Genomic DNA, 56524 nt, shown 5'->3' with positions numbered 1-56524 from the left:
TCTCCACGACCCGCACGTCCTCCGGCGCGAGCCCGTTCTGATCCAACGCGCGCGACAACAGCAGCCGCTCGTCCGAGAAGCGGCTGGGCACGGCCATGGTCCTGCCCTTCAGGTCGGCCACCGCGCGCACGGGGCCGTCCTTCTTGACCACCGCCGCGCTGCCGTAGCGGTGACCGAGGTACACGATCTTGATGGGGACGCCCTGCGACCGCAGGGCCACGGCCAGGGGAGCGACCAGGAAGCCCGCCTGCACTCGATTGGAGATCAACGCCTCCTTGATCTCCGGGAACCCCTGGAACAGATGGGGGATGAACAGGTACTCATCGAGTGAGCGACGGGCGATGTAGTCGGTCACCGGACACGCGAGGTGTCAGGTGACGGGGATGTAGGCCACGTCGAGCCGACGCTCGCTCTCCGGCAGCAGGCCGTTGCGCACGCTGTCCCAGCGCACGTTGAAGGCCAGATGGAGCACGCTCACGATGAGGGTCCACAGGAGCACGCCGCCCAGGAGGGCGCGGGGGGACGAGCGGGTCCGAGGGTTCGAGGACGACATCAAGACTCCCGAGTGAAGGCCCACCGCACCGCGGGGACCCGTTCCAACCGGCGCATGGCCAGGTCCAGCACCAGACCGATACCGCCCATGAGTAGCATGCTCCCGACGACCAGGTCGTAGCGTTTGCCCGCGTTGCGCGCGTCGATGAGCAGGTAGCCCAGGCCCGAGTTCACGCCAATCATCTCCGCGGCGACCACCACCAGCCAGGCGACGCCCAGCGTGATGCGCAGCCCGGTGAGCACCGAGGGCAGGCTCGCCGGGAAGATGACGCGGCGGAGCAGGGCCCCCGGCCCCAGGCCCAGGTTGCGGCCCGCCCGGAGGTAGAGCACCGGCACGCGCTGCACGGCCTCGCGGGTGTACGCCACGATGGGAAAGAGCGACGCCAGGAAGATGAGGAACACGGTGGCCGCCTGCTCCACGCCGAACAGGAGGATGGCCACGGGGCTCCAGGCCAGCGGGCTGATGGGGCGCAGCAACTGGGTGACCGGACCGGCCATGCGCGCGCTGGGCGCGTGCAGGCCCATCACTAGGCCCGTGGGCACGCCGAGCACCACCGCGAGCGTGTAGCCCGCCAGCACCCGCCCGAGCGAGTCCCGCGCATGGGTCAGCAGCCGCCCCCGCACGGCCAGCTCCTCCAGGCCGAGCAGCACCTGCGCGGGCGTGGGGATGACGGTCGTCCGGGTGAGCTTCACGCTCGCGTGCCAGACGAGCAGCAGCAGCACGCCCACGGCGGCGGGCGGAAGGAGCGCGCGGAGTCCTCGCGGGAGCGTCACGGCCAGCCTCTCCTCAAATCCGGTGCGCCAGGCCGAGCTCGTCGAGCAGCTGGCGGTGGTGCTGGAGGTACTCCGGGGACGTGAGATCCCTCGGGTGGGGCATGGCGATGTCCAGGCTCCGTTGGAGCCGGCCCGGCGGCGCCGACAGCACCAGCACGCGGTCCGCCAACTGGAGCGCCTCGTCGAGGTCGTGGGTCACCAGGACGACGGTCTTCTTCTCGGCGGTCCACAGCCGCAGCAGCTCCTGGCGCAGGGTGTAGCGGGTGATGGCGTCCAGCGCGCTGAAGGCCTCGTCGAGCAGGAGCATGTCCGGATTGACCGCCAGGGCCCGCGCCACCTCGAGCCGCTGCTTCATGCCGCCGGAAAGCTCCGCGGGGTAGGCCCGGGCGGAGCCCTCGAGCCCCACCAGCTTCAGGTAGTGCGCGACCCGCTCCCGCCGCCAGGCCTCGGGCCGGTCGGCCAGTCCGAAGCCGATGTTCTCCTCCACCGTGAGCCACGGAAACACGCCGCGCTCCTGGGTCACGAGGATGCGCCGGGGGTCGGGCCGGGTGACGGGTTGTCCGTCGATGAGCACCTCGCCCTCGGTGGGCTTCAAGAAGCCGCCGATGACGTGCAGCAGCGTGGACTTGCCACACCCCGTGGGGCCCAGCAGGCAGAGCACCTCGCCCTCGTGGCAGTCGAAGTCCACCGGGGCGAGCACCCGCCGCGCCTGGCCCTCCACGGCATAGGACACCGAGACCCCCCGCACGCGCAGCTTGAGGGGGCGACTCATGGCTCCTCCGCGCCGAGCAGCTCGCGCCGGGACAGCACCTGGCGGGCCCCGCGCGCCATCACCTGATCGAGCGCCAGGCCGGTGAGGCCGATGAAGAGCATGCCCGCGACCACGAGGTCGTACCGGTTGCCCGCGTTGCGGGAGTCCACGATGAGGTAGCCCAGTCCAGAGTTCACGGCGAGCATCTCCGCGGCCACCACGACGAGCCAGGAAATCCCCAGCGTCAGGCGCATGCCGGAGAGCAACTCGGGCAGGGCCGCGGGCAGGAGGATGCGCAGGAAGAGCCGGGGGGTGCTCAAGCCGAAGTTGCGCCCGGCGTTCACGTAGACCGCGGGCACGTGGCGCACGGCGTTCATCGCGGCCAGGGTGAGCGGCGGCGCGGAGGCGATGAAGATGATGAAGACGGAGGACAGGTCCCCCACGCCCCACCAGAGGATGGACAGGGGCAGCCACGCCAGGGGGCTGATGGGCCGCAGCAGGTGGACATAGGGCGCGAGGGCGCGGCTCGCGCGTCCGCTCCAGCCCAGGAGGAAGCCCACCGGCAGGGCCACGCCCACCGCGAGCAGGAAGCCCCAGGTCACCCGGAACAGCGAGGCGATGATGTGCTTGAACAGCACGCCCCGGTGCAGGAGTTCCCCCACCCCGAGCAGTACCTGGGCGGGACGCGGCAGCCAGCGCACCTGGGTGAGCACCAGCGCCACGTCCCAGAGGACCACGCACAGCACGAGCCCCAGCCAGGGCTCGGCTCCGCGTCGAATCCGGTGGAGGAGGCCCGGCGGCATGGGCCCCACGCTACTTCATTTGTTCTCGGTGGCCAGCGCGCTCAACCGGCGTCGGGCCCCCTCGGCGCGCAGGGAGTCCGGGTGCGCGGCGAGGAAGTCCTCCAGGGCCCGCGCCTCCTGGGTCGGGTCTCCGAGCGCCCGCCAGGCCCGGGCCACGCCGTGGCGGGCCTCCTCGCTCAACGCGCCCCGGGCCCGCAGGCGCAGGGCCTGCTGGTACTGGCGCAGGCCGCCGCGGGCATCGTCCAGGTGCTCCACGCGCAGGCCTCCGGAGGCCACCAGCGCCACATAGGCGGACTCCGAGCCGGGCGAGGCCTGGATGACCCGCAGGTAGAGCGTCTCGGCGGCCCGCCACTGGCCCTGGGCCCGGCGCTCGTTGGCCCGGCGCAGCAGATCCTCGGGCTCGGCGGCGGCGCGGGGCGCCGGGACGGGCTCGGGCTCGGGCGTCACGGCCACGGGCGGCACGGGCTCGGGGGTCACGGCCACGGGCGGGGCGGGTTCGGGCGGCGGGGGGACGGGGAGGGCCTCGGCCACGGGGGGCGGAGGCGCGACGCGGGGCGGCTCCTGCCGACCTCGCCACACGCCCACGGCCACCACGGCCCCCACCACCGCCACGCCCGCGCCCATCACCCAGACGCTCCGCGGCACCCGCGCGCGAACGGGCGGGGGCGCTGGAGCCAGCGCGGGGGCCGGTGCCGGCGCCACGGGAAACGCACCCGCGAGGGCACCCTGAATCAGCGCCGCGGCCTTCTCGGGCGACAGGCTCGGGGCGGGCCCGGGCAGGTCATCCAGGGGCGCGAGCAGATCGAACGGCTCCTCGTGCTCGTCGGGGGGTGGCGTCATGGACTGCCCTTTCCTCGGCCCGGTGTTCCTTCATAGAGGGCCCGGAGGTTCGCCCGGCCGATGCGCAGCCGGCTGCGAACCGTTTCGAGCGGAATGCCGAGCTCCTCGGTGATCTCCGGCACGCTCAAGCCCAACACGTGATGCAGCACCAGCACCTGCCGGTGCTCGTCCGACAAGGCGTCCAACAGTCGCACCATGTCCCGGCGGAAGACATAGGCCTCGGGGGTGGCGTCGGTGGAGGGCACCGACTCCCCGAGGTCGTCGTCTTCTTCCTCGACCGGGCTCGGGGCCGCGCGGGCCTTGCGCAGGTGGGCGAAGGTCGTGTGTGCCACCACCCGGTCCACCCAGGACTTGAAGGTGCCCTCGCCCCGCCAACCGGGCAGGCCCCTCAAGATGGCCATCAAGGCGTCCTGGGCGATGTCGTCCACGTCCTGATCTCCCCGGCGCAGGTAGCGCACGAGATTGCGAACACGCGGCAAGAGCTCCGCCAACAACGACTCGGCCGCGCGCCGATCCCCCGCGAGGATGGCCGCGATCCGTCCATCTTCGGTGGGGAGTGACAGGCGTTCTCCCGGTGGACTTCCCTCATTCCTGGGCAGGGATGCAGGCCGGGGCGATTTCGGGTCAGTGACATTCATCGCACGTCCAGAATGATCGCCAGCCCCAGGCGGGGCTGCACCACCCACAGTTGGTTGCGCACCAACGATGCCCCCTGCTGCTGGTAGACAAGGGTGGGCACGCCCGCCAGCACGTCGGCCCCCAGGGTGCCCTCCAGCCCCACGCGTCCCACCCGCCAGCGCGCGGACACTTCCGGACCCGCGAAGGGCGCCAGGGTCAGCCGGGACGGCGTCGGCTCGAACTCGGGGTTCAGGACCTCGGTGCGGCGATGGAAGCCAGCCACCCCCGCCCCCAGGCCCGCGCCCAGCCGCCAGCGCTCCGTGGCGTGCACGGTCAGGTCCAGCCCCACCCCCACCGCGTGGCGGGCCAGGGACACCTGGGTATAGGCGTCGGTGAGCCGGGCCGGGAGGCTCGCCACGCCCCAGGCCCGGGCCCGCCAGCGGGTGCCTTCCCACGCGCCGCCCACCTGCAACCCCTGCTGGCCCGGCGGGCTGTGTCCGTCCACCGCGGCCAGCCAACCCAGGCCCAGGCGCCAGGTTCCCTCGCTCGGGGGGGGAGGGGAGACGGGGGGCGCGGGGGGCTCGACGAAGACGTCGGTGTCGGCGCGCACGCGGGAGGCCAGCGCCTCCGGCCGCCGGAGGGGCCAGGTGAACCCGCCCACGACGGCCTCCCCCACGGGGATGCCCTCCAGCAGGGCGCTCAGCGCGGAGCGGACGACCAGGGCGGCGGCCTCGGCCGAGGCGGATCGGGCCGCGCGTCCCCGCCGCGTCTCCACGGGAATGCTCCGCACGAGCAGGCGCTGGGAGGTCGGATCCGCCAGATGCACGGAGATCTCCCCCTCGGTGATCTGGAACCAGATGGCCACCCGGGCGGAATGGGCCCGGGCCAACTCCAGGGCCGCGCGCCACTGCTCTGGCGCGGACTCCCCCGGAGGCGGCGCCGACTCGGTGCGCAGGGTCACGGGCAGGTCGCTGAGCTGGCCGCGCACGCGGCTGGCCAGGGACTCGTCCTCCGGGGAGGTGACCCGCAGCACGGCCGTCCAGGCGCCCTCGGACGCCACGGCCGAGAGCGGGGCCCCCCACAGACACAGGACGAGGAGGAATCGGGACATGCTCATCCAGGGGGCGCTCACGCTGGCGGCGGACCCTAGCACGGGCTATCCGGGTCTGACGGGAGTCCCCGCCACGTGCCCGGGCGGTTTTCGTGCCATGACCCGAAACGGGCCCCTGGCGGCTCTGTCGCCCCAAATGACCTCATTGGAGCTTCTGCCCATGCGCTGGATTCCTGGAGTGCCGCTGCTTGTCTTCGTGCTGGGGGGCTGCTCCGTGATGGATCCGGTGGGCGCCTGGCGACCGATGGAGAAGGACGCGGGCTCCCTCGTGGACGCGGGCGAGGCACCGGACGCGGGCGAGGCACCGGACGCGGGTGGCGTGCCGGACGCGGGCGGGAGCAATGCCCGGCTCGACTTCTGCGCGCGGCCTGGACCGCTGTGGCTGCTGAATGACCCGGCGGGGTCCTCGGAGATCTGCGGCGCGCGCCTGGCGTTCGCCGCCTTCGAGCATGGCGTGTCCACCTGCCTGGACCTGGAGGCCAACGCCCGCCTCACCGTCGACACCCTGGGCCAGACGGGTGGCACGAGCGCCCCGGTGCGCGTGACGCGCCAGCTCCTCATCAATGCCCGGATGAGCGTCGCCGGACCGCTGACCGTGGCGAGCACCGATGGCATCGAGCTCGGGGGCTCCCTGGACGTGAATGGCGAGCTGCGGACGGCGGGCTCCCTCTTGCGCTCGGTGACCTCGGCCTCGATGCCCTCCGACGTCACGGTGGGCGCCTCCGCCTATATCGGAGGGGACGTCCGCCTCCGCTCGCTGTCCATCCCGGCGGGCGGAGCGCTGAACCTGCCCTCTGGAAAGGTGCTCGCCGTGGATGGGGGCTCGTTCCAGGTGAACCGGGGGCCGGTGCCGCAGATCGCTCCGTCCTGGGCCTGTGCCGCCCTGGCCGAGGTGGACGACGTGGAAAACCTCGTGGCGAACCACGCGAGCCTCAACCACAACGCCCTGCGGGATCCCCTGCCGCCCCTGTCTCCGGAGGCGCTCGTGGACTTCTCGGGGGACGCGCCCACGGTGGAGCTGCCGTGTGGGCGCTTCTACCTGGCGGCCATCCGGGGCACGGGCCTGGCCCGCATCCAGGTGCGCGGGCGGGCGGCGCTGTTCGTGGGGGGAGACGTGGACGTCGGCCGTCTGGAGATCTCCCTGGACGCGGGCGCGGAGCTGGACCTCTTCATCACGGGCGGGCTGCTCGCGCGCCAGCGGCTCGCCCTCGGGGACCCCGCGGAGCCCTGGCGCCTGCGGGTCTACGTGGGCGGGGACTTCAGCGAGCTGCCGCCGGACAACGCCCTGGCGGGCCAGTTCTTCGCGCCACGGGCCCGTTTGAGCCAGAGCCCGGACGTGGACCTGCGGGGCGCGCTCCTGGTCGAGAGCCTGATCAGCTCGGGGAACCTGGGCGTGCACTACGACCCGAGGGTGCGCGAGCTGGTGAACGCGTGTGTCACGCCCCCGCGCGACTGAGCGGGGCGCCCCCGCGGGTCCGGCGTCAGTCCTCCAGGTCGAAGAAGCTCCGGGCGAGCCGCTCGCCATTGACCAGCAGATCGACCTCGTGTCGGCCCGCGTAGTGGGTGCGGGTGCTGAAGTCGCGGATGCGCTGCCGGCGGCTCAAGGACTCCACGGCCCCGGGGGCGAGCGTCAGCGTCTTCCACTTGAAGACCTTGGCCGAGGTGGTGCCGGACTTCTTCACGTAGTGCACCGCGTAGTCCACCACCAGGCGCTGGGGCGTGTCCGAGGTCGACTCCAGCCGGACGGACAGCGTGAGCTGATCGCCCCGCCGGAGCGTGCGGGGCGAGACCGTCAGCCCCTGGAGGCGCACCTGAGCCCGGGCGCCCGCGCCCAGGAGCGCCAGGGCGCGCGCATCCCCCTTCTTGACGAGGTTGCGCAGGGCATGGCGGGCGATCCAGGCGGTGGCGGGCTGCTCGAGCGGCCATTGCCCGAGCCGGTCGAGCACCCAGCCAGGGTCCACCTTGGTGATGTCGTTGAGGTGGTTGGCCACGGACTTGCGGACATACGGGCTGGGGTCGGCCCGCAGGTTCTCCAGGATGGGGAGGGCCCGGGAGGGGTCGGCGCGCAGGGCGTCGATGCGGGTGGCCCAGGGCAGCAGGGGTCGGCAGCCCTCGCTGGCCAGGCGCCGCACGTGGTCATCCGGATCCCTCGACCACTGCTCCATCACCCGCAGGGTGCGCGCGAGATCCTTCTGGAGGAAGGGCCGCACCCCGAACTCCGACGAGCCGAACGGGGTGAAGAACCGCAGGGCCTCCAGGGACAGCTCGAAGTGCCGCTCGCCATACAGGGCCACGTAGTCGGGCAGCACCAGGGTCACGAACCGGTGCTCCAGCCGGGGCGCGAGCCGCCGCAGGATGTCCACCGCCGTGGGGAAGTCCTCGGGCAGGGTGGCGTGGAGCGTCTCCGTCACCCGCCGCAGCCGCTGCATGAGCGACAGCGCCTCCAACTCGCGTGAGGCCTCCTTCAGGAACCGTCGGGCGTCGAAGGACGGATGGACGGCGGCCGTCTGCGCGGCGATGTGCCGGAGCCGCGCGAGGTCGAAGATGTCCTTGAGGGCGGGGGCGGGCGGAGGGGCGGGAGCGGTCATGGACGGGCGGGCAGGTGGGCCTGCATCTCTCATCCTCCCACGGCCATGTCGCGGCGGCGGTGAAACCCAAGGGGCCCCTATTTTCAGTCCTTCAATGAATTGACGGGATGACTGAATATCCTTGATTAAAATCAATCAGCTCCTAGGGTCGGGCGAAACCCATACCCCGTGCCCGGAGATTGAGCATGTCCTCGATCCACCCCCGCTCGCGCCAGACGTCGCGGGCATTCAGGAGGGCGGCGTATGTGCTGCCCCTCCTGTCTGCCTTCATCGGCTGGAGCGCCCAGGCGGCCTCCTCGTTGTTGTCTTTGAAGCGGCCCGCGTATGCCTCCTCGTCGGAGGGCAACAACGCGGCGGAACTGGCGGTGGATGGCACCACGGGGGCGCGGTGGGCGAGCGCCTGGGGCGTCGATCCGCAGTGGCTCTACGTGGACCTGGGCGCCTCGGCGCAGATCGATCGCGTCAAGATTCAGTGGGAGGGCGCCTACGCCAAGGCCTACAAGGTCCAGGTCTCCCAGAACGAGCTGGATTGGACGGACCTCTCTTCCACGACGGCGGGGGATGGCGGGGTGGACGACCTCACGGTGGCGGGCACGGGCCGCTACGTGCGGGTGTACGGCACCCAGCGCGCCCTGAGTGCCTATGGCTATTCCATCCTGGAGCTGGAGGTGTACGGCACGGGAGGCGTGAACACACCGCCGTTGCAGTACGGCCCCAACGTGGCGCTGAACCGGCCCGCCAGCGCCTCGTCCCTGGAGGGGGCCCTGGGCGCGGGCAACGCGGTGGATGGCAATGGCGCGACTCGCTGGTCCTCGGCGCCCACGGACAATGAATGGCTGAGCGTGGATCTGGGCAGCACGCGGACCCTCGGCCGGGTGGTCTTGAATTGGGAGGCGGCGGCGGGGCGGGTCTTCGACCTCCAGGTGTCCACCAATGGCACGCAATGGACGCCGGTCTACCGGGAGCTCCGGGGCGCGGGGGGCAAGCAGGACATCCCCCTGTACACCTCGGGCCGGTACGTGCGGATGCAGGGGTATGGCCGGGCCTCGGGCTTCGGGTATTCGCTGTTCGAGTTCGAGGTCTACGACTACGTCACGGGCCACCCGAAACCCACCTACACGATTCCCGCCCTGCCCACGCCCTCCACGGTGCAGGTGGGGCAGGGCGGCTACCTGACCAACGACTACAAGATGCCGCAGCCGCGCTACCCGACGTACCGGGCCGATTCGGTGAAGGCGCCGCTGCCCTCCAATGACTGGTGGCAGTCGTTGTTCATCAAGCCCCTGGGCGATGCCCTCATCACCCTGCCGCTCAAGTCCCGCTTCACCAGCCAGGGCCTGGCCATCCAGAGCCCGGGCACGGGGTGGATCAACGGGGACCGGTCCGCGGTGAACGCGGACGGCGAGCCGGACCTGTTCCTCATGTCCAACGCCATCGACACCTCGAAGATGGCCAACCGGGTGACGGGCTACGGGGACTGGTCGGTGGACTCGGTGCTCAGCGACGACGCCACCGACAAGTTCAAGGTGACGTTCGTCAAGGGCTCGCCCTACCTCTTCACCCAGTTCAGCGACCCGACCTCCGTGGAGCTCTACTCCGCGCGCATCACCCAGCTCTTCGATGACCGGGGCACGGCCCTGCTCACGACGGACGGCGCCACGGTGACGACCGATCGGGTGGGCGTGAAGGTGGTGACGCCGGATGGCGGCGGGACGCTCCAGACGCGCTTCTACGGGCTCTTCGCGCCCGCGGGCACGGTGTTCAAGAAGGTGGGCCCGAAGTTGAAGATCCAGCTCGGCGGGGGCCAGGGCTATCTGTCCGTGGCGGCCCTGCCCGCGGCGGGCGACCTGGGCTTCTTCCACCAGCACGCGTATGCCTTCGTGACGGGCTCGCGCGTGGGGTACGTCTTCGACCCGGCCACCGCCCTGGTCACCACCACCTTCACCCTCACCACCCAGCTCAAGCGCACGGGCTTCTCGGACCAGACGCTGGCGGCGCTCTTTCCCCACCAGTGGAAGAGCACGCTGTCGCCGCTCACCGCGCTGACGTACCCCTCGGTGCGCGGCACGCTCAAGGTGCGCGAGGGCAACACCTTCGTGACCACCCAGCGCTTCCAGGGCATCGTCCCCCAGTTCCCCGAGCCGACCAACCCCGAGTACTCCCGGGCCCTGCTCAGCCAGTACCTGGTGACGCTGGAGCGCGAGACGTCGGCCAACCTGATGGGGGCGGATGCCTACTGGCAGGGCAAGTCCTTGCATCCCCTGGCCATGGGCGCGCTGACGGCGGACAAGATTGGCGACACGACCTACCGCGAGCTGTTCCTGTCGCGCATGCGCACCATCCTGACGAACTGGTACACCCACACGTCGGGCGAGCCGGATTACTTCTTCTATTACAACCCGGACTGGGGAACCCTGTACTACCGCGTGAGCGAGTTCGGGGCGAACACCGGCATCACGGACCACCACTTCACCTACGGCTACTTCGTCTTCGCCTCGGCGGTGCTCGCCACGTACGACGCGAACTTCCGCTCGCAGTACGGCGCCATGGTGGAGCACCTCATCCGGGACTACGCCAACCCGTCCCGCACGGATGCGCTCTACCCGTTCTTCCGCAACTTCGACCCCTACGAGGGCCACTCCTGGGCCGGCGGCTACGCGGACAACGCCAACGGCAACAACCAGGAGGCCGCGGGCGAGGCGCTCTTCGGCTGGGTGGGCCAGTACCTGTGGGGCGTGCTCACCGGGAACACGGCCTACCGGGACGCGGGCATCTACGGCTTCACCACGGAGCTCAAGGCGGTGGAGCAGTACTGGTTCAACTACGACGGGGACAACTGGGTGCCCCAGTGGACGCACAAGACGGTGGGCCAGGTGTACGGCTCGTCGAACTTCTACGGCACCTTCTTCAGCGGCGCGCCGGTGCACATCTACGGCATCCACTGGCTGCCGACCTCCGAGTACCTCACCAGCTACGGCTTCAACCCCGCCCGGGCGGCGAGCCTCTACAACGGCTTCGTCACCGACAACGGCGGGCCGGAGACCTCGTGGCAGCACGTGGTGTGGCCCCTCCAGTCCCTGAGCGATCCCCAGGCGGTGCTGGCCAAGTGGAACGCCACCCCGGTGCAGAAGAACGAGCTGTTCAACACCTACTGGTTCGTCCACAACCTGGCGAGCCTGGGCCAGCGCTCCGCGGATGTCTGGGCCACGGGCGGGGCGAGCGCCTCGGTGTACAAGAAGGGCGGCACGTACTCCGCCCTGGTGTGGAACCCCACCGCGAGCGCCGTGACGGTGACCTTCAAGAACGCCTCGGGCACCACGGGCAGCGCGTCCGTGCCGGCCCGCGCCCTGGTGCGCGTGGACCCCCTGCGCAACAACTGAGCCTCCCGGGGACTCAGGGCCGGGGCGGCAGCAGCGCCTCGGCCCTGGGCGCGCCCGGCAGATCGAGCTGGGCCAGACACGGCTCGAGGGCCGCTCGGACCTGGGCCCGGTCGTGGTCGAACGGGAGCGTGCGGTCGGCCACCTCCGCCACGCGCTGGGCCTGTCCGAGCAGCACCCGGCGCCGCGCGGGGTCACCGGTCTGCCGCGCGGCGTGGGTGAAGGCGCGCAGCAGGGACACCTGCACGGCCACGTTCTCCCCGGCGCACAGGCGGATCTGATCGAAGCACAGGCCCACGAGCCCCTCGAACGAGCGGCCCTTCGCGATGACCCGCAGGGTGCCATCCTGGGCGCGCAGCTGCTCCGGAATGTTCCGTCGGGTGATGCACTCGAGGACCGCCCCGAGGTAGTCCACGCACATGACCCCCGTGGTGGTGTCGTTCACCCCGGCCGACAACGCCTTGAGTCCGATGTCCACGAGTTGCCGCACCCCGAACGCGGGGTCCTGCTGCACCGTGCGCGAGCCGCCCACGCCGAAGGCGCCGCGCAGGCCGCGCAGCAAGGCCTCGTCCAGGGGCTTCACCCGGGCGATGGTGCAGAGCACGCCGTGTCGGGTGACGAACCCGCCGACGTCCACCTCCATGCGCACCACCGTGTCGTTCCGGGTGGCGAGGTCCAGCAAGGCCTGTTCATCCACGCTGCGCACGTAGCCCGTGCGGTCGGCGGTGATGGCGTGCCAGACGGTGCCCGGCGCCTCGGCCTTCTGGGGAATCTCCGTGCCGGGGCGCGCGGGCTGACCCATCTCCTGGGGAAACCACGTGGCCAGGGCCGCGAGCGTCTCGTGGGTCACCCGCTCGAGGATGGTCGCCGCCTGGATGGAGGAGGCGATGTGGTGGATGAAGAAGATGAGCACGCCGATGCTGACCAGGGCGAGCACCAGCCCCGCCATCACCGCGATGGCGGGGATGAACTCCCGGCCCTCGTCGCCGCCGCGGATGGTGCGCAGCACGACGAGGCAGTAGGCGAACAGCCCGACGAAGTAGCCCAGGACGAACTGGTTGTACCGGTCGCGCATGAAGTTGCGGATGAGGCGCGAGGTGTACTGCGACGACGCCGTGGCGAGCGTGGAGATGGTGAGCGAGAAGGTGAGGCTGGCCACGGTCATCATCGAGCCCGCGATGGCCGAGAGCATGCCGCGCGCGCCCTCCGCGCCCACGCCGAAGAACAGGGGATGGTCCTCGGTCCAGTCGTGGCCGATCACGACGTCGAGCGCCGTCAGCGCCACGGCCAGCAGGACGGACACGACCACCATCGTGCCGGGGATGAACCACAGGGTGGAGCTGAGCCAGAGCCAGAAGTCGCGGAGCCGATTCACCCGCCTACCCTAGGGGTCTCCGCGCCCTCCGGGGATGCGCCACGGGGCCCTCGTGTCCATTGTCGGGTGAGCACGTGTACCAGGAGACAATGTCCGAGAGGACAGTGCCGCCGTGCCGCTTCCCATGCCCCACGGCCAGGCGAGCGAGGGCCGCGCCGTTGGTCCGAGACTCCTCGATGTCCTGGGCTTCCCCCATGTTCGAACCGGAGGGAATCGATGCGCATCGCAACGGAGCTCAGTCCTTCGCGGTACAGCCCCACCCCACGGCACGAGGAGCGCCACAAGGCCAAGGTCGATCGGATCGCGCGGCAATTGCGCCAGCGCACCAGCACCCGGCCGGCGTCCTTCAAGAAGAAGACTCCGCCCCACCAGGTCCCCAAGCACGGCGACCTGCGGCGCGGCGACGACAAGATCGACCTGAGTGATCTCGATGAGATCCTCGAGATCGATCCGGTGACCCTGACGTGCACGGTCGAGCCCGCGGTGACCTTCGACGAGGTGGTCCAGGCGACCCTGCGCCATGGGCTGGTGCCCATCATCGTCCCCGAGCACAAGACCATCAGCCTGGGCGGCTCGGTGGCGGGCTGCTCCATCGAGTCCATGTCCTTCAAGTCCGGGGGCTTCCACGACACGTGCCTGGAGTACGAGATCATCACCGCCAAGGGCGACGTGCTGCGCTGCTCCCCGGGCGAGAACCCGCTCGTGTTCCAGATGATCCACGGCTCGTTCGGCACGCTGGGCGTGCTGTCCAAGCTGCGCTTCCGGCTCGTGCGCGCCGCGCCCTATGTCCACATGACCTACGAGACGTACGACACGCTCGAGGCCTTCCAGCAGGCCATCTTCCGCCACTCCACCGCCCAGGACGTGGACTACATGGACGGGCAGATCTTCTCGGCGACGAAGCACGTGCTGTGCCTGGGCCGCTTCACCGAGGAGGCGCCGTACACGAGCCGCTACGACTGGCTCAAGGCCTACTGCGAGAGCATCCCCGTGCGCCAGGAGGACTACCTCTCCACGTACGACTACCTCTTCCGCTACGACCGGGGCGTCACGCACGTGTCCCCCAGCAGCCTCGTGGGCCGGGCCCTGTTCGGCAAGCTGGTGCACTCGGACAGCATGTTGCGCGCCGCGCACCGCTTCCACCGCTTCCTGCCGAAGCAGAACCCGTCGGTCATCGTGGACGTGTTCATCCCGTTCTCGCGCACCGCCGAGTTCATGGACTGGTACCACCAGGAGGTGCGGCACTACCCGGTGTGGTGCGTGCCGTACAAGCGGGTGCACGACTACGAGTGGCTCACGCCCCAGTGGTGGAGCGGGGTGCAGGATCCACTCTTCCTCGACCTCGCGGTCTACGGGCTCCAGCAGCCGCCGGGCCGCAACTTCTACAAGGAGTTCGAGGACGAGCTGCTCCGGGTCAACGGCACCAAGACGCTCATCTCGTACAACTACTACGACGAGCAGACCTTCTGGAGCCTCTGGAACCGCGACACCTACCAGGCGGTGAAGCGGCTCACGGACCCGGACAACGTCTTCCGCGACCTCTACACCAAGACCTGCCGGGCGGCGTTGGGACTGGAAGGGGATTCGAAGAATTAACAGTAAAACAAGAAATCCTGTAGGGTGCGCCCCCGCTCGTGGATGAGCCACGAGTGGGGAGTTCCGTGCGGGAGAAGCGCCCATGAAGCCTGGTGGCGAGACGTCTGGAGTGGAGAAGTCTGTCCGGCGGACCACGGTCCTGGTCCTGAGTGCGTGGCTGGGCGTGGCGTGTGGCGCGACGCCCCCGGTGGACGCGGACGGGGCGCCGGGTCAGGCGGAGGGGGCCCAGGTCGCCGCGGACTGCGCGGCGGGCAACTCCGCGGCCCTGCAGGACCTGGGGGATGACCTGCCGCAGGGCACGGGGTCCGCGGTGTCGACGATGACCATCAAGAACGTGGGCGGCACGGGCTCCTATCAGCGTGTGATCTCCATGAACCCGGGCGTCTGGGGACAGACCTGTCCCGGGGATGCCTGCGTGAAGGCGAACACCGCCGTGAGCGGGGCCCTGGCGCCCTTCAACGAGGACGTGACGGTCAACTTCCGCGGCCCCATGGAGTTGTACGACATCGCGGTCTACACGCCGGGCTCGAGTGCCTGGTCGCGCGTGTCCTCGTGGAACCGGTGCGGCTCGTCGAACATCACCTTCCTCAACAACCTGGGCGGCACGGGGAGCGGGGAGTGGACGCTGTGCGGCGGCAACAGCCAGAGCTACGCCTCGGCGGATGGCAAGACGGCGGTGGCGGCGCCCACGGCCTTCACGGGCAAGCTGGAGAATCGGGTGGAGATGAACATCCTGTCCGGCGTGGCCTGCAAGGGCACGGGGGACTCGGGGGATTGTGGCTTCTACCGGGGCGTGTCCCGGCGTGGCTGGGCCGGGGCGAAGATCTTCGCCATCCGCGCGCGCATGCCCCGCTTCAGCGGCCCCCTCAGCCAGTACTACGACGACGTGCCCGCCATCTGGATGCTCAACGCGCGGGTGGTGCGCACGGCGCAGTATGGCTGCAACTGCCGGGGCATGGGCTCGCCCGGAGGCTGCGGTGAGCTGGACGTGGCCGAGGTCATCCACGGCCAGGATCTCACGCACGCGACGAGCACAATCTACTCGTTCAAGGGCGCCACGGGCAGCGGGCAGAACTACTTCATCCGCCCGGTGAAGGAGAGCGCGACCTTCATCGTCATCTTCGATGCGACCGGCAACAAGGTGCAGATGCTGCGCCTGCCGGCCAACGGCTTCAACTTCGGGGATACGGTGTCCAACACCACGGTCAACGAGTGGCTGGCGCGCACGGGCCTCTCCATGTCCCTGCCGTGACGGACCGGGGGCCGCCGGGTAGAGTGCACCCGGCGACCTCATGATTCCCCCGTCCCTGCCTCCCGATGAAGCGCGGCGCCTGTTGGCCCTGCGGCGTCTGAACCTGTTGGACACCCCGGCCGAGGAGCGCTTCGACCGCATCGTCCGCATGGCCTCGCGGATGTTCCGCGTGCCCATCACCCTGGTCTCCCTGCTGGACGAGTCACGCCAGTGGTTCAAGGCGCGGGTGGGCCTGGCGTCCGCCTCCACGCCGCGAGACGTGTCGTTCTGCGGCCACGCCATCCTCGCGCCCCTCACCTTCGTGGTGCGCGACGCCCGGGAGGACGTGCGCTTCGCGGACAACCCGCTCGTCACCGGCGAGCCGCACGTGCGCTTCTACGCGGGCCACCCCCTGCGCGCCGCGGATGGCAGCCCCGTGGGGACGCTCTGCCTGCTCGATCGCCAGGCACGCGAGTTCACGGACGAGGAGGAGCAGCTGCTGCGCGACCTGGCCTCGTGGGTGGAGCTGGAGCTCAACGCGCTCACCCTGCGTGAGGCGCGCACCGTGCTGGAGCAGCAGGAGCGCTTCTTCGAGCTGTCCGTGGACATGCTCTGCATCGCCGGGCTGGATGGGACGTTCCGGCGGCTGGGCCGGGCATGGACGCGGACGCTCGGCTACCCCGAGGAGACCCTGCTGACCACGCCGCTGCTGGACCTGGTGCACGCGGAGGACCGGGCCGCCACCGCCGCGTGGCTGGCGCGGGGCGCCCGGGGCGAGCCCTTGCCGTCCTTCGAGCACCGCTGCCGGGCGGCGGACGGCTCCTGGCCGTGGTTGCAGTGGAACGCCGCCGTCAATCGGGAGGAGGGCATCTTCTACGGCGTGGCGCGCGACGTCACCGAGCAGAAGCGCCTGGAGGCCGAGCGCGAGCAGGTGGCGCGGATGAAGAGCGAGTTCGTCTCCACGGTGAGCCACGAATTGCGCACGCCCCTCACCTCCATCCGGGGCTCGCTGGGCCTGCTGGACGGGGGCGTGCTCGGCGACCTGCCCGAGCAGGCGCGGGACATGGTGCGCATCGCGCGCAACAACACCGAGCGCCTCATCCGCCTCATCAACGACATCCTCGACCTGGAGAAGATGGAGTCGGGCAAGCTGGACTTCCACCTGGAGCCCCTGGCGCTGGACACCCTGCTCACGCACGCCGTGGAAGCGCACCAGGGGTATGCGGAGCAGTGTGGCGCCCGGCTGGAGCTGGTCCTGGAGGTACGCGACGTCCGGGCGGTGCTCGATGGGGACCGCTTCCTCCAGGTGCTCGCCAACCTGCTGTCCAACGCGCTCAAGTTCTCGCCCCGGGGCGAGCGGGTCACGCTGCGGCTCGCGCGCTCGGACACGGGCGTGTGCGTGAGCGTGGAGGACCGGGGGCCGGGCATTCCCGAGTCCTTCCGTGCGCGGGTCTTCGAGAAGTTCGCCCAGGCGGACGGCTCGGACAGCCGGAGCAAGGGCGGCACCGGCCTGGGGCTCTCCATCGCCTGGTCCCTGATGCAGCGCATGGGCGGCTCGCTGGACTTCGTCTCGCGGCCGGGGGAGGGCACCACCTTCCGGGTGGAGCTGCCCGAGTGGCACGCGGCGCCGGTGGCCGGGTAGGTTCTCGCTCCGAATGTCCGCGACCCCCTGTCATCGTCATCCGCTCATCTCCGCGACCCGGGGGTGTGGCGAGTGCTTCCAACCCATCTGCGCCGGCTGCTCCGTCCTCGATGGAGAGACGTGCCGCTGTCCCGAGTGCGCCGCCGCCCACCGCAAGGGCCAGTCCCGGCGGATGCTCGGGGTCGCCGCGCTCGGCCTCTGCCTGGTGGGCGCGGGCGTGGGCTACGTGCGGTGGCGGGAGAACGCCCCCGCCTCCCCGGAGCCCGGGTTCGACTATGGCGCCCACCGCGGGCGCGTCCTCGCGCTCCGGAGCCAGCTGGAGAAGGAGCCGTGTGATCGGACGCGGGGGGTGGAGTTCGCCCAGACGCTGTTCAGCCTCCAGGACTGGCGGGGCAGCGTCCGGTTCACGGACGACTTCATCGCCCGGTGTGGCCAGTTCCCCGCGCTGCGCTCCATCAGCTACTCGGCGCACATCCGCCTGAGCGAGTTCGAGCCCGCCATCCGGGATGCCACGGAGCTCATCGACAGCGCACCCGGCAACGCCGGCTACCGCGTCTGGCGGGCCCTGGCGTACCAGTCGCGGGGCGCGGCCGAGGAGTCCCTCGCGGACTTCCAGGAGGCCTTCAAGCTCCAGCCCGAGCAGTTCCAGGTGGCCAACCAGCTCGCCACCACCTACGAGCAGCGCAACCAGCCGTGTGAGGCCTGGCGGGTGTTCCTGGAGCACCAGCGCGTCAACCCCCAGGCGTCGCACAACCCCGAGGTCGTGGGGCGCGCCCAGGGCCTGGCGCTCCGGGGCCGCTGCGCGCCCGAGGAGACCCGTCCGGCGGTGCCCGCCGGCAAGACCCGGAAGTGAGGCGCCATGCACCGCAGCCGCAGACTCGTGCTGGCCGCGCTCATCCTCGCCAATCCCGCATGCCCCCCGGGGGGTTCTTTCGCATCGGCGGCGTGGCTTCTTGCGCTCCTGCGCTGGCCGTCGTTGGGTGTACTGGGTCGTACCTATCGGAGAATGAAAGCGAGCCCCATATGAGTGACACGAAGTCGTCCCAGGAAGGTGGCTGTCGGTGTGGGCGGGTGCGGCTGCGCATCAGCGCGCCGTCCCTGCTCACCATGGCCTGCCATTGCACGGGCTGTCAGCGGATGACCGCCAGCGCCTACTCCCTGAGCACCGCGATTCCCAGCGAGGGCTTCGAGGTCATCCAGGGCGAGCCCGTCATCGGCGGCCTGCACGGTGCCTCGCGGCACTACTTCTGCGGCTACTGCATGAGCTGGATGTTCACCCGGCCCGAGGGCATCGACACCTTCGTCAACGTGCGCGCGACGATGCTCGACGACCCCAGGGGCTTCACGCCGTTCATCGAGACGTGGACGAGCGAGAAGCTCCCCTGGGCGACCACTCCGGCGGTCCACAGCTTCGAGAAGCTGCCGGCCTACAGCGACTTCGAGGGGCTGACGAAGGAGTTCCTGGAGCGCGCGGCGAAGTAGGCCCCGCCTTACGGCTCGGGCACCACGACGGTCATCTGCACCGGACGGTGATCGCTTCCCGTCTGGGGCAGCTGCTGCAGGCCGCTGGTGGTGATCGCGGGCGAGACGTAGAAGCCGTCGATGCGGTGGCCCGAGTCGGGCCCCCTCGGCAGCAGGCCCGTGCGGGCGCCGATGTCATTGGGGTCCTCGTCGACCACCTTGTTCCAGTCCGCGCCCAGCACCAGGAGCCGCCCGCTGCGCTTGGCGAAGGCCACGACGTTGTCCGCCATGACGGCATAGGGGCTGCCGGGTCCGGTCTGGCAGCGCGGCGGGGGCATGTGCAGCGACGCGGTGCGCACCCAGCGGTTGTTGTTCAACTGGACGTCCACCTGGGCGATCCACCGCGTCAGGATGCCGCCATCGGGGCAGCCGCTGGCCTCCGTGCCCTTCACCAGCTGCAAGTCGCCGATGTCGCGCACCGCCGACTTGCGGATGACCACGGCGCTGCCCTGCCGGTCCTCGGACGAGGTGTCCTGACGCACCGCCCAGCCATCCCCGAGGATGTCGCGCAGCCGGACGTTCTTGGCCTCCTGCACGAACACGATGTCCGCGTCGGGCCCGATGGTGCTCCAGTCCTGGCGCACCGCATCCGGTCCCCGGAAGGCGAGGTTGGCCGTCACCACCCGCAGCCGCTCGGCGGCCAGCGGCGTGACGGACGGGGTCGCCGCGGAGCGGACGCTCGCGACCGCCGCGCCGGAGGCCGCCAGCACCGCGAGGGCCGCGCCCGAGAGGGTGACGAGCCGTTTCATCAGGGACGTGGGACGCAGGGTCATGTGCTTCGTTCCTCGGAGCGGAAAGGGGACCGTGTCCCAGCGTGTCCGGTGATTCTCCGTAAGTCAAGGATAGTCAGTTTTCATGGGTAAAGCCTTCGCGCTCAGGGTCGGGGACGTGCGCCCGGCGCCAGGCGCACCGCCAGGGCCGCGAGCGCGGAGCCGGTGGCCAGCAGCGTCAGGGCCCCCCAACCCCACGCGGCCAGAAGGAAGCCGCCGCTCGCCGCGCCCAGGGACATGCCGATGAACATGCCGACGATGAGCACGGCGTTGAGCCGGCTGCGCGCCGAGGCGTCGAGGCCGAAGACGATGCTCTGGTGCGCCACGAGCGTGACCTGGACGCCCAGGTCGAAGCCCAGGGCACTGAGGGCCAGCAGCCAGAGCCCGGCGCCCGACGAGAGCCAGGGCAGGGCGAACATCAAGGCGAAGGACAGGGCCGTCAGGCCCGCGCCCAGGCGGGTGATCTTCTCGGCGCCGAGGCGATCCGCGAGGCGGCCCGCCACCGGGGCGCCCAGGGCTCCGGCGGCGCCCACGAGGCCGAAGGCGCCCGCGGCCTCGCTGCCCAGCTGGAAGGGCGCGTCCCGCAGCATCACGGCGAGGGTGGACCAGAACGCGCTGAACCCGATGGCGAGCAGGCCCTGGGCGAGCGCCGCCCGGCGCAAGGCGCCATGTTCCCGCCACAGCCGGGTGAGGGAGCCCAGCAGCGCGCGATAGGGCAGGGTGCTGGTCGGCCGGAAGCGGGGCAGGCGCTGCCAGGCCACGAGGCCCATCACCGCCACGCTGCCAGCGGCGAACAGGTACACGGCGCGCCAGCCCAGGCGCGCGGCGACCACGCCACTGACGACGCGGGACAGCAGGATGCCGAGCAACAGGCCCGTCATCACCGTGCCCACCATCTTGCCGCGGTGCCGCTCGGGGGCGAGCATCGCCGCGGCGGGGATGATGTCTTGCGCCACGGTCGCCGCCAGCCCGAGGGCGAGGCTCACCGCCAGCAGCGGCCCGATGCCCGGCGCGAGGCTGCCCAGCAACAGGGCGCCACTGAGCACCGCGAGCTTGACGAGGATGAGGCGGCGCCGGTCGAACCGGTCTCCCAGGGGGGCCAGCAGCAGGATGCCCAGCGCGTAGCCCAACTGGCTGAGCGTGGGCACCAGACCCATCGCGCCCCCCGAGGCCCGGAGGTCGGCCCCGATGACCCCGAGGATGGGCTGGCTGTAGTAGAGCGACGCCACGGACAGGCCGGCGCTCGTGGCCAGCAGCAGCCGCAGGCCTCCCGACAAGCGCGGAGGCGTGTCCGTCCCGAGGGCCTCGAGGCTCCGGTCGAGGCTTGCATGCACGGTGGGAATGGATGACATGAGGCGGTCTCCCTTGTCGCGACGAGTCGAGACAACTGTGCGCGAGGGAAGGGCGGCACGGTAGGCGGAGGCACCGCACAAGGGTTATACGTTCCACGCATAAAGCCGCCCGAGGAGGCCGTCATGCCCCGCCCACCCAGGTCGTCCTCACCGCCCGCCACCGCCGACCGCCTCGAGTTGATGCGGACCTTCGTGTGCATCGTCGACGCGGGCAGCCTGTCCGCCGCCGCCGAGCGCATGGCCACCACGCAGCCCACGGTGAGCCGCCGGCTGCAGACGCTGGAGCGCTCGCTGGGCCTGCGGCTGCTCCAGCGCTCGACGCACGCGATGAAGCTCTCCGAGGACGGGGTGCGCTGCTACGCGCGCGCCAAGGAACTGCTGGCGAGCTGGGAGACCTTCGAGGCGGACCTGCGCGGCGCGAGTGACGAGCCCGAGGGCCTGCTGCGGGTCGTGGTGCCGCATGCCTTCGGACAGGAGCAACTGGTGGGGCCGCTCACGGCGTTCCTCAAGCGCCACCCGCGCGTGTCCGTGGAGTGGCTGCTGCACGATCGGCCCCCGGACTTCATCGCGGAGGGCATCGACTGCGCCATCCGCGTGGGCGAGGTGCATGACCCGGACGTGGTGGCCCTGCGCGTGGCGGAGGTGCCGCGCATCGTCGTGGCCGCGCCCGCGCTGCTGGCCGGGGCGCCCCCGCCGGAGCAGCCCGAGGCGCTCGAGCGGCTGCCCTGGTTGTCCCTGCGCACGTTCTACCGGGACGAGGTGGCGCTGACGCACGCGGCCACGGGAGACGTGCGGTCCATCCACTTCCGGCCCCGCATGAGCACGGACAGCCTCTACGCCATCCGGAGCGCGGCGATGGCCGGCCTGGGCGCGTGCGTGGCCTCGGCGTGGGCGCTCCAGGAGGCGCTCGGGCGCGGCCAGCTCGTGCACCTGGTGCCGGGCTGGCGCGCCGCGCCCCTTCCCATGTCCGTCCTCTACCCGCAGGCGCGCTTCTACCCGGCGAAGCTGCGCGCCTTCGTGGCGTGGATGCGCGAGGCGGTGCCGGCGGCCGTGGCGGCGGGCATGGCGGGCGTCTGAGCGGGCGTCCCGGAAAACCGGTTCCGGTCGGGGTGGGGGCCCACTATGCTCCCGCGCCGGGCGGTCCGACCCCTCACGCCCAGGAGACGACATGACGCGCGAGTACCCCCAGGAGCAGCTGTTGGCGTTCGTTCAGGCCATGGCCAACGTGGCGGCGAGTGACGGCCGGGTCACCGAGGACGAGCGTCAGCAGCTCGATGACCTGGTGGTGGGCATCGGGCTGTCGCCCCGGGACGAGCAGGTCGCCGCGCTCATCCAGCGGGAGTTCGACCAGCCCGGCCGCCTGGCCGACATCGTCGCCAAGATTGAAATCCGCGAGATGCGCGCCGCCCTCTTGCGCATGCTCGTGGAGGTGGCGTGCGCCGACGGGCGGATCGCCGCCGAGGAGCGCGCGTCGGTGGAGGAGGCCGCCACCACGTTCGGCTACGCCGTGGCGGTCGCCGATGAGCTCATCGACTGGACGCTCCAGTCCATCAAGCTCGAGCAGCGCGAGCAGGAGATCATGGCCAAGCTGATGTAGTCCGGCGCGCCCGCTCAGCGCTCCACGAGCCGGGCGAGCTGCGCGGTGACGCCGCCCCACCCGTCGTGAAAGCCCAGCTTCTCGTGCTGGGCCCGGTCCGCGCCGTCCTTGTGCATCACCTGGGCGGTGTAGAGCGTGCCCTGGGGATGCTCGCGCAGCGTGATGATGGCGGTCATGAAGGGCTGCGCGGCGGGCCGCCATCCCGCGACCAGGGCGTTGGTGAAGACGATGCGCTCGCCCTCGTCGAGCGCGAGGTAGCAGCCGCTCAGGTGCGGCACGAAGTCGCCTCCGTCCTCGCTCAAGTGGGTGACGAGGGCGCCCCCGGGGCGCAGGTCCATCTCCACGACCTTGCAGCGCGCGGGCGCGGGGACCCACCACTGCTCGAAGCTGGCGCGCTCCGTCCAGGCCTTCCAGAGGGCGGCGCGCGGCGCCTTGATGACGCGGGAGATCGTCAGATCCAGTTCAGGGTGGGGCGAGGGGCTCATTCGGGTTTCTCCTTGGGGCGTGAGGCGGTGACGAACAGCTCCAACCGGTCGGTGCGGCCCTCCCAGAGGGCGCGTTGCTCGGACAGCCAGGACTCGGCGGCGGCCAGCGGCTTCTTCTCCAGGACACACGTGCGCACGCGCCCTTCCTTGCGCGTGTGGATCCACCCGCTCTTCTCGAGCAGGTGGATGTGTTTCATGAAGGAGGGCAAGGCCATGTCGAAGGGCTTCGCCAATTCACCGATGCTCGCGGGCCCCTGACCCAGACGCCGCAACACCGCCCGGCGCGTGGGGTCCGCGAGGGCCTGGAAGATGCCGCTCAGGAAGATGCCGCTCAGCTGCTCCGGATACTGTTCCATGTGGCTAAGTATCAAGCGCGGATACTTAGCGCAAGGGCTCACCATGGAATGTCTTTTGGGGGTGACGCCGCCTCGGGCACCTGGGGCAAGCTCGCCGGATGAGACAACGGAGCGCAGGGCTGTTGGGAGGTCTGGGACTGCTGCTGGGGGGGCTCGTGTCACCGGAGGCCCGGGCGCAGGGCTCGCAGGTGCCGGCGGTCACGGTGCCCCGGCGGGAGGATGCGCCCACGCGGGTGATTCCGCGCCTGCACACCGTCTACCGGGTGGGCATCGCGGCGCGGGTGAATCCCACGGGCCTCTTCACGAACCTGTCCTTCCAGCTGCGCTACCGCCTGTACGACAGCGCGTCACCCGTGCTGAAGGACAACTTCATCGGCGTGGGGCCGGTGGCGTTCCTGAGCCCGGCCATCCTGCGCGGCGGCCTCGGCGTGGAGTTCCAGCCGTTCTCCATGCTGCAGCTGTCCGCCTCCTACGAGGGCATGCGGTGGCTCGGCAACTTCAACTACCTGCAGTCCTTTCCCAGCCCCAACGCGGACGCGAGCGACCGGCGGCTGGCGGAGCTCGGCGCGGAGGGGACGAACTACGCCACCAGCGGCTCGCTGCTGACCCTGGCCGCGCTGCTGCAGTTCAAGCTGGGCCCCGTGGCGGTGCGCACCAATCCGCGGCTCTTCCACTTCAACATGCGGCTGCGGGAAGGAGACCGCGTCTTCTACGAGCCGGTGGTGGACGTGGTGGCCCCCAATGGTGGCTGGGTGGCGACCAACGACGCGGACGTGCTGTACCTGGCGGGGCGCTTGACGCTGGGCCTGCGCTACACGGCCACGGGCGGCCTCTACCGGCCCCAGGACTACCCGGCCGGAGAGTCGGACACCGGCCTCAACCCCACCATCCACCGGGTGGGCCCGATGATCTCCTACACCTTCCATGACGAGCCCGACCGGCTCTTCAACGCGCCCACCCTGGTGCTCATCTCCCAGTGGTTCCTCAGCCACCGCTACCGCACGGGGGTGGAGGTGAGCCAGGCGATGCCATGGGTGGCGATCGCCTTCCAGTTCAAGGGCATTCCCTGAGGCGGGGCGCGGGTGCTACGCGGCGGTCCGACCCGCCACCGCGTCCGCCCGGGTCACGGCGAGGGGCAGGGCCTCCACGCCGCGCAGGCCCACGTTGGGCCGCCAGCGCAGCTGCTTCTCGGGCACCGCCAGCTCCAGGCGCGAGAAGCGCTTGAGCAGCGCGGGGATGGCGACCCGGGCCTCCAGTCGGGCCAGCGGAGCGCCCAGGCAGTAGTGGAGGCCGTAGCCGAAGGACACGTGCCGGTTCGGGCCGCGGGTGATGTCCAGCGTGCCCGCGTTCGGGAACGCCGCCTCGTCCAGGTTCGCCGAGGCGATGAGCAGGGTGACCGCGCTGCCCTGGGGAATGCGCACGCCCGCGATCTCCAGATCCTCCTTGGCGAAGCGCGGCGCCACCTGCCCCACCGGGTTGGTGTAGCGCAGCATCTCCTCGATGGCGCTGTCGATGAGCTCGGGCTGCTCGCGCAGCTTGCGCATCTGCTCGGGGTGGCGCACCAGCTCCAGCACGCCGTTGCCGATGAGGTTCACCGTCGTCTCGTGCCCGGCGAACAGCAACAGGAAGACCATGGAGATGAGCTCGTCCTCGCTCAGCCGGTCCCCGCCTTCCTCGGCCTGCACCAGCGCCGTCACCAGATCCGCCCCCGGCTGATCGCGGCGCAGCCGCACCAGCTTGCGCAGGAAGCGGTTGAGCCGGAGCATGTTGGGGTAGTTGCGGACGAACGCGAGCGGGCTCGCCGCCGAGGAGTCCAGCACCTTGGCGATCAGGTCGCGAAAGCCGCTCCGGTCGGCCTCGGGGACGCCGAGCATCTCCGAGATGACGGTGAGCGGCAGGGGCAGCGCGAACTCCGCCATGAGGTCCACGACCGGCTTGCGTTCAGCGGCGTCCAGCAAGTCCTCGGTGATCTGCTCCACCCGTCCGTTCAGGTTCTCGACCATGGTGGGGGTGAAGGCCTTCTGCACGAGGTTGCGCAGGCGGCGGTGATCCGGCGGATCCCGGAGCACCATGCTGGACACGAGCATCCGCATGATGGCCGGCATCCACCAGCGGTCCAGGGACTTGCCGCCGGCGCTCCGGGGGTCATTGGCGAAGCGTGGGTCCTTGATCACGCTCATGATCTCCTCGTACCGGGTGAGGACGAAGCCCTCGCCGTAGACGGCGGACGAGCGCAGGACGGGGCCCAGCGCGCGCAGCTTCGCGTACACGGGGATGGGATTGGCCCGCGCCTCCGGGGACTCGAACTCACGCTGAATGTCGACGCGCACTGCCTCCACCATGGGGAACCCGCCTGTTCGTGGCCCCGGGGTGGGGCGATTGAAGGGGGTAGTTATGCGCGGGGGACCCGAGCGGCACCAGGGCCCCCATTGTGGTGGAAATTGACCGGGTTCAGTCGCCCGCCTGGCGGTGCCGCTCCCGCCAGACCCGGGGCGTCAGCCCGTGCGCGCGCCGGAAGCCGCGCACGAACGCGGTGACGTCCGAGTATCCGACCTGACTGGCGATGGACTCCACGCTGAGGGTCGTCTCCAGCAGGCGGCGCCGCGCCTCGGCCATGCGGTGCTCGCGCAGCCAGTCCCCCACGGTCAATCCGGTCTCGTCGCGCACCGCCGTGGCGACATAGGAGGCGGTGCGGCCCACCGCCGCCGCCACGTCCGCCAGCGAGATGGGTTTGAGGCTGTGCGTCGCGACGAAGGCGAGCACGTCCCGCACCAGCCGGCCTGGACTCGGCAGGGGCCCGGCCGGGTGCACGCGCGCCTCGCGCTGCAGCTCCGTCATCAGCAGGGTGAACAGGGCCCGGGCGGCGCGCTCGAAGCCAAACTGCTGGTCGCGCAGCTCCGTGTCTAGCGCGGCGATGAGCAGCTCGAGCCGCTGTCGCCTCGCCTCCCCGAGCAGGAGCCGGAAGGACCATCGGGCGCCGAGGCTGCGCGCCAGACCCGCCGCCGAGCCCGCCCCGCTCCCGGGCGCCTCCGGCTCCAGCGAGCCGAGCAGCGTGGGATCGAAGGCCACGAGCCAGCCCTCCAGCTCGGCCACGTCCAGGGCGTGGATCTCCACCCCCGCGGGGATGAAGTGCAGCTCGCCCGGCCGCGCGTCCACCTGCTCCAGGTGGCGCCCCTGCCCCGTGCCCCCGGTGACGAGGAAGAAGAGGGCGAAGGTGGCCACCACCGGCTCGTACGAGGACAGCAGGGTGCGGCTGGCGATGTGGCTGACGTGGAGCGGGAGTTCCCTCGCCCCGAGCGCCGCGAGCGTGAGGATCCGGTGTCGCGGCTTTCGGGACGGGCGTGGCATGGCCGCAGCCTACGCCGCGGGGTCGACGCGGTGCGTGATTGTCCGCTCGGGAAGCGTGCCGGGCTGTCATGTGGGCCCCGGTGTCGGGGGCGTCAGACCTTGACCAGCGTGGCCACCGAGATGTGGGGCCAGATGATCAGCGTGCCGCCCTTGGCCTTGTCCGGGAAGACGAGCATCACGCGCTGCGAGTACTGCAACTGCAGGAACGCGGGGCCGTCCTTGGGCGTGACGGTCTCGATCCAGAACTTCGCCTGCAGCGAGGTGGCGTTCGCGTTGCGCGTCACGAAGGGGATGTTCAGGATGCCGCCGCCGTACGGTCCCGGCAGGTCCGGTGGGAACGTCTTCGGCTCCGCGTCGGTCGAGACCTCCAACACGACGGTGTGCGTGATGTCCTGTCCCTGGAGGGCCTTGTCCAGCGCGGCATTCGGATTGGAGAGATCGAAGTCGCTCGGCAGGGGGAAGGGATTGACCTGCGGGAATGCCAGCGGATCCGGCGGGAAGTAGCCCTGGCGCTTCAGGGGCTGTCCACTGTGCGCGTCGAGCGGTACGGCGCTGATCGGTGCGATGAGGGGTCCTCCCGGGGCCCGCAGCGCCGAGCCCTGCGCGAGCAAGGAGTCTCCATGCGGAATCGTGGAGAGCCGGGTGATCCGCTGGGCGTCCGAGCCGTCCGGCGTCACGTTGATCCACATGCCGCGCTCGGTGTGGAGGAGCCCGCTCGTGTTCGCGTCGGTGACGCGCTGCTCGTAGCCGAGGCCGAAGATGGTGAGGTCGGGCTCCACCGAGCCGCGGTTGGGGATCGGCGCGTTGATGGGGTCGAACGTCAGCGTCTCGACCGTCGAATTGACCTGGAGCACGAAGGGTTTGTCGACGGCGAGTCCTGGCTTGGAGATGAGGTTGAATCCGCGGCCGACCCAGGTGCCAGCGAGTTCGCTGAGCAACCCGAAGTGGTGGGCCTGTTTGTCTTGTGGTGCACCGGCGCGGAGGGCGTGGTTCTTCGCGGTCATGGTGGATGGTCCTTTCCTGCGGGTTCGTGTCTGTGACGTGTGAGGGTTAGAATCCCAGGTAGGCCCGGGGATCGAGCCACTTCGGCCGCTCCATGCCGAAGTGCTCCTCCAGCATCCGCTCGGCGGTGTTGAGGGCTCCCTCTACCCACCCCTGGAGACTCGAATAGCAATCGCCGCAGACATGGACATCCGGCCAGGGATTGCGGATTTCCTTCATCACCTCCCAGGTGCGCACGCCGGGCTTCCAGAGATACCAGCCGGCGCCAAAGGGCTCGTCGCTCCAGTCCTTGTAGGCGCTCGCGATCGGCTCGGGCACCTCGTGCGGCGCGAGGTCATGCACGGCCGCGAGCTGGGCCTTGGCGTGCGCGAGCATCGCCGGCGTCGCCTCGTGGGTATCCGGGGTCTCGTTCTTCTCGGCGACCGTGTTGTGCGAGATGTAGCGCGCCGACTGCGTGGGATCCTTGAGGCCCTTCCAGAAGCTCACGGTTCCGGCATCGTTGTAGGAGGTCATCAGCAGCGCGTGTCCGTCGCTCGGATCGGAGCCGAAGTAATACGTCTGCCGCAGGGGCAGGTCGCTGATGGAGCGGCCACTGCTCAGGTCCAGCTTTTCCCACCACGCGCGCTCGAAGCCCATGAAGAGCTTGAAGGCGGGCATCGTCATCACCGAGTTCAGGAGCATCCGCTGCCGCCGGTTCTTGGGATGCTCGAAGTCGAAGTCGGTTCCGAAGAGTTCCAGTCGCTCCAGTCCATGGCGCGGCATCGCCAGGATGAGCTTGTCGGCATAGACGATGAAGGTCCGCGTGCCTTCACTCCGCCCCCGGTCCTGGAACGTCAGCTTGAGCTTTCCCGCGTAGCGGTCGGTCTCCGCCTGCCCCTGCTGGACCCGCTCGAAGCGGATGAGTTCGCTGTGGCCCCAGATCTCGCCGCCCTGGTCGGTGAACTCCTGGGCCATCGCCGCGACGTGGGCATCGTAGCCTTGCTGGAGCGTCTTGTATTGGGCGCCGATGAAGTCCAGACCGATGAAGCTGGCGGCCTCGGCGGCGTTCCAGTTGGCCGTGAGCGTGTGATAGCCGCCCGCGTCCGTCACGAGCTGATAGGCCTCCGGCGAGAGCAACTCGGCCAGGATGTTCCAGAAGCCTTGCTCGACCACCGGCTTGTGTCCGAACTGGAATCGCGGGTCCTGCTTGACCTCGTCCCATTCCTGACGCGTCAGGCCGATGTAGGTCACCTGGCCATCCTTCGTCTCCTTCTTGATCTGCTTGCCGCAGTCCGCGAGGAGCGTGTTGAGGATGGAGACGAAGTAGTCGTCAGGCGAAACGCCGATCTCGGAAGCCTTCATGTCGTAGCGGGTGGCCACCACGTTGAAGTCCTTCTTCTCGAACCGCCGGGCCCGCAGGTAGTACAGGTTGCGGTCGTCTCCCATGGGGAAGTCAATGACATCCAAGGGGTGTCGCGGCGACCGCAGGCGCTGGATGAGGCTCGAGATGTGGAGCTGCCAGTCCGGGATGAAGCGCATCCCACCCACCTCCGCGCGGCGCTCGGAGATGTTGTCGAGGTGGAGGGTCTCGAGTCGTCCGCCCACGCGGTTGCCGAACTCGAACACCTTCACATCGTTGAAGTCGCCCCCCTTGCCATCCAGCTTGAGCCGCCACGCGGAGTAGATACCGCTGACGCCTCCGCCAACGACGGCCACTCGGGTTTCCATGATCTCGGGGTGATCGAACCGCATCGGGATGGGCATGATTTCTTCCTCACGAGCGCGAAGGCGTCGGGTGAAACCACGCTATCCAGGTGCGAAGGCGACCTCTGTGTTTCGAATCACAGGGCCGCTGTGAGGCCATTCACTGTGGGGCGCGGGACGCCTCGAGGCACGTGACGGGCCTTCGTGTCGGCCTCGGTGTCGAGGAAGCGGGTAAGGGGGGCGCGGGCCGACGCTTCTACTCGGGCCCGAAGCGCAGGATTTCAATCCCCCGGGGCGTGCCCACCGCGAGGCGGCCGCCCAGCGCGTCCAGCGCGAGCGGTGGGGGCGGGGGAATGTGGTGCACGATGCTGCTGTGCTGCCGTCCGGTGTCCAGGTCCGGCCAGCGCTCCACCACGCGCCCGGTCGCGAGCTCGATGAGTCGGGGGTGCTCGAAGAGGGAGAGCACGTGGTGCGCGCCCACCGGCATGCAGGTGCCCAGGGGCGCGTCGAGCAGCGCGCGCGACAGCTCCCGGCGCTCGCTGGCGGAGTACACCACGAGCTGGTTCCGGGAGGCCTGGCTCTCCTCGTCCCAGCCCTCGCGCTCGAGCAGGAGGGTGTCCCCGGGGCCGTGGGTCGCCGCGTGGATCTCCTCGAAGTCCTCGTCGGAGAAGAGGCTCATGGGCCCATCCAGGAGCGCCGGCTGCTCCAGGGCGCGCGCCACGTCGAAGACCTGGGCGGTGTCCACGGGGTGCCAGACCCACCCGGCGCTCAGCAGGAAGCGGCCCCCGGGACTGAACTGGAGCCGGGAGTGGAAGACGTCCGTGGACGCGCCGTCGCGCCGCGTCAACCGCTCGCCGGTCACCACATCCTCCAACTCGAGGCGGCAGTATTCCTCCGGACAGTGGGCCAGGAGCGTGCGGCCGTCCGGGAGCGAGGTGAGGGCCACGGGGTACTCGTAGACGTGCGCGCAATAGTCGTCGCGGTGGAGCTCGCGCACCGGCTCGCCCTCGCGCAGCAGGAGCCCCCGGGTGCCCAGCCGCTCGGAGAGGACGACGTGGCGTCCGTCGGGGGACATCACCGCCGCGTCGTAGGGGCCCGCGTGGCGCGCCAGCGGGTCCACGGGGGCCTCGCCGCTCCAGCACAGGGCGCGGGGGGGCTGGGGTGTGGGATGGAATTGACGTTCGATTCGCATGCGGCCGAGACGGGGCCCCGCGTCCTGACCTGACACGTTTCCGTCCCCCGTGCCCTCCTGGCTCCATCGACGTGTGAAGAGACTCATATCGGCGTGTCGGCCTGGGAGCGCATGCTGGCGCCCGCGGGTGAGCGGTTCCTCGGGAGGAAGCGGACATGAACATGAGATGGAGCGAGTCGTGGTGGGCGCGGATGCTGGCGCTGCTGGTCGTGGTGGGCGCGCCGACCGCCTGGGCGCAGGAGTCGGGCTGCGCGGACGGGCAGCGCGAGGGCTTCGTCGATTCGTCGCGCTACCCGAACATCGCTGGCTGTAGCGGCGGCTGGAGCATTCCGGGCGTGCTGGTGTCGACGCCGGGCTTCGAGCCGTACTGTTCCCAGCAGCCCATGAACGACACGCTGACGCCCGCGTGCGCGCGCGGCGCCGGCGACGATGGGTCGAACCCCTCGGGCGCGGGCTGCAACGTGGCGGACCTGTGCGCCCCCGGCTGGCACGTCTGCGCCAACGAGCCCGAGGTCGCGACCAACTCCCCCACGGGCTGCTCGGGCGCGACGCGCGCGGGAGACCCGGCCCTCTTCTTCGCCACCCGCCAGTCCGGCACGGGCTACGGCGTCTGTGCCTCGGGCACGGGCACGGGCCCCGAGTGCAACAGCAGCACGGGCGCCTACGGGTGCCTCCAGACGACGCGCACCGGCAACGACCTCTTTGGCTGCGGCAACCTCGGCGCGGCGCCCGCCACGACGTGCGGCGTGCTCAACCGCTTCTCCAACAACACCTGCATCGATCTGGGCTCGCCCTGGGACTGCGGCGGCGCGCCCGCCGAGTACTGCGAGACGCAGGCCGTCAAGAAGCCCAGCCCGGGCCGGGGTGGCGTGCTGTGCTGCCGCGACAACGTCAACCGCGCGCCCGTCACCCGGTGCCAGGACGTCACGGTGGACTCGGACGCGACGTGCCAGGGCTGTGGCTCCGTCAACGCGGGTTCGTACGATCCGGACTTCGACCGCATCACCTGTGAGCAGACGCCGTCCTGCCCCCTGAAGGAGGGCGCCAACAGCGTGACGCTCACGTGCACGGATGCGCGCGGGGCCTCCTCGAGCTGCACGGCCACGGTGCGCGTGACGCCCCGGGGCACCTGCACGCCGCCGCGCGAGGGCTGGGTGCCCACGGGCCGCATGGCGCAGGGCCGCATCCTGCACCAGGCGGTGCTGCTCGACTCGGGCAAGGTGCTGGTGGCGGGCGGCTTCAGCCCGATGACGGAGCTGTATGACCCGGCCGCGGGCACCTGGTCGCGCACGGGGGATGCCCTGGCGTCCCACCGCGACCACAGCATGACGAAGCTCGCGGATGGCCAGGTGCTCATCGCGGGCGGCGGCACGTGCCCCATCACCGGCGCCACCGCGGAGCTGTACGTCCCGGCCTCGGGCCGCTGGAAGCCCACGGGCAGCCTGCTGACCAACCGCACCCACCACGCCGCGGTGCGCCTGGCCTCGGGTCGGGTGCTCGTCGTGGGCGGCGAGCACAGCGCCACGGGGGCCCTGCTCGCCTCGGCGGAGCTGTATGACCCGGCCACGGGCACGTGGTCCGCCACGGGCTCCCTGGGCACGGCGCGCGAGGACGCCACGGCGACGCTGCTGCCCTCGGGCCGCGTGCTCGTCGTGGGTGGGATCGGCGCGGGCGGCTTCCTGCGCTCGGCGGAGCTGTATGACCCGGCCACGGGCACCTGGTCCGCCACGGCGGCCCTGGGCGCGCCGCGCCGCCTCCACACGGCGACGCTGCTGCCCACGGGTCGGGTGCTCGTCATCGGCGGGGGCCAGGACCTGGCCGCCAGCGCCTCGGCGGAGCTGTATGACCCGACCTCGGGCACCTGGTTCGCCACGGACGCGATGAAGACCCCGCGCCGCGCGCACTCGGCCACCCTGCTGCCCTCGGGCCAGGTGCTGGTGGCGGGTGGGTACAATGATGCGAGCGGCATCCTCACCGCTTCCGAGGTGTACACGCCCGCCACCCAGCGCTGGAGTGACACGGCGCCCCTGAACGTGGACCGCTATGGCCACACGGCGACGGCGCTGTCCGACGGGCGCGTGTTGGCCGCGGGCGGGGTCAGCAACCGCGATCAGGCTTCGGCGGAGTGGTTCGGACGCGCCTCGCCCTGACGCACCTCGGGGGCCTCCCTCCCGTCCGGGGGAGGCTCCTGGCGTGTCGTCTCAGGGCGCGCCCGAGATGAGGAGGGCAGGGGGGTCATGATGATGCCCGGGGGCCGTGAAAGTCTGAGACCGGAGGCGCACGGTTCTCCTGGGCGCTCTGCACCCAACGCGCGTTTTCCGGGCGGCGCCCGCCCCGGCGCATCTGTTGCAACGCCACCGGGTCGTTGTTCCCAGGGAGGTTCGCGCGGATGAAGACGACAGGGGTGGTGGTGTCGATGCTCGTGTGGCTGGCGGGGTGTGGAACGTCGGGGGAGCCGGAGGCGGGAGTCCCCTCGGTGGAGCGCAGCCAGGAGGTCTCCATCGCCGACTCGGATGGCTGGACCTATGCCTCGCGCTACACCTATTACCCCGCGACCCACCGGCTCCACGGCAACTGGAGCCGCCATGGACCGGGAGGCCGCCGCACGAACGACGCGGAGCGGCAGCTCCCTCCGGACGCCGCCCAGGACCTCGAGGCGCGCTTGAATGGCATCCGGCTCGACCCCACGAAGCCCAGTGGCAACTGCGGCGCGGACATGCCCTCGCTCACGCTCGAGTACGTGGATGCCTCGGGCCAGTCGCGCGCCTTCTATACGGACCCCGAGTACAACAGCTGCGGCGACGCCCGGGTGTTCGTGCGGCAGGAGGACGTGCGCGGCGTGCTCGACACCTGCCGGGCGCTGCTCCCCGAACCCACGGAGTGAGCCGGGGTTGGCGGGCGCGGAGGGTCCTCGTGCTACCGTGGCGCCCGCCCTCCGGACGTCGGCCGAGGATCGCCGTGCCCTTGACGGGCCGTGGCGCCTCGGCTTCCCCGACCTGTCCGCGCGGGGACGAGGTGCGCACGTGACACGCCGACCATTGGGCTGGGAATGGCTCGTCTGATGTGGAACGACGCCGAGCAACTCGACGAGGAACTCAACTGGAAGCCCCGGCGCAACGAGTCGTTCTGGCGGACACCTCGTGGCGCGAGCGCCATCATGGCGTTGGGGATGGCCCTCTCGTTGCCCATGTGGGGCGCGACGATGGGCTCCGTGGGCTCCGTGCGCGACCTCGGCGTGTTCGCCCTGCTGCTCGTCTTCGCGGTCGAGGGGTTGATCGGAATGGCCATCGCGCGCTTCCTCTGGCGCGTGATCGGACCCATTCCCCGTGGCTTCATCCGGCCGTTCATGATCCTCGGGCCGCTGCCGCCCCTCGCCGTCCTGTGCTGCACCGGCCTGGGTCTGGCGAACCGGCTGACGCCGGACACGGGCTTCGTGGAGCAGGGCAGGAACTGGGGCGTCCCTCGTGGAGGTCGCAGGGTTCCGTTCCAGGAGGTCCAGGCCCTGTGCGCGAAGCAGGGGCCCGCCTGGCGTGTTCCCCGGGAAGACGAGGTGGCGAAGCTGGATCCGCAGCCGTCCGCGCCGAAGAGCGCGCGGTTCACGTACTGGGTGCTGCCCGAGTCCCCGACGAACACGGACCGGCGACTCGTCCTGGACGTGATCTGCATCGGGCCTCGGTGCTCGGGGGATGTCCAGCCGTGGTCCACGGGGTATGGCGAGTGCTCCGCCCTGTGCGTGAACTTCTGACGAAGCCCTTCACCTCGGGAGCCCCATGTCCCGCTTCTTCCTGTACCTGATGGCGCTGCTCTACGTCCTCATCGGCATCACCCACTTCGTGCGGCCCGATCCGTTCGTGAAGATCATGCCCCCCTTCATCCCCTTCCCCCTGGCGATGGTGTACCTCAGCGGGGCCATCGAGATCGGCCTGGGGGTGTTGCTGCTGCCCGCCATCACCCGGCCCTATGCCGCCTGGGGCATCATCGCGCTGCTCATCGCCGTCTACCCCGCGAACATCCAGATGGCGGTGGACTCTTACCGCCAGCAGAATCCCCAGCTCTGGGTGGCCCTCGCCCGGCTTCCCCTGCAATTCCCCCTCATCGGGTGGGCCTGGACGTACACGCGCCGGGGACGCTGAGCCCGCGGCGTTACCCGGCGAGTTCGCGGACCAGCTGCTCGATTCCCCGCGCGGACACGTCGTCGGCCGGGGACAGGACCAACAGGCTGAGGCCGTCGCTGTCGTCCACGGAGAACATCGACGTCTCGAGCCTGAGCTCGCCAAGCCCTGGTCGGAAGAGCCGCCGGGTCTTCACCCCATGCGTGGCCAGCTCGTTCTCGGCCCAGAGCCGGCGGAACTCCGCGCTCGTCTCCATCAACTCGTCGACGAGCGCGGCGGCCTCTTCCGAGGCGCCCGCACGCGCGATGTCCACGCGAAACGCGGCGAGACACGTGCGGTGCATGTCCTCGCCATACGGCAGGAGCGCGGCGGTGTCGGGGTGGAAGACCCGGCGCAGCATGTTGCGGTCGCGCTCGGGCAGCGCGGCGTAGTCGCCGAACAGCGCCACGGCGGCACGGTTCCACGCGACGATCTGGAACGTCGGGGTCTTCACCAGCGCGGGCGCGTGCAGGTGGTCGAGCACGCGCTGCAGCGTGGGCGTGACCGTGGCGGGCCGTGTGGGGCGGAGCGGGGGAGGGCGGGCGTGCGCGAGCAGGAACAGCATCTCGCGATTCGTGTCGTCGAGCTCGAGGGCGCGCGCGAGGCGCTCGAGCACGTCATCGGAGGGCACGCCACCGCGACCTTGTTCGAGCCACGTGTACCAGGTGACGCTCACGCCGGCGCGCGCCGCGACCTCCTCGCGGCGAAGCCCGGGCGTGCGACGCCGCCCGGTCGACTCGGGGTGAAGCCGCTCGCGATGGGCGCGGAGGAACTCGGGGAGGGGGGTAGTCGCCATACCGGTATACGGGCACGCCTTTTTCGGACCGGTCGCGAAGCCTACAGTCCGCGGATGACCACGACAACGCGCCGGGCCCGGGGGCCTCGATGCTGACGCTGCACCATCTCGGACGTTCGCAATCCGAGCGGATCGTCTGGCTCTGCGAGGAGCTCGGGCTCGACTACGAACTCAAGCGCTATTCGCGCCGGGCCGACAACCGGATGGCTCCGCCGGAGTACCAGGCGCTTCACCCCATGGGCACGGCGCCCATTCTCTCCGACGGGGACGTCGTCCTCGGGGAGTCCGGGGCGATCTGCGACTATGTGATCCAGACCCACGGCGAGGGTCGACTCGCCGTGCAGCGGGGCGAGCCCGGCTTCGCCGACTATCTCTACTGGTTCCACTTCGCCAACGGGACGCTGCAGCCGGTCATCCTGCAGGTGTGGAGCCTGGAGCGCGTCGATCCCTCGGACAAGAACGCGCCCCTGCGGATGGCCCGGGAGCGGTTCTCGCGGGTGTTCGCGACGGTGGAGCAGCGGCTGGGGGAGGTGCCCTATCTGGCCGGCGAGGCGCTGACGGCGGCGGACATCATGATCGTGTTCTCGCTGACCACGATGCGGCTGTTCAACCGGTGTGATCTCTCGCCCTGGCCGAACATCCTGGCGTACCTGCAACGCATTGGCGCGCGGCCGGCGTATCGACGGGCGATGCAGAAGGCGGAGCCGGATCTGACGCCGGTGCTGGGGGCCCTCCCGGCGTGACAGAATAATCTTCCCGTGTCCTCGTCCCGAGCCCCGACCCTGGGGGATGTGTCCCTCGGGGAGGGGATATTTCCATGCACCGTGGGTTTCGAGGCCTTTCCGTCGCGCTCGTGCTGTTCACCGCCGGCTCCGCTTCCGCCGTGGAGTTCAACTACACCTGGAAGAAGGGGGATGTGCACCGCTTCCAGTACGAGGATGACTCGACGATCGAGATGAAGATGGCGGGCGGCATGCCGGGCATGCAGATGCCGGGCATGAACATGGGCGCCGGGGGGATGAAGGCGCAGATGAAGGTGCAGTCTGTCTTCAGCCAGAAGGTGCTCGCCGTGAAGCCCGACGGCACGGCCCAGGTGGAGCTCACCCTGGAGAAGATGGACCTGCTCCAGGGCGGGCAGCGCCTCGCCGCGCTGGACCAGATTCCGCCCGCCGCGAGGAAGGTGAAGGCCGAGGTGGACCGCAAGGGCCACGCGCGGTTCTTCCGGATGGTGACCGTCTACGTCCAGGAGGAGCGGACCGTGGTGGGGGTCCATGACCTGAAGGCGGGCCCTCGGGGAAGCAGCGCCTCCCTGCGCGCGGGCGACACCCGCGTGGACGTGGTCGCGGCGGTGGACCCCAAGACGGGCCGTGTCTCCCTGGCCATGCAGGAGAAGAAGGTTCCCCCGGAGCTCAAGGCCGTGAAGGTGAAGGCGGAGGACCCCGGCGTGGACGTCCTGCCCCGGCAGATCTTCGACATGATGGTCCTGCCCGAGGGGCAGATGGAGCCGGGCAGCCGGGTCGAGGTGAGCACCCCCGTGGGGCCCCTGGCGACCACGCTCTCCACGCTGGACGGGGGCGTGGCCCAGCTGCGCACCACCGTGGCGCAGCGCATGACGGACCCGGGCGCTGGCGCCAGTGACGCGCGCCCCGCCGAGGACGAGAGCGAGGACGCCGCTCCGTCCGCCATGGGGGGCATGGACATGGGCGGCATGATGGGGGGCATGAACATGGGCGGCGGGCGCGCCTCCGCGGGTGGCGCTTCCGAGGGCTCAGCCATGGGTGTGAAGACGGAGGTGGATGTGACCAGCGGCTTCGACGTGGCGGCCGGCCGTCTCCTCCACGTGGAGGGCACCTCGGACATGGAGCAGTCCATGGGGGGCACGGGCATGACGGTCCACTCGCGCTTCTCGCTGCGGCGGCAGTAACCCGGGCGGGGCCCCGCACTGCTCGACCGCGTGGTGCGTGGGCCCGGCTCGGCTCAACCCGAGCGCGTTGCCCGCGGCGACGGGTTGCAACGCGCGTCTCCATCGAGACATCTTCCCGCGCCAGGAACGGGAAGGCCGGAGCCGCGCCATCAGCGGGCGGAGGAGCGGGAAAGACGATGGAAGACGGAATCTGGTGGAACGAGCCGAAGGTGTGGACGCGAGCCGATGGGGTCCTGGAGGTGACGACGGACCCGTCGACCGACTTCTGGCGCGAGACCCACTATGGCTTCACGCGCGACTCCGGCCATTTCCTGGGGGTGCGCACCGGCTCCAGCTTCACGGCGCAGCTGCGCGTCGAGGCGGCCTACGAGCGGTTGTACGACCAGGCCGGCATCATGGTGCGCGTCGACGAGCGCAACTGGGTCAAGGCGGGCATCGAGCTGTCCGATGGACGGGCGATGCTGAGCAGCGTGTTGACGAGCGGCACGTCGGATTGGGCGACGGGGCCCTATGAACATGACTCCCGCTCGTTCTGGATGCGCGCGACGGTGGCCCAGGGGGTGCTGCGGGTGCAGGTGTCGGCCGATGGTGAGACGTGGCCGTTGGTCCGGCTCGCCCCGTTCCCGGAGGCCCCGTCCTACCAGGTGGGCCCGATGTGCTGTACGCCGGAGCGGGCCGGGCTGCGCGTGCGCTTCTCGGAGTTCCGCCTCACGCCCGCGCTCGGCAAGGATCTGCACGATCTGACCTAGGGAGGATGCGCCCCTGTCTGGCGATACCCTTCGATACCGAGGAATCGCGGCCCGCACACGCCGACCAGCTCACGCGCGGCGCGGCGGTTCTCGGGCCCTCGTCGGCGCTCTTGGCCCAGCCAATGCCGGCGCGCCCCGACCCTTCGTTCCCTGGCCTAGAGTGCGGGCGAGAGGGGAGGACACACGATGAAGCGCATGTCGCTGTTCGAGTTCGAGGACTTCCGCTGGTTCCCGGGCGGCCTCCGGGAATGCCTGACGCTCTACATCGCCGCGCTGCACCGCGTGCTCGGCACCGAACGGATCCTGGCGCCCCTGCTGGCGCGGGCCCTGAATGCAGCGGCCACCGACCGGATCGTGGACCTCTGCTCCGGGGGCGGCGGACCCCTGCTGCCGACCACCGCACGGCTCGCGGCCGACCACGGTCTGCGGCCGAGCGTGACCCTCACCGACCTCTATCCGAACACGGACGCCGCCACGCGCATCAACGCGGCGGGGGATTCGGCGCGGGTCCGCTACTTCCCGAGCCCCGTCGACGCGGGTCGGGTCCCCGATACGCTCCAGGGCGTGCGGACCGTGATCTGCGGCTTCCACCACATGCCCCCGCCGGTCGCGCGTCGCATCCTCCAGGACGCCTTCGAGAAGCGGCAGGCGCTCTGCGTGCTCGAGATGAGCGACAACGCCCATCCGCGCTGGCTGTGGTGGACGGCCATCCCCGCCAGCATCCTGATGGTGCTCCTGCTGACGCCTTTCGTCCGCCCCCTGCGGTTGCGGCAGGTGCTGTTCACCTATGCGCTCCCCGTGCTCCCGCTGATCATCGCCTGGGACGGGGCGGTGTCGAACGCGCGCACGTACACCGAGGAGGATCTGCGGGAACTCCTGGTGGGGCTGGCGGCGCCGGACTACCAGTGGGACATCGCCCACCCGCGGGCGCCCGGTGCCCCCGCGACGATGCTCACCCTGGTGGGGCTGCCCCGCACCCCGCGGGCGTCTGCCCCGGTGAGCCGTTGACGTGGGCCGTGCCACCTGCGGGAAAAGAAAAAGCCCAGCAACCCTTTCGGATTGCTGGGCTTCTCTTTTGGCGAGGAGTACGGGACTTGAACCCGTGGCCTCCGGCGTGACAGGCCGGCGTTCTAACCAACTGAACTAACTCCCCACAACGAGACCGCATGGGCGGAACAGGGATTGAACCTGTGACCATCGCCTTGTAAGGGCGCCGCTCTACCGCTGAGCTATCCGCCCTCCGCCCGTCACCGCGCTGCGATGGGGCGGCTTTTATCGACCGGCTCCGCCCCTGTCAAGCCTACGTTTTCCACGGCCAAATCATTCCCCGCGCCCCCGACTCGGGCGTTGACCCCGGCCCTTCCTCCTGCCAACCCTCGTCGTCCGCCCGGCCCCCGATGAGGAGGGCGGGCCGCCACCTGGAGCCCTCCGCCTTGAACGACCGTCTTCTCCGCGCCGCGCGCCGCCAGCCCACCGACACCACTCCCGTCTGGCTCATGCGTCAGGCGGGCCGCTACCTGCCCGAGTACCGCGCCATTCGCGGCAACATCGCCTTCCTGGACCTGTGCAAGCACCCGGACCTGGCGGCCGAGGTCACCGTCCAGCCCATCACCCGCCTGGGCGTGGATGCCGCCATCATCTTCTCGGACATCCTCATCCCCGTGGAGGCCATGGGCATCGAGCTGGAGCTCGGGGACAAGGGGCCGCACTTCCCCAATCCCCTGCGCTCCGCCGCGGACATCGAGAAGCTGGGCATCCCCGACCCCGTGGAGGGCACGGGCTTCGTGGCCGAGGCCATCCGCCGCACCCGCCGCGCCCTCAATGACTCGGTGCCCGTCATCGGCTTCTGCGGCGCGCCCTTCACCCTGGCCGCGTACATGGTCGAGGGCGGCGGCTCCAAGAGCTACATCCACATCAAGCGCCTGCTCTTCGAACAGCCCCAGCTCGTGCACACGCTCTTCGAGAAGCTCACGCGCACGCTCGTGCCCTACCTGCTGATGCAGGTGGAGGCCGGCGCGAGCATCGTTCAAATCTTCGACTCGTGGGGCGGGGAGCTGTCCCCCTGGGACTACGAGCGCTTCTGCCTGCCGTACCTCACGCGCATGGTGAAGGAGGTGCAGGCGCGCGGCGTGCCCGTCATCGTCTTCGGCACCGGCATGTCCAACCACCTGCCCCTGCTCAAGCGCACGGGCGCGGACGTCATCGGCCAGGACTGGCGCACCCCCATCGACGAGGCCCGGCGCGTGCTCGGCCCGGACGTGGCCGTGCAGGGCAACCTGGACCCGCTCCACCTCTTCCTGCCCCGCGAGGAGCTGGAGGCCCGCGTGGTGGACATCCTCCAGCGCGCCGGCCCCGTGGGCCACATCTGCAACCTGGGCCACGGCATCCTCCCGCCCACGGACCCCGAGGCCGCGAAGTTCTTCGTGGAGGCCGTGCACAAGCACGGCTTCGCCCTGCGCCAGGGCACCTGACGCCCCCGCGGAAGTGTGCGCTGGCCGACAGCCCGTCCCGGCCTCCCACCGAGCGGGGAGGCGGGGTGGGGTGGGGTGTTGATTCCAGAATCAATCTTCCGTTGACGCGCCGCTCCACGGGTCATTAGAAGCGCCTCATCCCGAAGCACCCGGTGAGGCACACAATGGCACGCGAGCAGCAGCGCAACGGTCACCGCAGGGTGGCCATCGTCCGTGGATTGCGGACGCCCTTCGCGAAGGCGGGCACGGACTTCGCGAAGCTCACCGCCCTGGACCTGGGCCGCATGGTGGTCCAGGAGCTCGTCCAGCGCGCGGACCTGGACGCGAACGAGATCGACCAGGTGGTGTTCGGCCAGGTCATCCCCACGCTCACCGCGCCGTCCATCGCGCGCGAGGTGGTGCTGGCCGCGGGGCTGCCCCGGAAGATCGACGCCTTCACCGTGGCGCGCGCCTGTGCCACGTCCATCCAGGCCATGACGGCGGCGGCCAACGCCATCGCCCTGGGCGAGGCGGACGTGGTGCTCGCCGGTGGCACCGAGTCCATGTCGGACGCGCCCATCTTCACCAGCCGCCCCCTGGCCCAGTCGCTCGTGGCGGCCTCCAAGGCGCGCTCCCTCGGTGACAAGCTCAAGGCCTTCCAGACGCTCAAGCCGAGGGACCTCGCCCCCGTGCCCCCGGCCATCGCCGAGTACTCCACCGGCCAGACCATGGGCGAGAGCGCGGAGAAGATGGCCAAGGAGAACGGCATCTCCCGCCGCGAGCAGGACGAGATCGCGCTCGCCTCGCACCAGAACGCCGCGCGCGCCTGGAAGGACGGCTTCTTCGATCCCCAGGTGATGCACGTGGTGGTGCCGCCCAAGTACGAAAAGGTGGCCGAGAAGGACAACATCGTGCGCGCGGACACGAGCCTGGAGTCGCTCTCCCAGCTCAAGCCCGTGTTCGACCGCAAGTACGGCACCATCACCGCGGGCAACTCCTCGCCGCTGACCGACGGCGCCGGCGTGCTGCTGCTGATGAGCGAGGAGAAGGCCAAGGCGCTGGGGTACACGCCGCTCGGCTACCTGCGCTCGCACGCGTACGCCGCCACGGATCCGGGCGACCAGCTGTTGCAGGGGCCCGCCTACGCGGCGCCCATCGCGCTCAAGCGCGCGGGGATGACGCTCGCGGACATCGATCTGGTGGAGATGCACGAGGCGTTCGCCGCCCAGGTGGCGAGCAACCTCCAGGCCCTGGCCTCCAAGGACTTCGCCAAGAAGGCGGGCTGGAGCGCGCCGGTGGGCGAGGTGGACCGCACGCGGCTGAACCTGTCCGGCGGCTCGCTGTCGTTGGGTCACCCCTTCGGGGCCACGGGGGCGCGCATCGTCACCCAGGCCCTGCATGAGCTGAAGCGTCAGAACAAGAACACGGTGCTGTGCACCGTCTGCGCCGCCGGTGGCCTCGGAGCCGCGGTGGTCCTGGAGCGTGAGTGATGGCTGCCACGGTTGCGCACGAGGTCGAGGTGAAGAACGGCTTTGGCTATCAGGTGAGCGAGGGCGTCGCGCTCATCGTCATCGACCAGGAGGGCGAGCCGGTCAACACGCTCTCGCCCGCCACGGGTGAGGCGTTCACGGCGCTGATGGCGCGCGCGGAGAAGGACCCGACCGTCAAGGCGGTGGTGTTCCTCTCTGGCAAGAAGGACAGCTTCATCGCGGGGGCGAAGATCGACTTCCTGCAGACGATGCGCACGGCGGAGGAGGCCACGGCCGCCTCGCGCGCCGGGCAGCGGGAGTTCGACCGGCTCGAGGCGTTCCCCAAGCCCGTGGTGGCGGCCATCCACGGCGCGTGTCTGGGCGGAGGCCTGGAGTGGGCGCTCGCGTGTACCTACCGCATCGCCACCGACAGCCCGAAGACGTCCATCGGCCTGCCCGAGGTGCAACTGGGCCTGTTGCCCGGCGCGGGCGGCACCCAGCGGCTGCCGGCGCTCATCGGCGCGCAGGCCGCGCTGGACATCATCCTCGCGGGCAAGAGCGTGAAGGCCGCCAAGGCCAAGAAGCTCGGCATGGTGGACGAGGTGGTGCCGGTGCCGCTGTTGCGTGAGGTGGCGCTGCGGCGCGCCCTGGAGCTGGCGGCGGGCACGCTCAAGGTGAAGCGCTCCCGGGGCCAGGGGCTCAAGGCGGTGGCGCAGCAGGGCAAGAAGGGCCTGGGGGGCCTCCTGCAGGGGCTCGCCAACCGGGAGATGTGGGCCGAGGTGGCGCTGGAGGACAACCCGCTCGGCCGGAAGATCCTCTTCGACCAGGCGCGCAAGCAGCTGCGCAAGAAGACGCGCGGCAAGTTCCCCGCGCCCGAGAAGGCGCTCGAGGCCATCCGCGTGGGCCTGGAGTCCGGCCGCGCGGCGGGGCTGGAGGCCGAGGCCCGGCTGTTCGGCGAGCTGGTGGTGTCCGACGTCTCCAAGCGCCTGGTGGAGATCTTCTTCGCCACCACCGCGCTCAAGAAGGAGAACGGCACGGCGAAGCCGGACGTGAAGGCGCGCCCGGTGAAGAAGGTGGGCGTGCTCGGCGGCGGGCTCATGGGCGGCGGCATCGCCTACGTGAGCGCGGTGCTCCAGGGCGTGCCGGTGCGCGTGAAGGACAAGGACGACGCGGGCGTGGGCCGCGCGCTCAAGCAGGTGCAGGGCATCCTGGATGAGCGCGTGAAGCGCCGCTCGCTCACCTGGCGCGAGGCGGCCCAGAAGCAATCGCTCGTCACGGGTGGCACCGACTACGCGGGCTTCAAGAGCGTGGACGTGGTCATCGAGGCCGTGTTCGAGGACCTGGCCCTCAAGCGCCGCATCCTCGGCGAGGTGGAAGCCGTCACGCGCGACGACACCATCTTCGCCTCCAACACCTCCAGCATCCCCATCACCCAGCTGGCCGAGGGCGCCCGCCGGCCCGAGCAGATCATCGGCATGCATTACTTCAGTCCGGTGCACAAGATGCCCCTGCTGGAGATCATCACCCACAAGGGCACGGCCGACTGGGTGACGGCCACGTGCGTGGAGATCGGCAAGAAGCAGGGCAAGACGGTCATCGTCGTCAACGACGGGCCGGGCTTCTACACCTCGCGCATCCTCGCGCCGTACATGAACGAGGCGGCGTACCTCCTGGCCGAGGGCGCGGACATCGCCGAACTGGACAAGGCGGTGGTGGACTTCGGCTTCCCCGTGGGGCCCATCACCCTGCTGGACGAGGTGGGCATCGACGTGGCCCAGAAGGTGGGCCCCATCATGGAGGCCGCCTTCGGCAAGCGCATGGTGGCGCCCAAGGCGTTCGAGAAGGTCGTGGCCGACGGTCGGCTCGGCCGCAAGAACCAGAAGGGCTTCTACACCTACGACGGCAAGAAGAAGGAGGTGGACACCTCCATCTACGAGCTGCTGCCCCACGGCAAGAACCGCAAGAGTCTGGACGCGCGCGAGATGGCCGAGCGCTGCGCCCTGCAGATGGTCAACGAGGCCATCCGCTGCCTGGGCGAGGGCATCCTGCGCAGCCCGCGCGACGGGGACGTGGGGGCCATCTTCGGCCTCGGCTTCCCGCCGTTCCTCGGCGGGCCCTTCCGCTACGCGGAGAGCCTGGGCCTGGGCGAGCTGCTGCGGCGGCTGGAGCACTACCACGACAAGTACGGCGAGCGCTTCGCCCCCGCGCCCCTGCTCTTCGAGAAGGTGAAGGCGGGCGAGACGTTCTACCCGCGCGGCGCCTGAGTCCCCGCGCGCGGAGGCGCCCGAGCCCCGGGCGCCTCCGCCGCGTGTGTCACTCCGCCAGCGCCGGCAGCACGTTCACCTTGAGGGCGCTCGGGTGCGAGGCCTCGTGGTACACGCGGTGCGTGGCGCGCACGAAGTCCTCCTCCTTCGCCTCGAAGATGTTGGGCACGAAGGTCTGCGGGTTGCGGTCGATGAAGGGAAACCAGCTCGACTGCACCTGGATCATCAGCCGGTGCCCGCGCTGGAAGGTGTGCAGCACGTCGTTGATGACGAAGCGCACCTTGGTCACCTCGCCCGGCGTGAAGGCCTTGGGCTCGCCGTAGCTCTCACGGAAGCGGCCCCGGAAGGGCTCGCCGCGCACCAGCGTCTGCTGGTGGCCCCGGTTCTCCACACCCTCCTGCTCGGACTGCCGCGAGGTGCCGGGCAGCTTGCCGGGGTTGACGTCGATGAGCTTCACCACCCAGTCCGCGTCGCTGCCCGTGGTGGACACCCACAGCTCCGCCTCCAGCGGGCCCGCGAGCGTGAGATCCTTCTCCAAGGGCTCCGTCTGGAAGACGAGCACGTCGGGCCGGCGCGCCGCGAAGCGCTGATCCTCGGTCATGTAGTTCTTCGCCCAGCGCGGGGTGATCTCCGTCGTGTAGGGCACGGGCTTGGCCGGATCGCTCACGTACTCGGCGAAGGAGGGCGCGGCCTGGGTGGGGGCCTGGAACGACAGGCCCTGCCGGGGCTGGAAGTAGAGCCGCTGCTCGCGCACGCCCTTGGGCGGCCAGGTGTCGAAGCGGCGCCAGCGGTTGGCGCCCGTCTCGAACACCAGGGCCTCGGGCAGGTCCGGCGCCTCGCCGCCCTTGAGGTGGTGCTTGAAGAAGGTGAAGCCCAGCTCCTGGTAGGTGCGCGCCGTGGGGAAGCCGAAGTCGGCGTCGCCCAGGGCGCGGCCCTCGCTGCCGAGCCACCCGCCGTGCGACCAGGGCCCCATCATCAGGGTGTTGGAGATGCCGGGGTTCTGCTTCTCGATGGCGGCGTAGGTGCGCAGCGGGCCGTACAGGTCCTCGGTGTCGTACCAGCCGCCCACCGTCAGCACGGCGGCCTTGATGTTCTTGAGGTGCGGCAGCAGGTTGCGCGCGCGCCAGAACGCGTCGTAGTTGGGGTGCGCGGCGAGCTCCTTCCAGAAGGCCACGTCGCCCTTGAAGTGGCGCGTGTCGGCGTTGCCCAGGGGGCCGAGGTCCAGGAAGAACTGGTAGCCGTCCGGCGTGCCGTGCTCGAAGGGCTTCCAGCCCTGCTCGGCGGTGGGCTGCGGCCGGGGCCGGCCGAAGGTGGAGAAGAAGTCGAAGGCGAGCACCAGGTTGAAGGCGCCGTGGCGGTGCATGTCGTCCCAGAACCAGTCCGCGATGGGCGCCTGGGGGGACACGGCCTTGAGCGCGGGGTGCGAGTCGATGACACCCGCGGACGTGTAGAAGCCGGGGTAGGAGATGCCCCACTGGCCCGCGCGGCCATTGTTGTGCGCCACGTTCTTGAGCAGCCAGGCGAGGGTGTCGTACGTGTCGCTGCTCTCGTCGATGTCCTGGGGGCCCTTCTTCACGTCCAGGTGCGGGCGCACGTTGACGAACTCGCCCTCGGACATGTTGCGGCCGCGCACGTCCTGGTTGACGAAGATGAAGCCGTCCTTCTCGTACGCCTCGGTGGGCCCGAGCCGCTCGGAGTAGCGGTCCGTGCCGTAGGGCGCGACCGTGTAGGGCGTGCGCACGAGCAAGAAGGGATAGCGCCTGGTGGGGCTCGCGTCGTTGGGGATGTAGACGGCGGTGAAGAGCTTCACGCCGTCGCGCATGGGGATGCGGTACTCGAACTTGGTGTAGTGCGCGCGCAGATAGCTGGCGCGCTCGTTCACGGGGGGCTCGGGAGGCCGGGGGGGCTGGGCACGCGCGGGCGCGGCGAGCGCGACGAGCCCGAGCACCATGAGGTGGCGGATGGGGAACATGCTCTCTCCTGGAGGGAACGGGCGGCATTGTCGGTGAACGCACGGGACGCGGGAAGCGCCGCGTGGACCCGTGGCCGGTGTCGCTCCCTGGATGGCAAATTCTGATAGGAGCGGCGGGGCCTCGGGCCTGTCGTCCTGTGTGTTGCCGAATTCCCCGAGGATGCGCTTTATCCCCACACCCCACCGCGCCATGACCGACCCGACGAACGAACCACTCCATGAGCGCATCCGGACCCTCGAAGCCGAGGTGTCGCGGCAGCGGGCCATCCTGCGGAGCAGTGTCGACTTCGCCATCGTCGTGACGGACCTCGAGGCCCGGGTCACCGACTGGAACCGGGGCGCCGAGCAGATCCTGGGCTGGACGGCCGAGGAGATGCTCGGTGAGAAGGTGGACCGTTTCTTCACGCCCGAGGATCTCGCGCTCAAGCAGCCGGAAAAGGAGATGCGCCAGTCGGTCGAGAAGGGCCGCGCCGCCGACGAGCGCTGGCACCTGCGCAAGGGCGAGGTCCGCTTGTGGGCCGCGGGCGAGATGATGCCCCTGCGCGACGAGGACGGCACGCACCGGGGCTACGTGAAGATCCTGCGCGACCGGACGCCCGAACACCTGGCCGGCGAGGCGCTGCGCCGCTCGGAGGTGCGGGAGGACCGCTACCGGACCGTGCTCGACTCCCTGGAGGTCGGCTTCTGCATCATCGAGGTGCTCTTCGCGCCGGATGGCAAGCCGGTGGACTATGTCTTCCTCGACAAGAACCTCGCGTTCGAGCGGCAGACGGGCCTGAGCGATGTCGTGGGCCGGCGCATGCGGGAGTTCGCGCCCGAGCACGAGCAGCACTGGTACGACGTCTACGGGCAGGTCGCGCGCACGGGGGTTCCCGTGCGCTTCGAGAATCGCGCCGAGAGCCTGGCGGGCCGCTGGTACGAGGTCCATGCCCTGCGCCTGGGCGCGGCGGGCGAGAACCGGGTCGCCGTCCTGTTCAACGACGTCTCCCAGCGCAAGCGCATGGAGGACACGCTCCGGGAGTTGAACGCCAACCTCGCGCAGCAGGTGGAGGAGCGCACGCGCGACCGCGACCGGCTCTGGCGGCTGTCCTCTGACTTGATGTTGGTGGCGCGGTTCGATGGCGCCATCACCGCGGTGAATCCCGCCTGGACGGAGATGCTGGGTTGGAGCGAGGCCGAGCTCGTGGGGCGCAGCCTGTTCGAGTTGGTCCACCCCGACGATCAGACCCGGACCGCGGGCGGGGCGAACGACATCTCCGAGGGCCGCGCGCTGTGGCGCTTCGAGAATCGCTACCGTCACAAGGACGGGAGCTACCGGTGGATCTCCTGGACGGCGGGCCCGGGCGACGGGTTCATGGTGGCGGTCGGGCGGGACATCACCGCGGAGAAGGCGCGGGAGGAGACGCTCGCCAAGACCGAGGAGCAGCTGCGGCAGGCCCAGAAGATGGAGGCGGTGGGGCAGTTGACGGGCGGTCTGGCGCACGACTTCAACAACCTGCTCACGGGCATCACCGGCAGCCTGGAGCTGCTGTCCATCCGCATCGCGCAGGGCCGCCTCAAGGAGCTGGATCGCTACACCGCGGCCGCCCAGGGCGCGGCCTCGCGCGCGGCGGCCCTGACGCACCGGCTGCTCGCGTTCTCGCGCCGCCAGACGCTCGACCCCAAGCCGGTGGATGCCAACCGCCTGGTCGAGGGCATGGCGGACCTCATCCGTCGCACGGTGGGGCCCGAGGTGCTGGTCACGGTCTCCACGGCGGACGGGCTCTGGTCCACCGAGGTCGATCCACACCAGTTGGAGAACGCGCTGCTCAACCTGTGCATCAACGCCCGGGACGCGATGCCCGGCGGGGGCCGGTTGACGATCGAGACGAACAACCGGGTGCTCGATGCGCGCGTGGCGCGGATCAACGACATGCAGCCGGGCAGCTACATCGTGCTGTGCGTGTCGGACACGGGCACGGGCATGCCGCCCGACGTCATCGCCAAGGCGTTCGATCCGTTCTTCACGACCAAGCCGCTCGGCGCGGGCACGGGCCTGGGCCTGTCGATGATCTACGGCTTCACGCGGCAGTCCGGCGGCCACGTGAGCATCTACTCCGAGGTCGGCAATGGCACGACGGTGTGCCTCTTCCTGCCGCGCCACCTGGGTGAGGCCAAGGCCGAGGATGCCGCGCCCCAGCTGTCCGAGGCGCCGCGCGCCGAGGTGGGCGAGACGGTGCTGGTGGTGGACGACGAGGCCGCCATCCGGATGCTGGTGACGGACGTGCTGGAGGAGCTGGGCTACCGCGCCATCGAGGCCGCCGACGGCGCGTCTGGCCTCAAGGTGTTGCGGTCCGAGGCCCGGATCGATCTGCTGGTGACGGACGTGGGCCTGCCGGGCGGGATGAACGGCCGGCAGATGGCCGACGCGGGCCGGGTGCATCGGCCCGGGCTCAAGGTGCTGTTCATCACGGGCTACGCCGAGGCGGCCGTGGTGGGCCATGGCCACCTGGAGCCCGGCATGCACGTGATGACCAAACCCTTCCCCATGGAGGCCCTGGCCACGCGCATCCGGACGTTGATCTCCGGCGAGTGACAGGGTCGTTGCGCGGCGCGGTCCTCCTTGACCCCCGGACGCTTCTCGATGAAGCCTGCGCCATGCACCGCGCTCCCTACCGGGTCCTCGCCCTCGTCATCCTGGCCGCGCTCGTCGTCTGCGCCGCGGCCGCGGGCGTGGGCGAGTGGTACTACCAACACCACAAGACGCCGCCGGGCCCCGAACAGGGCGTGCTCGGCTACGTGCTGGGGGGGTGGTATGCCTATGACTCGGGCTGGTACCAGTACATCGTCGAGAACGGCTACTTCTACCGTCCGGGCGAGCAGAGCGCGGTGGCCTTCTTCCCGCTCTATCCGCTCGCCGTCCGGGGCCTGCACGCGCTGGTGCCCGACGTGCGGCATGCCGGCATCCTGGTGACGCTGGTGTGTGGGCCGCTGTCCGTGATGCTCTTCTTGTCCTGGGCCCGCATGCGCACGGACGCGGACACCGCCTTCCAGGCGGCGCTGCTCTTCGCGCTCTACCCGTTCACCTTCTTCCTCTACGGGGTCATGTACTCCGATGCGCTCTTCATCCTGATGGTGGTGGGGGCGTTCTGCCTGTTGGAGAAGGGGCACCTGGGCACGGCGGTGCTCCTGGGGGCGCTGGCCACGGCGGCGCGGCCCGTGGCGCCCGCGGTGGTGGTGGGCCTGCTGGTGCGTCGGCTCGAGTGGAAGCGCGAGCGGGGCGAGCGCTGGACGGCCCTGGACGCGCTGCCCGTCCTGTCCGCGCTCGGCTTCGTGGCCTACATGGCCTACCTGCAGTGGAGCTTCCACGAGCCGCTCGCCTTCGTGAAGGTGCAGTCGGCCTGGGGCCAGGTGCCCGGCTGGCGCTCGTGGCTCAAGGTGTCCTTCTTCAAGACCCTGATGTCGCCCCAGTCCACGACGGACTACGTCGTGTTCATCTGCCTGCACGCGGCGCTGAGCGTGGGGGCGCTCGCCCTGCTGTGGCCCACGCTCAAGCGCCTGGGCTGGGGCTATGGCGCGTTCTGCGCCGTCATGGTCGGCCTGCCCACCGTGTCCACGAAGGACTTCATGGGCATGGGGCGCTACCTCCTGTCCGCCTTCCCACTCTTCCTCACCCTCGCGATGCTGCTGCGCGAGCGCCCCCGGTGGCGCCACGGCATCCTCGCCGCGAGCTCGCTCTGCCTCGTCCTCCTCTCCGCCGCCTTCGGGCTGGACTACTACCTCTCGTGAACGCACCCCTCTCCGCCGCCCTGGCCCTCTTCTCCCGCCTGCCCCCCGCCGAGCGCTTCCACGTCCAGGCCCGCGCCTTCTCCGCGCCCCTGGAAGCCGTGGCCGCCCGTGTGCCGCCCGGGGGCGCCGTGGCCGATGTGGGCTGCGGCCATGGCCTGCTCACCGCGCTGCTCGCCCTCGGGGATTCTCGTCGGCGGGTGCATGGGGTCGATCCTGACCCCCGCAAGGTGGCCTGGGCGCGCCAGGGCCCGGGTCGGCTGTCCCATGTGACGGTGGAGGAGGGGGGCGTGGACTCGCTCGCCGAGCAGCTGGCCGGCCAGTTCGACACCGTGGTGGTGTGTGACGTGCTGTACCTGCTGCCCGTGGAGCGCTGGGGCGACTTCCTCGGCGCGGCGCGCCGCCTGCTGCGGCCCGGCGGACGGCTGCTCTTGAAGGAGGCCGAGGGGGATGGCTCCTGGAAGCACCGCAAGTGCCTCGCGCAGGAGTGGGTGATGGTGAAGGCGCTCGGCCGCACCCAGGCGGGGGGTGACCTGGTGCTGCAGCCGCGCGAGACGGTGCTCGGCGTGCTGCGGGACACGGGCTTCATCCCCCGCGAGACGGTGGCGCTGGGCGTGGGCTACACCACGCCCCACATCCTCTACGTGGCGGACAACGCGCCGTAGGTGGTCAGCTCCACGCCGACGTCCTTCAGTCGGGCGCGGACGCGGGGGCTGGTGAGCGCGTCCAACTCCGACTGCCAGCCGTACGTCCACGCCGGATCCTCGGGCACGTGGGGATGGCCCTCGCCGGGGTGACACCCCAGCTCGAAGTCCCCCGCGGGCAGGCGCTCGAGCAGGGCGAGCAGGGTGGACTCGGAGAGCTGGCCCGCCTCGAACACGCCGCCCGCGCTCACGCGCCGCACGCCCGAGGCGGCGCGCGGCGCGCTCCGGGCGAGCAGCGTGAGCAGGGTCGTCTTCACCGCGGGGCCGGGCGTGCGCCACCACGACGGTCGGGGCAGGCGATCCGGCCAGCGCACGGGCAGTCCCTCGCGCCGGGCGAGGGCCTCCACGCGGGGCCGCACGCCGGGCAGCAGGTGCAGGTGCTGGTGGGCATCCAGGTGGTCCACGGGGGCGCCCAGGGCCCGCGCGCGGGCGAGCTGCGCGGCGAGCTCCCGCTCCAGCTCCTCGCCGCGCACCTGGCCCGTGAGCCACGCCCGGGCGAAGTCGGCCCAGCTCGCGCGCAGCCGTCCGCCGGGGGCCACGGTGGGCACGTGCGCGGGGTCGGCCGCGGGGGCCAGCCGGGTGGACAAGGCCAGGTGCACGCCCAGGGCGAGCCCCTGCTCCCGGGCGCGCGCCACGGCCTCGGGCGCGCCGGGCCCCATGACGAGCAGGGTGGCGCTGGTGACGATGCCCTCGCGATGGGCCCGGAGGATGCCCGTGTCCAGCGCGGGGTGCAGCCCGAGGTCGTCCGCGTTGACGATGAGGCGCGTGCGCGTCACCGGCCTCACCCGGAGGTGGACGTCTTCTCGCGCGCCACGCCGTGCAGCGGGGCCACGGAGGGGGGCAGGCGCACGGGCCGCTGGGTCGCCTGCGGCCAGCGCGTCTCCGGGTAGAGCTTGCTCAGCTCGCGCACCATCTTGAGGATGACGGCGGGCGAGGACAGCGTGGAGACGCCGCGCGTGCGCGGGAAGTAGTCCACGCCCATCTGGAAGACCTTGAAGCCCTGGTGGATGGCCTTCACCACCAGCTCCGCGTCGATGAACGAGCCCTGGCTGTTGAGCTCCACCGACTCCAGCACCCGGCGGTGCATCACCTTGAAGCTGAAGTTGATGTCCTTCATGTGGACACCGAACAGCGTGCGGATGAGCAGGTTGTAGGCGAACGAGTAGGCGATGCGCTTGGGCCCCTCGCTCGTGCGGTCGAAGCGGAAGGCGCAGATCATGTCCGCTTCCAGGTACTTCATCAGGTGCAGCGCCCGCTCCAGCTCCTTGAGATCGAAGGGCAGGTCGATGTCCGAGTACACGACCACGTCCTTGGTGGACGCGGACAGGCCGGTGCGCATGGCGCCACCGAGCTTGAGGTTCACCGGGTGGGTGACGAAACGAAACTGGGGGATGCGCGCCGCGAGCTCCTCGCAGATGGCCTGGGTGCGGTCGGTGGACGCATCGTTGACGACGATGATCTCGAAATCGTCCGTCAGGCGGGGGAGGACCTCGAGGGCGCGCATCACCGAGCGCTCGACGTAGTCCTCCTCGTTCCAGGCGGGGAAGAAAAGACTGATGCTGGGTGCAGTGCCCACGAAAAACCTCGACGAAAGGTCCGCGTTGGGGGACGCGGGCAGGCGGCAGGTATCAAACATCGCGGGGCGAGTGCAATCCAACGGTCGCGGAGCCTCGCCCCGGCGTGATAGCGTCGCTGGCTTACGTTCGTTCCGAGGGTGGATGTGGGAGACAGGCGCCTCATTCTGCTGGTGGACGAGTTTCCCGCTCGGCAGGCGGAACTCGTGGGCATGTTGGAACAGGACGGCTTCGCCATCCGGTTGGTGTCCGCGGGCGCGGAGGCCCAACGGTTGCTGCCCGAAGCACATCTGGTGTTGCTCGTGTTGGGGCCACCGGGAAGTCCTTCGCGCGCGTTGCTTCAACACCTGATGGCGCGAGATGACGAGGGCAGTGGCCCCTCGCTCATCGCGCTGGTGCCCGCCGAGGAGCGCGCCGCGATGCTCGCCGCGCTGCGCTTGGGCGCGGAGGTGGTGCGCACGCCGGTGGATCCCGAGGAGCTCCAAGCACGCATGGTCCGCTGCATCCAGGACCGCGCGCGGCTGGATGCGCTGATGACCCGCGTGAACGCGCTGGAACGTTTGTCCATCACGGATGGACTCACGCAGGTGCACAACCACCGCTACTTCCAGGACCGGCTGCGCGAGGAGTTCCGGCGCGCCCAGCGCTACGACGATCCGCTGTCGCTCATCCTCATCGACCTGGATCACTTCAAGAGCTTCAACGACACGCACGGCCACCAGGTGGGAGACATCGTGCTGCGCGACGTGGCGGCCCAACTGCAGCGCGGCGTGCGCGAGACGGACCTGCTCGCGCGCTACGGCGGCGAGGAGTTCGCCATCCTGCTGCCGCGCACGCCCCTGGCCGGCGCGCTCACCGTGGCCGAGCGCGTCTGGCGCGAGATGGCCACGCTGCGCACCGGCCCCGAGCGCACCCTGCGCGTCACGGCCTCCGTGGGCGTCTCCTCGTTCCCCCACCACGCGGTGGGCAGCGCCGACCAGCTCGTGCGCTCCGCGGACGAGTCGCTCTACCGGGCCAAGCACGAGGGCCGTAATCGCGTGTGTGTGCACACGGCCCTCTCGTCCACCGAGCGGCCCGTTCCTCGCTAGCTCCCTTCCGGGCGGTGCGCGGTGGGTCACTATTGACCCGATTTGGGGGTCGGGGTATAGCTCGACCCAGGGTGGGACCGGTCCCCGGGTACGGAACCACCCGGTATCAGGGCGGTTTGCGAGTCGCTGCACGTTGGCAGCGTCATTGCAAACCCTGGGGTCTTCGGACCCAGGACGAGGTATCCACTGGAACTGGCGCAGACACAGGGAGCGGTGCCACGCGGGCGGCTGCTGCTGGTGGACGACGAGGAGTACATCCTGAAGTCGATCCGTCGGGTGCTCCGTCGTGGTGATTGGCAGATCGAGACGGCCTCCGATGCGGAGGAGGGCCTCAAGGCCCTGGAGCGTTTCACGCCCGAGGTGGTCATCTCGGACTTCCGCATGCCGGGCATGAACGGCGTGGAGTTCCTCAGCCGCGTGAAGGCGCAGGTACCCCGCGCCCAGCGCATCATGCTCACGGGACAGGCGGACCAACAGGCCATCGAGGAGGCCATCAACCGCTCGGAGATCTTCCGCTTCATCTCCAAGCCGTGGAACGACAGCCATCTGGTGCTCACGGTCAAGAGCGCCTTCGAGCAGTACGCCCTGCAGGCGGAGAACGAGCGGCTGCTGCGGGTCACCCAGCAGCAGAACGACGAGTTGCGCCGGCTCAACGCGGAGCTGGAGACGCGCGTGGCGCTGCGCACGCACCTCTTGAGCCAGGCCAAGCGTGAGTGGGAGCTGTCGTTCGACTCCATGGACACGCCCCTGGCGGTGGTGCGCCAGGACTACGGGGTGCGCCGCGCCAACCGGGCCTACCTGGAGCTCGCGGGGGACCGGCTCAAGGAGCCCCTGAGCGAGGAGGGCTCCGAGCAGCTGTGTCACAAGCTGCTCTTCGACCGGGATCAGCCCTGCCCCAACTGCCCGCTGCCCGCGGCGGTGGAGCACGCCCGGGGCAGCCGCGCGGAGATCCACGGCCGGGGCCGGGTGTACGCCATGTCCGCCTACCCGCTCACGGGCGAGGGCCGCGCGGTGTGCGCGTACCGGGACATCACGGACGAGCGGGAGATGACCCGCCGGTTCATCGAGACGGAGAAGATGGCGGCGGTGGGTCAGCTCGCCGGCGGCGTGGCGCACGAGATCAACAACCCGCTGGGCGGCATCCTCGCCTTCGCGCAGTTGATGAAGCGCGACGAGGGCCGAGACCCCGCGGACCTGGAGTCCTTGGGGCTCATCGAGGAGAGCGCGCTGCGCTGCAAGCGCATCGTGGAGAGCCTGCTCAAGTTCAGCCGTCACAGTCGGACCGAGGATCGCCGGCCCTTCCAGCTCACCAAGTGCGCGGAGGACTCGGCGGTGCTCTTCGGCGCGCAGCTCAAGTCGTACCCCAAGGTGCGCATGGAGCTGCGGCTCGAGCCCCATCTGCCGGAGCTGTTCGGAGACCCCGGACAATTGTCGCAGGTGATGCTCAACCTCTTGCAGAACGGTCTGCACGCCCTTCCGCCCTCGGGAGGAATGCTGACCTTGGAGACGGGGAGGGAAGAGGACCGATGCTTCTTCCGCGTCGCCGATACGGGCAGTGGCATCGAGGAGCGCTACCTCACGCGCATCTTCGAACCCTCGTTCACCACCAAGCCCCCGGGCCAGGGCACGGGCCTGGGCCTGGCGATCGCCTACCGGATCGTCGAGGACCACGGGGGCATCTTCAAGGTGGACACCCAGATGGGTGAGGGCTCCCGCTTCACCGTGTACATCCCCATTCCCCTGCAGCTCGAGAGGTTGCCGTGAGTCCGTCACCCACCACCCCCGCTCCCAAGCGCGCCAAGGTCCTGGTCGTGGATGACGATCAGATCGTCCTCAAGGCCGTGACGTCCATCCTCACCCGCGAGGGCTATCAGGTCGTCTCCATCGATGACGCGGTGGAGGGGCTGACCGCGGCGAAGGATCCGTCCATCGACGTGGCCGTGCTGGACATCAAGATGCCCAACCTGTCCGGCATGGACCTGTTGCGCGGCATCAAGGCGGCGCGCTCGGACGTGGAGGTCATCATGATGACCGCGTTCGCCACCGTGGAGACGGCGGTGGAGGCGGTCAAGGCCGGCGCGTACGACTACCTCACCAAGCCCTTCGAGAACATCGACGAAGTGAGCATGACGGTGGCCAAGGCCGCCGAGCGCAAGTCCCTGCGCGACAGGGCCCGGGCGCTGGAGGAGGCGCTCAGCGCGCGCAACCAGTTCGAGGACCTGGTGGGCCAGTCCTCGCAGATGCGCGCCGTGTTCAAGCTGGTGGAGACGGTGAGCCACTCCACGGCCACGGTGCTCATCCAGGGCGAGAGCGGCACGGGCAAGGAGCTCGTGGCGCGCGCCATCCACTACCGCAGCGCGCGCAAGGACAAGCCCTTCATCGCGGTGAACTGCTCGGCCCTGACGGACACGCTCCTGGACGCGGAGCTGTTCGGTCACGTGAAGGGCAGCTTCACGGGCGCCACCTACAACAAGAAGGGCTTCTTCGAGGCGGCCGACGGCGGCACCATCTTCCTCGACGAGATCGGCGACGTGCCGCCCGCCACCCAGGTGCGCCTGCTTCGCGTGCTCCAGGAGGGCGAGGTCAAGCGCGTGGGCGCCAACGAGCCGGTGAAGGTGGACGTGCGTGTCATCGCCGCCACGCACGTGGACCTGAGCCGCGCCAAGGAAGAGGGCAAGTTCCGCGAGGATCTCTTCTACCGGCTCAACGTCATCACCATCGACCTGCCGCCCCTGCGCGATCGCCCCGAGGACGTGCCGCTGCTCACGCACCACTTCCTCAAGCTCTACACCGCCAAGGCGGGCAAGCGCGTGACGGGCTTCACGCCCCGCGCCCTGGAGGCCCTCACCTGCAACCGGTGGATGGGCAACGTGCGCGAGCTGGAGAACGTCATCGAGCGCGCCGTGGTGCTCACCTCCAAGGAGGTGCTGGACACGGACGACCTGCCGCCGGGCTTCCAGGAGGCGCCCCAGGCCGGAGCCCAGGTGGAGGTGTTCAGCCTCGCGCACCTGCCCTATGCCCAGGCCAAGCGCCTGGCCATGCGCGCCTTCGAGC

49 protein-coding genes, 2 tRNA genes and 1 pseudogene (2 of these 52 only partly in view) are annotated in these 56524 nt (G+C 70.3%); 27 read left to right on the top strand and 25 right to left on the bottom strand.

Annotated features, from left to right (window positions below; all coding sequences use genetic code 11):
- The 8 genes from I3V78_RS31485 to I3V78_RS31450 form a co-directional block, all read right to left on the bottom strand.
- Window positions 1-355, bottom strand: the 5' end (the start) of a protein-coding gene (locus I3V78_RS31485; RefSeq protein WP_204493325.1) for an ABC transporter substrate-binding protein. The gene continues 548 nt to the left of window position 1, outside the view; 355 of the gene's 903 nt are visible here — the first part of the coding sequence; the start codon lies at window positions 353-355; its stop codon lies off the left edge, out of view.
- A gap of 15 nt (window positions 356-370) precedes the next feature.
- On the bottom strand, window positions 371-553 hold the full coding sequence (locus I3V78_RS31480; RefSeq protein ID WP_204493323.1) for a hypothetical protein: 183 nt from the start codon (window positions 551-553) through the stop codon (window positions 371-373).
- Window positions 553-1326 carry an ABC transporter permease gene (locus I3V78_RS31475; protein ID WP_338023800.1) on the bottom strand — a complete coding sequence of 258 codons (774 nt, stop codon included), beginning with the start codon at window positions 1324-1326 and terminating at the stop codon, window positions 553-555. Before I3V78_RS31475 ends, I3V78_RS31480 begins: the two co-directional genes overlap by 1 nt.
- Before the next feature lie 13 nt (window positions 1327-1339).
- The gene (locus tag I3V78_RS31470) at window positions 1340-2098 is read right to left on the bottom strand and encodes an ABC transporter ATP-binding protein (protein WP_204493321.1); all 759 of its coding nucleotides are present in this window, start codon (window positions 2096-2098) and stop codon (window positions 1340-1342) included.
- The gene (locus I3V78_RS31465) at window positions 2095-2880 is read right to left on the bottom strand and encodes an ABC transporter permease (protein ID WP_239576803.1); all 786 of its coding nucleotides are present in this window, start codon (window positions 2878-2880) and stop codon (window positions 2095-2097) included. Before I3V78_RS31465 ends, I3V78_RS31470 begins: the two co-directional genes overlap by 4 nt.
- Before the next feature lie 15 nt (window positions 2881-2895).
- Window positions 2896-3720, bottom strand: a complete 825-nt coding sequence (locus I3V78_RS31460; RefSeq protein ID WP_204493318.1) for a tetratricopeptide repeat protein — start codon at window positions 3718-3720, stop codon at window positions 2896-2898.
- Entirely contained in the window at window positions 3717-4247 is a 531-nt protein-coding gene (locus I3V78_RS31455; protein WP_420840462.1) for an RNA polymerase sigma factor, read from the bottom strand. Before I3V78_RS31455 ends, I3V78_RS31460 begins: the two co-directional genes overlap by 4 nt.
- Before the next feature lie 107 nt (window positions 4248-4354).
- Window positions 4355-5449 carry a hypothetical protein gene (locus I3V78_RS31450; protein ID WP_204493313.1) on the bottom strand — a complete coding sequence of 365 codons (1095 nt, stop codon included), beginning with the start codon at window positions 5447-5449 and terminating at the stop codon, window positions 4355-4357.
- Window positions 5450-5609: 160 nt separating this feature from the next.
- Between I3V78_RS31450 and I3V78_RS31445 the strand changes: the two genes are divergently transcribed.
- Window positions 5610-6905: a DUF7305 domain-containing protein gene (locus I3V78_RS31445; RefSeq protein ID WP_204493310.1), complete on the top strand. Its 1296-nt coding sequence runs from the start codon at window positions 5610-5612 to the stop codon at window positions 6903-6905.
- Between the two features lie 25 nt (window positions 6906-6930).
- On the opposite strand, the gene I3V78_RS31440 is transcribed toward I3V78_RS31445, so the two are convergent.
- Window positions 6931-8037, bottom strand: a complete 1107-nt coding sequence (locus I3V78_RS31440; RefSeq protein WP_204493308.1) for a DNA alkylation repair protein — start codon at window positions 8035-8037, stop codon at window positions 6931-6933.
- 185 nt (window positions 8038-8222) lie between these two features.
- Between I3V78_RS31440 and I3V78_RS31435 the strand changes: the two genes are divergently transcribed.
- Entirely contained in the window at window positions 8223-11417 is a 3195-nt protein-coding gene (locus tag I3V78_RS31435) for a glycosyl hydrolase (RefSeq protein ID WP_204493306.1), read from the top strand.
- A 13-nt stretch (window positions 11418-11430) separates the two neighbouring features.
- Here I3V78_RS31435 and I3V78_RS31430 read toward each other — a convergent pair whose 3' ends face one another.
- Window positions 11431-12789, bottom strand: a complete 1359-nt coding sequence (locus I3V78_RS31430; RefSeq protein ID WP_204493303.1) for a DUF2254 family protein — start codon at window positions 12787-12789, stop codon at window positions 11431-11433.
- A gap of 216 nt (window positions 12790-13005) precedes the next feature.
- On the opposite strand from I3V78_RS31430, the gene I3V78_RS31425 reads away from it, so the two are divergent.
- From I3V78_RS31425 to I3V78_RS31405, 5 genes and pseudogenes are all read left to right on the top strand, one after another.
- A complete protein-coding gene (locus I3V78_RS31425; RefSeq protein WP_239576801.1) occupies window positions 13006-14385 on the top strand; it encodes an FAD-binding oxidoreductase in 1380 nt (459 codons plus the stop codon).
- A 195-nt stretch (window positions 14386-14580) separates the two neighbouring features.
- Window positions 14581-15637, top strand: a pseudogene (locus I3V78_RS31420) (DUF2403 domain-containing lipoprotein); the annotation flags it as partial.
- 40 nt (window positions 15638-15677) lie between these two features.
- Window positions 15678-17258 carry a GAF domain-containing sensor histidine kinase gene (locus I3V78_RS31415; protein WP_204493299.1) on the top strand — a complete coding sequence of 527 codons (1581 nt, stop codon included), beginning with the start codon at window positions 15678-15680 and terminating at the stop codon, window positions 17256-17258.
- 13 nt (window positions 17259-17271) lie between these two features.
- Window positions 17272-18111 carry a tetratricopeptide repeat protein gene (locus I3V78_RS31410; protein WP_204493297.1) on the top strand — a complete coding sequence of 280 codons (840 nt, stop codon included), beginning with the start codon at window positions 17272-17274 and terminating at the stop codon, window positions 18109-18111.
- Between the two features lie 170 nt (window positions 18112-18281).
- Complete coding sequence (locus I3V78_RS31405; protein ID WP_204493295.1) at window positions 18282-18740, top strand: GFA family protein; 459 nt, start codon at window positions 18282-18284, stop codon at window positions 18738-18740.
- An 8-nt stretch (window positions 18741-18748) separates the two neighbouring features.
- On the opposite strand, the gene I3V78_RS31400 is transcribed toward I3V78_RS31405, so the two are convergent.
- Window positions 18749-19552 (bottom strand): endonuclease/exonuclease/phosphatase family protein, encoded by an 804-nt coding sequence (locus tag I3V78_RS31400; protein WP_204493294.1) that lies wholly within the window; start codon window positions 19550-19552, stop codon window positions 18749-18751.
- A gap of 101 nt (window positions 19553-19653) precedes the next feature.
- On the bottom strand, window positions 19654-20901 hold the full coding sequence (locus I3V78_RS31395) for an MFS transporter (protein WP_204493293.1): 1248 nt from the start codon (window positions 20899-20901) through the stop codon (window positions 19654-19656).
- A gap of 123 nt (window positions 20902-21024) precedes the next feature.
- Between I3V78_RS31395 and I3V78_RS31390 the strand changes: the two genes are divergently transcribed.
- Entirely contained in the window at window positions 21025-21978 is a 954-nt protein-coding gene (locus I3V78_RS31390) for a LysR family transcriptional regulator (RefSeq protein WP_239576799.1), read from the top strand.
- Between the two features lie 91 nt (window positions 21979-22069).
- Window positions 22070-22498, top strand: a complete 429-nt coding sequence (locus I3V78_RS31385; protein ID WP_204493292.1) for a tellurite resistance TerB family protein — start codon at window positions 22070-22072, stop codon at window positions 22496-22498.
- A 14-nt stretch (window positions 22499-22512) separates the two neighbouring features.
- On the opposite strand, the gene I3V78_RS31380 is transcribed toward I3V78_RS31385, so the two are convergent.
- Both I3V78_RS31380 and I3V78_RS31375 read right to left on the bottom strand, forming a co-directional pair.
- The gene (locus I3V78_RS31380) at window positions 22513-22983 is read right to left on the bottom strand and encodes an SRPBCC family protein (protein ID WP_204493290.1); all 471 of its coding nucleotides are present in this window, start codon (window positions 22981-22983) and stop codon (window positions 22513-22515) included.
- A complete protein-coding gene (locus I3V78_RS31375) occupies window positions 22980-23339 on the bottom strand; it encodes an ArsR/SmtB family transcription factor (protein ID WP_204493288.1) in 360 nt (119 codons plus the stop codon). The genes I3V78_RS31380 and I3V78_RS31375 overlap by 4 nt, the downstream gene beginning before the upstream one ends.
- A gap of 98 nt (window positions 23340-23437) precedes the next feature.
- Here I3V78_RS31375 and I3V78_RS31370 point away from each other — a divergent pair, with 98 nt between their 5' ends.
- Complete coding sequence (locus I3V78_RS31370; RefSeq protein WP_204493285.1) at window positions 23438-24409, top strand: hypothetical protein; 972 nt, start codon at window positions 23438-23440, stop codon at window positions 24407-24409.
- 15 nt (window positions 24410-24424) lie between these two features.
- On the opposite strand, the gene I3V78_RS31365 is transcribed toward I3V78_RS31370, so the two are convergent.
- The 5 genes from I3V78_RS31365 to I3V78_RS31345 form a co-directional block, all read right to left on the bottom strand.
- Entirely contained in the window at window positions 24425-25669 is a 1245-nt protein-coding gene (locus tag I3V78_RS31365) for a cytochrome P450 (protein ID WP_204493283.1), read from the bottom strand.
- A 121-nt stretch (window positions 25670-25790) separates the two neighbouring features.
- On the bottom strand, window positions 25791-26687 hold the full coding sequence (locus I3V78_RS31360) for a helix-turn-helix transcriptional regulator (protein WP_204493281.1): 897 nt from the start codon (window positions 26685-26687) through the stop codon (window positions 25791-25793).
- A gap of 92 nt (window positions 26688-26779) precedes the next feature.
- Entirely contained in the window at window positions 26780-27691 is a 912-nt protein-coding gene (locus tag I3V78_RS31355; protein WP_204493279.1) for a heme-binding protein, read from the bottom strand.
- Between the two features lie 46 nt (window positions 27692-27737).
- Entirely contained in the window at window positions 27738-29432 is a 1695-nt protein-coding gene (locus I3V78_RS31350; RefSeq protein ID WP_204493277.1) for a flavin monoamine oxidase family protein, read from the bottom strand.
- A 196-nt stretch (window positions 29433-29628) separates the two neighbouring features.
- Complete coding sequence (locus tag I3V78_RS31345) at window positions 29629-30564, bottom strand: WD40 repeat domain-containing protein (protein ID WP_204493274.1); 936 nt, start codon at window positions 30562-30564, stop codon at window positions 29629-29631.
- 155 nt (window positions 30565-30719) lie between these two features.
- On the opposite strand from I3V78_RS31345, the gene I3V78_RS31340 reads away from it, so the two are divergent.
- From I3V78_RS31340 to I3V78_RS31325, 4 genes are all read left to right on the top strand, one after another.
- Window positions 30720-32714 (top strand): Kelch repeat-containing protein, encoded by a 1995-nt coding sequence (locus tag I3V78_RS31340; RefSeq protein ID WP_204493271.1) that lies wholly within the window; start codon window positions 30720-30722, stop codon window positions 32712-32714.
- A 239-nt stretch (window positions 32715-32953) separates the two neighbouring features.
- On the top strand, window positions 32954-33448 hold the full coding sequence (locus I3V78_RS31335) for a hypothetical protein (protein WP_204493268.1): 495 nt from the start codon (window positions 32954-32956) through the stop codon (window positions 33446-33448).
- Between the two features lie 165 nt (window positions 33449-33613).
- Window positions 33614-34309: a hypothetical protein gene (locus I3V78_RS31330; RefSeq protein ID WP_204493266.1), complete on the top strand. Its 696-nt coding sequence runs from the start codon at window positions 33614-33616 to the stop codon at window positions 34307-34309.
- A 25-nt stretch (window positions 34310-34334) separates the two neighbouring features.
- Window positions 34335-34697, top strand: coding sequence for a DoxX family protein (locus I3V78_RS31325; RefSeq protein ID WP_204493264.1), 363 nt, complete (start codon window positions 34335-34337; stop codon window positions 34695-34697).
- 10 nt (window positions 34698-34707) lie between these two features.
- Here I3V78_RS31325 and I3V78_RS31320 read toward each other — a convergent pair whose 3' ends face one another.
- Window positions 34708-35511, bottom strand: coding sequence for a helix-turn-helix transcriptional regulator (locus tag I3V78_RS31320; protein ID WP_204493261.1), 804 nt, complete (start codon window positions 35509-35511; stop codon window positions 34708-34710).
- A gap of 89 nt (window positions 35512-35600) precedes the next feature.
- Between I3V78_RS31320 and I3V78_RS31315 the strand changes: the two genes are divergently transcribed.
- The 4 genes from I3V78_RS31315 to I3V78_RS31300 all read left to right on the top strand — a co-directional run bounded on the left by I3V78_RS31315 (window position 35601) and on the right by I3V78_RS31300 (window position 39192).
- Window positions 35601-36254 (top strand): glutathione S-transferase family protein, encoded by a 654-nt coding sequence (locus I3V78_RS31315; RefSeq protein WP_204493259.1) that lies wholly within the window; start codon window positions 35601-35603, stop codon window positions 36252-36254.
- A 74-nt stretch (window positions 36255-36328) separates the two neighbouring features.
- Window positions 36329-37435 carry a hypothetical protein gene (locus I3V78_RS31310; protein ID WP_204493257.1) on the top strand — a complete coding sequence of 369 codons (1107 nt, stop codon included), beginning with the start codon at window positions 36329-36331 and terminating at the stop codon, window positions 37433-37435.
- A gap of 176 nt (window positions 37436-37611) precedes the next feature.
- Window positions 37612-38184 carry a DUF1349 domain-containing protein gene (locus I3V78_RS31305; RefSeq protein ID WP_239576794.1) on the top strand — a complete coding sequence of 191 codons (573 nt, stop codon included), beginning with the start codon at window positions 37612-37614 and terminating at the stop codon, window positions 38182-38184.
- 186 nt (window positions 38185-38370) lie between these two features.
- Window positions 38371-39192 carry a class I SAM-dependent methyltransferase gene (locus I3V78_RS31300; protein WP_204493255.1) on the top strand — a complete coding sequence of 274 codons (822 nt, stop codon included), beginning with the start codon at window positions 38371-38373 and terminating at the stop codon, window positions 39190-39192.
- 68 nt (window positions 39193-39260) lie between these two features.
- Here the strand turns inward: I3V78_RS31300 and I3V78_RS31295 are convergent.
- A tRNA-Asp gene (locus tag I3V78_RS31295) sits at window positions 39261-39337 on the bottom strand.
- Between the two features lie 14 nt (window positions 39338-39351).
- A tRNA-Val gene (locus I3V78_RS31290) sits at window positions 39352-39423 on the bottom strand.
- A 194-nt stretch (window positions 39424-39617) separates the two neighbouring features.
- Here I3V78_RS31290 and hemE point away from each other — a divergent pair.
- From hemE to fadJ, 3 genes are all read left to right on the top strand, one after another.
- On the top strand, window positions 39618-40655 hold the full coding sequence (gene hemE, locus I3V78_RS31285; RefSeq protein ID WP_204493253.1) for a uroporphyrinogen decarboxylase: 1038 nt from the start codon (window positions 39618-39620) through the stop codon (window positions 40653-40655).
- A gap of 164 nt (window positions 40656-40819) precedes the next feature.
- Complete coding sequence (gene fadI / locus I3V78_RS31280) at window positions 40820-42124, top strand: acetyl-CoA C-acyltransferase FadI (RefSeq protein WP_204493251.1); 1305 nt, start codon at window positions 40820-40822, stop codon at window positions 42122-42124.
- Window positions 42124-44367, top strand: coding sequence for a fatty acid oxidation complex subunit alpha FadJ (fadJ, locus tag I3V78_RS31275; RefSeq protein ID WP_204493248.1), 2244 nt, complete (start codon window positions 42124-42126; stop codon window positions 44365-44367). The genes fadI and fadJ overlap by 1 nt, the downstream gene beginning before the upstream one ends.
- Window positions 44368-44416: 49 nt before the next feature.
- On the opposite strand, the gene I3V78_RS31270 is transcribed toward fadJ, so the two are convergent.
- Window positions 44417-46339 carry a CocE/NonD family hydrolase gene (locus I3V78_RS31270; protein WP_204493246.1) on the bottom strand — a complete coding sequence of 641 codons (1923 nt, stop codon included), beginning with the start codon at window positions 46337-46339 and terminating at the stop codon, window positions 44417-44419.
- Window positions 46340-46529: 190 nt separating this feature from the next.
- On the opposite strand from I3V78_RS31270, the gene I3V78_RS31265 reads away from it, so the two are divergent.
- The 3 genes from I3V78_RS31265 (at window position 46530) to I3V78_RS31255 (ending at window position 50769) form a co-directional block, all read left to right on the top strand.
- Window positions 46530-48914: a hybrid sensor histidine kinase/response regulator gene (locus I3V78_RS31265; protein ID WP_204493243.1), complete on the top strand. Its 2385-nt coding sequence runs from the start codon at window positions 46530-46532 to the stop codon at window positions 48912-48914.
- Window positions 48915-48976: 62 nt separating this feature from the next.
- Entirely contained in the window at window positions 48977-50107 is a 1131-nt protein-coding gene (locus I3V78_RS31260) for a mannosyltransferase family protein (RefSeq protein WP_204493241.1), read from the top strand.
- Entirely contained in the window at window positions 50104-50769 is a 666-nt protein-coding gene (locus tag I3V78_RS31255; RefSeq protein WP_204493239.1) for a methyltransferase domain-containing protein, read from the top strand. Before I3V78_RS31260 ends, I3V78_RS31255 begins: the two co-directional genes overlap by 4 nt.
- On the opposite strand, the gene I3V78_RS31250 is transcribed toward I3V78_RS31255, so the two are convergent.
- Together I3V78_RS31250 and I3V78_RS31245 are read right to left on the bottom strand one after the other, a co-directional pair.
- Entirely contained in the window at window positions 50745-51584 is an 840-nt protein-coding gene (locus I3V78_RS31250; protein ID WP_338023798.1) for a ChbG/HpnK family deacetylase, read from the bottom strand. The two genes, I3V78_RS31255 and I3V78_RS31250, sit on opposite strands and share 25 nt — an antisense overlap.
- Window positions 51585-51589: 5 nt before the next feature.
- Window positions 51590-52384, bottom strand: coding sequence for a glycosyltransferase (locus tag I3V78_RS31245; RefSeq protein WP_204493234.1), 795 nt, complete (start codon window positions 52382-52384; stop codon window positions 51590-51592).
- A gap of 210 nt (window positions 52385-52594) precedes the next feature.
- Between I3V78_RS31245 and I3V78_RS31240 the strand changes: the two genes are divergently transcribed.
- From I3V78_RS31240 to I3V78_RS31230, 3 genes are all read left to right on the top strand, one after another.
- Window positions 52595-53470 (top strand): diguanylate cyclase, encoded by an 876-nt coding sequence (locus I3V78_RS31240; RefSeq protein ID WP_239576792.1) that lies wholly within the window; start codon window positions 52595-52597, stop codon window positions 53468-53470.
- 213 nt (window positions 53471-53683) lie between these two features.
- The gene (locus I3V78_RS31235; protein ID WP_204493231.1) at window positions 53684-55234 is read left to right on the top strand and encodes a response regulator; all 1551 of its coding nucleotides are present in this window, start codon (window positions 53684-53686) and stop codon (window positions 55232-55234) included.
- A protein-coding gene (locus I3V78_RS31230; RefSeq protein WP_204493228.1) for a sigma 54-interacting transcriptional regulator crosses the window boundary here: on the top strand, window positions 55231-56524 show its 5' portion. It continues 179 nt past the right edge of the window; only the first 1294 of its 1473 coding nucleotides appear in the window; it begins with the start codon at window positions 55231-55233; the stop codon falls past the right edge of the window. The genes I3V78_RS31235 and I3V78_RS31230 overlap by 4 nt, the downstream gene beginning before the upstream one ends.

The sequence above is a fragment of the Archangium primigenium genome, assembly GCF_016904885.1.
Lineage (GTDB): Bacteria > Myxococcota > Myxococcia > Myxococcales > Myxococcaceae > Cystobacter > Cystobacter primigenius.
Note: the sequence above shows the minus strand (reverse complement) of the source record. Positions and strands in the feature narration are given on the sequence as shown.

Coding starts and splice junctions, on each gene's coding strand:
- I3V78_RS31480 (WP_204493323.1), bottom strand. CDS start 553: ATGTCGTCCTCGAACCCTCGGACCCGCTCGTCCCCCCGCGCCCTCCTG.
- I3V78_RS31470 (WP_204493321.1), bottom strand. CDS start 2,098: ATGAGTCGCCCCCTCAAGCTGCGCGTGCGGGGGGTCTCGGTGTCCTAT.
- I3V78_RS31465 (WP_239576803.1), bottom strand. CDS start 2,880: ATGCCGCCGGGCCTCCTCCACCGGATTCGACGCGGAGCCGAGCCCTGG.
- I3V78_RS31460 (WP_204493318.1), bottom strand. CDS start 3,720: ATGACGCCACCCCCCGACGAGCACGAGGAGCCGTTCGATCTGCTCGCG.
- I3V78_RS31450 (WP_204493313.1), bottom strand. CDS start 5,449: ATGTCCCGATTCCTCCTCGTCCTGTGTCTGTGGGGGGCCCCGCTCTCG.
- I3V78_RS31445 (WP_204493310.1), top strand. CDS start 5,610: ATGCGCTGGATTCCTGGAGTGCCGCTGCTTGTCTTCGTGCTGGGGGGC.
- I3V78_RS31440 (WP_204493308.1), bottom strand. CDS start 8,037: ATGACCGCTCCCGCCCCTCCGCCCGCCCCCGCCCTCAAGGACATCTTC.
- I3V78_RS31435 (WP_204493306.1), top strand. CDS start 8,223: ATGTCCTCGATCCACCCCCGCTCGCGCCAGACGTCGCGGGCATTCAGG.
- I3V78_RS31425 (WP_239576801.1), top strand. CDS start 13,006: ATGCGCATCGCAACGGAGCTCAGTCCTTCGCGGTACAGCCCCACCCCA.
- I3V78_RS31415 (WP_204493299.1), top strand. CDS start 15,678: ATGATTCCCCCGTCCCTGCCTCCCGATGAAGCGCGGCGCCTGTTGGCC.
- I3V78_RS31410 (WP_204493297.1), top strand. CDS start 17,272: ATGTCCGCGACCCCCTGTCATCGTCATCCGCTCATCTCCGCGACCCGG.
- I3V78_RS31405 (WP_204493295.1), top strand. CDS start 18,282: ATGAGTGACACGAAGTCGTCCCAGGAAGGTGGCTGTCGGTGTGGGCGG.
- I3V78_RS31400 (WP_204493294.1), bottom strand. CDS start 19,552: ATGACCCTGCGTCCCACGTCCCTGATGAAACGGCTCGTCACCCTCTCG.
- I3V78_RS31395 (WP_204493293.1), bottom strand. CDS start 20,901: ATGTCATCCATTCCCACCGTGCATGCAAGCCTCGACCGGAGCCTCGAG.
- I3V78_RS31390 (WP_239576799.1), top strand. CDS start 21,025: ATGCCCCGCCCACCCAGGTCGTCCTCACCGCCCGCCACCGCCGACCGC.
- I3V78_RS31385 (WP_204493292.1), top strand. CDS start 22,070: ATGACGCGCGAGTACCCCCAGGAGCAGCTGTTGGCGTTCGTTCAGGCC.
- I3V78_RS31380 (WP_204493290.1), bottom strand. CDS start 22,983: ATGAGCCCCTCGCCCCACCCTGAACTGGATCTGACGATCTCCCGCGTC.
- I3V78_RS31375 (WP_204493288.1), bottom strand. CDS start 23,339: ATGGAACAGTATCCGGAGCAGCTGAGCGGCATCTTCCTGAGCGGCATC.
- I3V78_RS31370 (WP_204493285.1), top strand. CDS start 23,438: ATGAGACAACGGAGCGCAGGGCTGTTGGGAGGTCTGGGACTGCTGCTG.
- I3V78_RS31360 (WP_204493281.1), bottom strand. CDS start 26,687: ATGCCACGCCCGTCCCGAAAGCCGCGACACCGGATCCTCACGCTCGCG.
- I3V78_RS31355 (WP_204493279.1), bottom strand. CDS start 27,691: ATGACCGCGAAGAACCACGCCCTCCGCGCCGGTGCACCACAAGACAAA.
- I3V78_RS31350 (WP_204493277.1), bottom strand. CDS start 29,432: ATGCCCATCCCGATGCGGTTCGATCACCCCGAGATCATGGAAACCCGA.
- I3V78_RS31345 (WP_204493274.1), bottom strand. CDS start 30,564: ATGCGAATCGAACGTCAATTCCATCCCACACCCCAGCCCCCCCGCGCC.
- I3V78_RS31340 (WP_204493271.1), top strand. CDS start 30,720: ATGAACATGAGATGGAGCGAGTCGTGGTGGGCGCGGATGCTGGCGCTG.
- I3V78_RS31335 (WP_204493268.1), top strand. CDS start 32,954: ATGAAGACGACAGGGGTGGTGGTGTCGATGCTCGTGTGGCTGGCGGGG.
- I3V78_RS31330 (WP_204493266.1), top strand. CDS start 33,614: ATGGCTCGTCTGATGTGGAACGACGCCGAGCAACTCGACGAGGAACTC.
- I3V78_RS31325 (WP_204493264.1), top strand. CDS start 34,335: ATGTCCCGCTTCTTCCTGTACCTGATGGCGCTGCTCTACGTCCTCATC.
- I3V78_RS31320 (WP_204493261.1), bottom strand. CDS start 35,511: ATGGCGACTACCCCCCTCCCCGAGTTCCTCCGCGCCCATCGCGAGCGG.
- I3V78_RS31315 (WP_204493259.1), top strand. CDS start 35,601: ATGCTGACGCTGCACCATCTCGGACGTTCGCAATCCGAGCGGATCGTC.
- I3V78_RS31310 (WP_204493257.1), top strand. CDS start 36,329: ATGCACCGTGGGTTTCGAGGCCTTTCCGTCGCGCTCGTGCTGTTCACC.
- I3V78_RS31305 (WP_239576794.1), top strand. CDS start 37,612: ATGGAAGACGGAATCTGGTGGAACGAGCCGAAGGTGTGGACGCGAGCC.
- I3V78_RS31300 (WP_204493255.1), top strand. CDS start 38,371: ATGAAGCGCATGTCGCTGTTCGAGTTCGAGGACTTCCGCTGGTTCCCG.
- fadI (WP_204493251.1), top strand. CDS start 40,820: ATGGCACGCGAGCAGCAGCGCAACGGTCACCGCAGGGTGGCCATCGTC.
- fadJ (WP_204493248.1), top strand. CDS start 42,124: ATGGCTGCCACGGTTGCGCACGAGGTCGAGGTGAAGAACGGCTTTGGC.
- I3V78_RS31270 (WP_204493246.1), bottom strand. CDS start 46,339: ATGTTCCCCATCCGCCACCTCATGGTGCTCGGGCTCGTCGCGCTCGCC.
- I3V78_RS31265 (WP_204493243.1), top strand. CDS start 46,530: ATGACCGACCCGACGAACGAACCACTCCATGAGCGCATCCGGACCCTC.
- I3V78_RS31260 (WP_204493241.1), top strand. CDS start 48,977: ATGCACCGCGCTCCCTACCGGGTCCTCGCCCTCGTCATCCTGGCCGCG.
- I3V78_RS31240 (WP_239576792.1), top strand. CDS start 52,595: ATGTTGGAACAGGACGGCTTCGCCATCCGGTTGGTGTCCGCGGGCGCG.